The organism is Lysinibacillus sp. DFXJR4 (genome assembly GCF_057196045.1).
In genome coordinates this window covers 338,569-396,239 of sequence record NZ_JBXUNW010000002.1, presented here as the reverse complement: position 1 = coordinate 396,239, position 57,671 = coordinate 338,569, and the positions used below count along the sequence as shown (strand labels likewise).

Sequence of the window (57,671 nt, the reverse complement as noted above, 5' to 3'; positions counted from 1 at the left end):
TTTTATGGTTGAGTCCTATTTCTGTAATAATATAGAGCTTTATGGAAAAAAACCAAAGCAACAATTTGAATTAGCAATACAACAACTATCTGCGTAGAATTTCATATGCATTATTATATAGAAGAAAACACGGTATGGAGATTTAATTTCATACCGTGTTTTCTATATCACAACTGACAAAAACCGCTAGGCATTTAAATGCTCTAGCGGTTTCTCTTATTGTTGTTCATCTTCGCCAATTTTATCTTTTGTCACAGCTGGTAAAATAGGCTGTGTTACATCACTATCTATTACTTTTTCAGTTTTATATTTTTCTTTTAATTCATAATATTTATCCAGAGCCTTTCTAGCAATCTCACTATTAGCCGAAAATGGTTGTTGAGGGTTTGTTGATGCCCAAGGAATAACTACAGCGTAGGCAATTTCAGGATTTTCATAAGGGGCAAAACCAACATGTGTATACGTAAGTGTATATGTACCCCAATTTTCTCTCAAATCCCCGTAATATATTACCTCTGCTGTTCCTGTTTTCCCTGCCGCTGTATATGGTGCATTTGCAAAGTGTCTTTTAGCTGTACCATGTGCACCTGTATAGACACGACGAAGCCCTTGTTTTACATAGTTAATTTCATCTGATGAATTATCAATACGATTTAAAATCGTTGGTCCAACCTCTGTTACTAATTGACCAAGCTCCTGTCCATCTTTTGATGGCTGACGCACTTCTTTCACTATATGCGGCTGAATTCGATAGCCACCATTTGCAACGGTTGAAATATATTGTGCTAATTGTAAAGGTGTATACGTATCGTACTGTCCGATTGCTAAGTCAAGTAACTTCCCTCCATAGGTTGGACCAGAAGGACCTTGAACACCGCTAAATTCATTTGGTAAATCGACTCCTGTTTTTACCCCTAACCCGAACTGTGCATAGGAATTACGCATTTTTTGGAAAGTATCGTCCTTTAAACGAAGAGGCATTTTATAGCTATAAGGTGTTTTATTAATGAGAAGAGCAGTTTTAAACATATATACGTTAGAAGATTGCTCTAAGGCTCTTAAACCATCCATCGAGATATAGCCACCATGGTTAAAAATGGATTTTTTCGCCTTAGTACCCAATAAGGTGATTGGTTCGTCGCCTAATACAGTCCGTGGTGTAATTGCTCCTAGATTGTACCCCGTTAGTAATGTTGCTGCCTTAACTGCAGAACCTGCCTCATAAGCTGTTGTAAAGTTACCATATGAATAATCAACGACTACATTTTTTCCTGTCTCTGAATCTTTTTCAATCTTCTTACCAACCATTGATAATATGTCTCCAGTATTTGGATCCATCATAACTAAAAATGCACGATCTAATAATTTTGAACCGGAACGTGCTTTTAAATTAAGTAATTCTTCTTCGACAATTTTCTCTGTTGCAGCAGTTAATTCACTATCTAATGATAAGACCAAATCTTTACCAGGCTCACCTTCATAGGTTGTCACGGTATCGACTACCTGCCCTTTTCTATTCGTAATATTTTTAACAACTGCTTTTTGCCCTTGTAGTAAATCTTCATATTGTGCTTCAATATAACTTTCACCAACGCGGTCATTACGTGAATAATCACGAGCTAAATAGTAATTCAGCTTTTCCTTTGGAATCCCTTTCGCCGGGACAGTTGTTCGCCCTAAAATAGAAAGAGATGATAATTTCACACGCTTCCAATCTGTTGTTGTGTTGACGCCTGGCATCTCTGTTAAGCGTTCTGATACACGTGCAAATTCATCTGCCGATACATTTTCACTTTTAATAATTTGAGGTGATAAATTATAGCCAGAAGCCATCTCTCGATAGATTGCTAGTATTTCTAAATCTGCCTCTGTCAATTGTAAAAGCTCTTCATTTGTAATACGTTCACGCACTAGTTTATCAATCTCTGCGTTGATTTGGCTTGTTGTAATATCTTTTTTTTGTCGAATTTTGTCTTCTTCAGCCTTTGTCACTTTTTTATAGGCAGCATCATGGTTTTTAAGTATCCAAAAATCCTGCTTATCGCGCAATGTCACACGATTTGTAGGCTGTTCAATTAATTGTGCTAGCTTTTCAGCGATTTTTAGCATTTCCTCTGTTTTCGTTGTTTGCATTTTCGTATAGGTAATAGCATTTTCAGGGTGATTATCGACTAAAATACGCCCGTAACGATCATACATGCGGCCCCTTGGTACACTTGTATTAACAGGGACTTCCTCTGTACTCTCTAAAAATTTTACATACTCTTCCCCTTTCACGATTTGCATATAACCGAGTCTAAAAATTAACATTGAAAATACGATAAATATAGCAAAGAAAAGGACATTCATACGAAATGTTAAATTAGAATGATGTTTTGCTTTAACACTCGCCGCGCGATTTTTCCTTGGTGCTTTGCGCAATATGTATTCCCCTCCTTATCTTATTACATTTTAAATACACGATATCTAGTATACCATTCGAAGGTACGACAGGAAAGCATGCACTTGATATTTCATGTTTGAAAACATCATTTATTTGACGGCATATTGAAGTGAAAGGTTGCTATTCCCAATCAATCATTTAAAGTTTTTCGATTCTATCCATTACTTGGGCTTTTCTATCCATATCATTGTCAGTTCAATCCGTCACTTTTGCATCTCTATCCACCAAAACCATCAAAAAAGGCTATGTCATGGTGAGAATCACCGTTGACATAGCCTTTTATTACTCAATCATTATTTTGCAGCTTGGAATTTTGCTTCCACTACATCCCAGTTCACTACGTTCCAGAATGCACTGATGTAATCTGGACGACGGTTTTGGTAGTTAAGGTAGTAAGCATGCTCCCAAACGTCTAAGCCTAGGATTGGTGTTTTACCTTCCATAACTGGAGAGTCTTGGTTTGGAGTTGATGTAACAGCAACTGAGTCACCATCAACGATTAACCATGCCCAACCTGAACCAAAGCGAGTTGTAGCAGCTTTTGCAAATTCTTCTTTGAATGCATCGAAAGAACCGAATTTAGCGTCAATCGCTTTTGCAACTTCACCAACTGGAGTGTTTGAACCGCCTGGAGCGATTACTTCCCAGAATAATGTATGGTTAGCATGTCCACCACCATTGTTACGTACAGCAGTTTGTTTGTCAGCTGGAAGCGCATCAAGGTTTGCGATTAGATCGTTAATATCTTTCTCTGCAAATTCAGTGCCTTCAACAGCAGCATTTAAATTTGTTACGTACGTATTGTGATGTTTAGAATGGTGAATCTCCATTGTTTTTGCATCGATATGTGGTTCTAATGCGTCATAAGCGTAAGTTAATTGTGGTAATTCATAAGCCATTGTTAAGTTCCTCCCTAAAATAAAGAAATAATTAGTACATTCATAGATTATCAAAATTGGTCAAACCATTCAATGAAAAATACTTCAAATTGAAGATTTCAGCCTTTTGACTGAAAACCAATACGTTTACTATCCTACCCTTTTTTCATATAACTAAACACATAACATGAAAAAATCAGATAGCGATAAAGAACACAATAATCATAACAATTTGGATAACCGCTTTTGCTACCGTCGAAGTTAAAAAACCTACAAGCGAACCAACACCACTTTTAACGGCCTCACCGAATGGGCGACGCTCCACAAGTAACTCAGCAATTACTGCTCCTAAAAATGGTCCTATTAGTATTCCTGCAACAGGGATAACGAACGGTCCAATTAATAAACCAATGGTACTACCCCACATCCCTGCATTTGTACCACCGAACTTTTTAATACCAAAGGCGTTTGCTACTGTATCTGCACCAAATAACAGCACAACAAATAAAATCTCAATTGCCCAGAACAACCAATTTAAATCGGTAAATGAGAAAAATAATCCATAGACTATAAAGCCGCCAAGTAAAAAAATAACCCCTGGAATGATGGGGTACACCAAACCAATAAATGAAATGATAAAGCAGGCAATCACTAATATCCAGCCAACAATTTCCACCTAAATTCGCTCCTTTTGCTGTGTGCATTGCCTATCATACGTACAAGCAAAACCAAAAGTTTCAATTTCTTAATGTCGAATCCCTAAAATAGAATCGGCTATATTTACAGCATGATCACCGATACGCTCTAAGTTGCTCACAATATCAGTATAAACAATCCCTGCGGCACCACTACACTCATTTGCATTTAAGCGTGCAATATGCTTTTGTCGTAGCTTATCCTCCATATCATCAATCAGACTTTCCAGCTCCGTTACTTCCTGTGCTAAGCTTAAACTTGCAGTATCCAGTGCCTCTATGCTCTTGCGTACCGCTTCAATTGCCAGGCTAAACATGCCAATCAAATCTTGGCGTGCTGACTTACTTAAGCTTACCTCATGGTGATCCTTATATTGTAAAAGCTCTAAAATATTTTCAAAATGATCCCCAATGCGTTCAATGTCGCGTACATTTGTTAGCAATGTGTGGTGTCTTACAGAGTCTGCACGAGAAAGTGGTTGCTTAGACACCATCACTAAATAATTTGTGATTTCCTTGTCTAAATGATTTAGTCCTGCCTCTAGCTGCAAAACAGTTGGAATATGGACAGCTTCACCTGTTTTCATATATAAGAATGTTTCTTCCAAACCACGTAGTGCATGCTCACCCATTCGCAGCACTTCTTCCTTTGCTTGCCCAAGTGCAATTGCTGGAGACGAATCAATAAAGGACGGATCTAAATGCTTCGTTGTTACATCGAAATTTTCGTCGCGTCCAGGCAATAGCTTTGTCACAAGCACCGCCAAGCCACCAATAAATGGTACCTGAATAATCATGTTAATTACATTAAAGGAGCCATGTGCAATGGCAATTTGCATCCTTGGCTCTAGATGGAAGAGCTCACTAATCCATTGAACAAACTGCATAAAGGGTGTAAAAAAGATCATGAAAATAACAGTGCCGATAACGTTAAACAGCACATGCGCCGCAGCTGCACGCTTCGCATAAATAGAAGCTCCTAGCGACGCTAAAACAGCTGTAATTGTTGTCCCAATATTTTCGCCAAATAAAATAGGTAATGCACTTTCCAAGCCAATAAGATGCTCAGCATATAAGCCCTGTAGCACACCCACAGTTGCTGTTGAGCTTTGCACAAGTAATGTAAACACTGTCCCTAAAAAGATGCCAATAACGGGCTGATCTCTTAGATGCAGCGTTAATGATGCAAAATCAGCCAATTGATGAATGGCCTGCATACTTGCGCTCATTAATTCCAAGCCTAAAAATAATCCCCCAAAACCAAATACGATTTGCCCTATATGCTGGTATGTTGCTTTCTTAAAGAAAAATAATAATCCAGCACCTAATGCCAACAGTGGATAAAAATAAAAACCAATATTAATGCCAATAATAAATGCCGTGATCGTCGTGCCGATATTAGCACCCATAATAACACCAATTGCTTGACGTAATGTTAAAAACCCTGCACTGACAAGCCCGACCGTAATGACTGTTGTTGCAGAGCTTGATTGAATACAAATCGTCACAATTATGCCTACGAGCACACCCATTAATGGATTGGTTGTAAATCGATTCAACCATTCCCGCAGTCGATCATCTGCTGATTTTTGGAGTCCGTCCCCCATAAATTTAATAGAAAATAGGAATACCCCTAACCCGCCTAAAAATTGAAACAGTATGTTTTGCCAATCTATCGTCAATTGTATTCGCTCCAATTCTTACATCTCTACTACTCTATTCCTAATCTTTAAATGATAGTGTAGAAAAAGTAAAGAAAACCTTTAACTTCTTTACACAATGTTAACATTTTACCATTCTATTCTCAGCTATTACTGCTTATCTCGTATCTTGTCAAAGTTGAACATGATAGAATAGCGATTGGAGGAGATATGCTATGAACCACTCACAACTATTTATTGACAGCTTAATTCATCCTAAAAAACTAGCTGCCTACCGTTTATTACCTATCGGAAAAGTCATTCAATATACCTTTCTACTTATAACAATCGTGACGGTTTTCTCGTTTGGTCGCTTTACAGCTGGTATGTCTGTAAATACATTTGATATGACAAGTATAAACGGGTTAACTGAATATATAGAAGGCATTAAATGGCTATTGTACCCTGTAACATTCATCATGCTTTTCGTTTTTACAACCATGCTTATTTTTGGGCAAATTGCACTCTATGCCTTAGCAGGTCTATTTATCTTAAAAGTGATGAAGCGCCGAGGGGAATACCGTCATATTTGGCGAACAACAACATTTGCCATGACCTGGGCTATTCTTATCAGCATGCTATCAGATTATCTACCGATTAACAGCACAATTATCTCTGTTTTTTCCTTACTTTTAACTGTTACTCTATTAACTATTGCCTTTACAAAATATCCAAAACAACCAATTGCAAAATAATGTGCATGATTTCCCCCTCTTCTAAATATAGTGTAGAAAAGGAGGGGGTTTTTTTGCGTGCATTTGTGTTAACAGCCATTATTATTATTATTGCTTTTGTTGTAAAAGTAGATTTAACGGAGGGATCTTTACAATTCTCTGCATTTTCCTTAAAAAACTCTGATAATGCCCTTTGCGAGAAACAGCGAGAACCAAATTATATTACTGTACAAACTATTCAAGGCGATACGATTCACAGCCTCTTTGCACTTCATCCTGCAAAAGTACCCATGACCTTTCCTGAACGCTTGGAGTTATTTTATCAATTGAATCCTCATTTACAATTACAGGCACTTATTCCTGGTGAAAATATAAAGCTTCCATTGTCATTTGAATTTGAAAACAAATGTGGAAAATGAAATGTTAACGTTTCTTCCTTGTCCTTATTTTCTTACACTGCTAAAATAAATGTCAGTGACGGCTGAAAGTATGGCCCGAAAAGGAGAGAAAGTTAATGAGTGAAATTTGTCACCGTTCAAATACACGTCCCGTACGTGTCGGTAACTTAACAATTGGTGGTAGTAATGAATTATTCATTCAAAGTATGTGTACAACAAAAACACATGATGTTGAAGCAACAGTAGCAGAAATACTTCGTCTAGAGGAAGCAGGCTGTCAAATTGTTCGTGTGGCAGTACCAGACGAGCGAGCAGCGGATGCTATTGCAGAAATAAAAAAACGTATCCATATTCCTCTTGTAGCTGATATTCACTTTGATTATAAATTAGCTTTAAAAGCAATTGAAAATGGCATTGATAAAGTACGTATTAATCCAGGTAATATTGGTCGTAAGGAAAAGGTAGAGGCGGTTGTCAATGCAGCTAAAGCAAAAGGAATTCCGATTCGTATCGGTGTTAACGCTGGTTCCTTAGAGCGTCATATTTTAGAAAAATACGGTTATCCGACTGCAGACGGTATGGTTGAGTCTGCCCTACATCATATTAAAATATTGGAAGACTTGGATTTCCACGATATTATCGTGTCCATGAAGGCATCAGATGTAAATCTTGCAATTGAAGCTTATGAAAAAGCAGCGAAAGCCTTTAATTACCCCCTTCACTTAGGGATTACGGAATCAGGTACACTGTTTGCTGGAACTGTAAAATCAGCAGCAGGTCTAGGAGCGATTCTCTCAAAAGGCATCGGCAACACGCTTCGTATTTCATTATCTGCTGATCCAGTTGAAGAGGTAAAAGTCGCACGTGAGCTTTTAAAATCATTCGGCTTGGCGTCAAATATGGCAACGCTTATTTCCTGCCCAACATGCGGTCGAATCGAAATAGATTTAATTTCCATTGCTAATGAAGTAGAAGAGTATATTTCTAAATTAAATGTACCCCTAAAAGTAGCTGTGCTTGGCTGCGCAGTAAACGGTCCTGGTGAAGCACGTGAAGCAGACATTGGTATTGCAGGGGCACGTGGTGAAGGTTTACTATTTATGAAGGGCAAAACTGTTCGAAAAGTCCCTGAAGAATCGATGGTAGAAGAGCTGAAAAAAGAAATTGATAAATTAGCTGCAGAAATGGAAGAAAAGCGAGCAGCTGAAGAAGCAGCAAACGCAAACGCCTAGGGAGGTGCTAGCATGAAAAAACCTCGCTTTGGTATTGATATTGACGGAACAGTGACATGTCCCAGTACTCTCATTCCACATATAAATAAACAATACAATGTAAACATTACACTTGATGATGTCTGTGAATATGATTTTTTATCCGCATTTCCACATCCTATTGATCGAGGTGTGTTTAATACATGGTTTAAGGAAAATGAGCCTTATATGTATGAGGTATCTGAAGCGGCGAAAGATGCAAAGAGTATTTTAAGTGCTTGGCAAAACGATTTTGAGCTCTACTATATCTCGGCTCGCGGTGAAAATCTTGTAGATATTACTGTTAATTGGTTTAAAACACAGGCTATTCCGTATGATCATATCGAGCTTCTGGGCAGCCATGATAAACTAGCAGCAGCAAAAAAACATGCTGTAGATGCGTTCTTTGAGGATAAGCATGACAATGCTGTTATGCTAGCGGAGGAGCTAAAAATACCCGTAGTGTTATTTGACACACCTTATAACCGTCTTGCTGTTCCTGACAATGTTGTGCGGGTCAATAACTGGCAAGAAGCTAATCAATTTATTACGCAATCTTTTAAATAAACAAGAGAGCTGTTCGTAAGGTCGAATGAAAACTTGACCTTGCCAACAGCTCTCCCTTTTTTTAATATTGAAATTTAGCCAATGCTATACGCAGAGTGTCAGCTATAGCTGCCAATTGCTGTGCCCTGCTATTTGGTGTCATGTATTGTTCCATTGTTGCCATAGCTCCTCTGATCCTGCGGAGGATTGCTGGCTCACGGCTATCACATTATCGATTTGTGTGAATCCACAATATGCTGTAAAAATTGCATCCAGTGCCTGTTTATTGGCATCGATACTATGTTGGTTCACAGCTAGTACAACGCCTTGTATTGCATCACTTGCCTTAGCCGCTTCCCAAACAACCATTTCGATAATCGTGGCAATTTGGCTAATTGATTTGGCGGATACTGCGAGCTTGCGTACTTCCTCTGCCACAATAGAAAACCCTTGCCATGCTCACCTGCACGTGCCGCTTCGATTGCTTCAATGAACGCCAGTAAATCTGTTTGGCCAAAAATCATATGAATGACCTGCAAAATACGATTAATTTCTGTCGATTGATCACTAAGCAATTGCACAATCATAGCTGTTAGTGTGCAAGCTCACCAATTTCAATTAAAAGGGGTAGCTTACTATACTTCAAGTATTCCACGTAACCAACGCTCAACAAAATTTTCAAAGGTAATCCCATAATTTTCATAGACAGCGTGATAGACAAAATATGTTCCTAATCGATCCAGTAATTCATCATTAATCTTCATCCCAAATCGCTCCCTTTCATTTCTGAGTTTACTAAATTTTCAGATACTAAAAATTCCAATTGCTTGAACATTCAAGTGGAGGTCGTATCGTTGCAAAACCGTCACAATCTGCCGCCTTCATGCCCTTTCTTCGTATTTTTCTTTTCGATAATATAGTAGTAACAACTTACAAAACTGGGGGGACTACTTGTGAGATGGCTAACAAAGTTAGCATGTGTAGCATGCTTAGGTGCATTACTAGTCGGCTGTGGGGAACGACTGTCTGAAATTAAAGGTGCAGTTTCAGGTATTAATTCTGCAGCTGATTCCGCAGCGAGTGCCGTTGGTCGTGATGTACATGCTATACGTGCCATTACCATTAACTATAAAAACACAACTTTTACGGTTAATGACCTATTTAAATCTATTTTACGTGACATACGCTGGGATTATGACCCTGACAAAAAAGAGCTTCATGTGAGAGGGACATGGCAAGCACCACTATTTTCTGAACAAACATGGGATGAAGCTATGAAAAAACAGCTCGCAGAAATAGGCGTGGTAAACGTTACATGTGTGATAAAGGATGATCAAATCATTGGCTCACACACAGTGGTAACATTAGTTTTTAATGATGAAACAATTTTAGAAATGACTGGTGAAGAGGCTTTAGATTATCTTTACGATACATATTTAAAAAAATAACGTATAACTTTGATCAGTGGGCACACCTCCCACTGATTTTTTGTCTATATCTTGAAGTAGTTACATGCATTAAATATCTTCCAAAAAAATCTTACAATTTTGAAATATTGAATTCTTTCATTTGATTGTATAAAACCATCACGTTATAATCAAAGTATCACGTGATGGTTTGGAGGTGTTTGCATTGGGACAGAGAAATTAAGAATTGGTGAGCTGGCAGAAAAAACAGGCATTACAAAAAGAACAATTGATTATTACACGAATATCGGCTTATTAGAAGCTGAACGCTCTGCCTCAAATTACCGCTATTATGCCCCTGCTATGATTGAAAGACTTCATTTTATTGAGCAGCGCAAACAGGAGGGTTTATCCCTTGTAGAAATTCAGCATGAATTAAACATCACACCCTATGAAGAAATCGATGTACAAATACTTCGTTTAAAAATGCAAGACTTAGAGCACGATGTAACTTCTCTTCTTGCGCAAATGAACAAACAAGACACTAAACATATTGAAAAAGTTAAAAAAAATGTTTCACCCGAAAGTATTGCACTCATGCAATCTTTGCTTTTACTTATTCATAATTAGGAGGTGACGTTCTGTTTATACAGAACGACTATTTGGAGACCATACTTAACTTATCGATTTTTACCATTTTACTAGCTTTAACCGGCTTTTTCGTGGCAACTGAATTTGCCATCGTAAAAGTCCGTTCCTCTAGACTGGACCAATTAATTGGGGAGGGCAATAAAAAAGCTATCTCTGCTAAGCATGTTGTTAATCATTTGGATGAATACTTATCTGCCTGTCAGCTTGGTATAACTGTAACTGCACTTGGTATCGGGATGGTCGGTGAGAAAACTTTTGAATTTATGCTGCATCCACTTTTCGAGATGGTCGGTATTTCAGATAAATATATGACGGTTTTCACAATTGGCAGTGCTTTCGCGATTGCTACATTTTTACATGTAGTTGTTGGCGAACTAGCACCTAAAACTGCTGCTATTCAAAAGGCTGAAACGATTACATTGTTGTTTGCCAAGCCTATTATGTTATTCTATAAGATAATGTATCCATTTATTTGGTTCTTGAATGGTTCTGCACGTATCCTAGTTGGCCTTTTTGGCATGAAGCCTGCTTCTGAGCATGAATTATCACATACTGAGGAAGAATTACGATTGTTGCTATCAGAGAGCTTTAAAAGTGGTGAAATCAATAAAACTGAGCTTAAATTTGTGAATAATGTGTTTGAGTTTGACGAGCGTATTGCTCGTGAAATTATGGTACCTCGCACAGAAATTGCTGGTATTGAGAAGAATGAATCTTTTACAAATATTATCCATTTCATAGCTACTGAAAAATATACGAGATATCCTGTTTATGATGGAGATCGTGATAATATTTTAGGCTTTATTAATGCCAAGGAATTATTTACCTATGGATTGCTTGAACAGCTAACGGATGAATCCCTCGTACTAGAGCAATTTATCAATCCAGTAATTCGGGTGATTGAAACGATTCCAATTCAACAATTATTGGTACGCATGCAGAAGGAGCGTATTCATATGGCCATTTTAATGGATGAATATGGTGGTACATCAGGTCTTGTTACTGTAGAGGATATTTTAGAAGAAATTGTTGGTGAAATTCGTGATGAATTTGACGATGATGAAATTGCAGAGATTCGAAAATTAAATGACAATCATTACATTTTAAATGCAAAAATGCTTGTTGAAGATGTAGAAAATTTATTGAATATAACCCTCGAGGCAGAAGAAGTAGAAACGCTCGGTGGATGGTTCCTAACAGTTAATAATGGTATTAAAGCAACAAAAAACATTGAGCTAGCTCCATATGTATTTAGTATCTACGAGCAGCAAGGACATCAAATACATTACATTGAGGTGCGCCCTCTTCGAAAGGCATTGCCCTCTATTGTTCAAGCTTAATCACTGAGGTATGGTTTTTTGATTATATCATTTTTAGCTTTACTAATATTTCACAAAAAGGGCTATTTTGATTTATCATATACTTTTGCCTTATTCCATTATTAGCCATTTCAATATATAATGAAATATGAATATGATTCTATTTTCAGGGGGCATCACATATGAAATTGTTTAAGCTATATCATTCGGACGGTATACACATTATTACGGACGTCAAAAAACACAAAACGAATATCGAACTAAAAACGATTACAGGTGAAACTTTATATATTATCGTTGTCACAGATGAAAACTATACAGTTTACGACGACCGCTTTGCTGGAGCTTCAAAGCAATTAAATTCTGTTGAAGCTTTTGATATTGATGGGAACTTCCGTAGTCTAGATTTCGATAATATGCGCTCACTCTTCCAAGAAGCCTTTACGAAGCTATTACAGGAAATTGCAGAATGTGTGAATGATAATGATGAGCTTGTCGATATTGATACACTTCGTCATAAAGTAAGCGCTCAAATTAAAGGAATCCATTTCCGCGTTATTTCAGACACAAAAAAATACGAATTTTAACAATACGGTGAAACTTTATATCCTGGGTAACAAAGTTGCCTGAACCAATTGGGCTTTGGTGAGCAGTTTAAGATACCAGCGGGATAAAACAGACTGTTCAAAATCATTTGGACAGTCTGTTTTACATTAATAAGCCATTTTAATATCAAAGCTGAAATCACGCTCTCCAATGCATTGATGTATAATGGTACTTAACGATCTGAAAGAAAGGGTGTTTGGATGAATCGTGAACAATTAATCACACTTATTTCAGAAAAACTGAAATTAATCCGTACCGAAAAAGATTTAACACAGGATCAGATGAGCGATTTACTAGGGCTTTCAAAAAAAACACTTGTTCAAATTGAAAAAGGTCGTATACAGGCTGGTTGGACAACAACAGTGGCAGTTTGTACCTTATGCCGAGAAAGCTCAATTTTACAGCATGAGCTTGGTGGTGACCCACTTGAGGTTGTGGATTTGATTGCGAATAACGGAACATTACAGCCAAAAGAAAAAACAATGGGTGGTTACATATGGTGGAAAAGCCTAAGTGAATACAATAGTTATCGCCTGCAGCAAAATGTTATTAGTCAACATTTTCGAATTCTAGATTCCAATAACTATCGGCTTCTCTCAACATTTGATGAAAATATTGCAAAGCAAGCATGGCAAAAACTCAAAGAATAACCAAATGCTACTGACTATAAGATAATCGGTGGGGTTTTCCTTATCCCCACCGACACTTAGTTGATTGCTACTTATTTATGATGCAAACATGATTATTAAATACATAATAATGGATAAAAGATAAGCAACCCGTAATAATCGAAGCTCCATATAACCACGATGTGGCGTTAATTTTTGATTTATCCAAAATTGCCAGCAGCATAATATGATTGCGACAGGTATTAACCAACCTGCATACAACGGACTCTTTACTTTAACTGCTGCAAACAGTATGATCATTGACACACCAATATCCACTAGCAACCACTTTTTTTCTGGATAGAGGTCTGGCTTTTTTGGAAGTCTGTATTTTTTTCGTATTAAAAAACTCAAAAGAGCTTCCACTATCATAACTCCTAGTATAACAAGTGGCCATAATGACCAATTCTTAAAATTGCTTTTTAACGCTATTATTTCCTCATCCATTTTTACAGCCATTTCTTTAGAGATTGTATAATATATTTCTTTATCCCAATCAAGCATTAATAATTCCCCATTTTCGTTAGCAAAACGATTCCATTTTAGGCGTTGCTGATGTCCATCCTTAAAGGTAATGACTAGATCATATGTATCATTATCAAATACCTGCATTTCACTTTCACTCGGGGAAATTTCTTGCTGTACGGCTAATAATGTTTCTAGTTCCCTATAGACCTTTGGAGAAAGCTTTTTCACGCCCAAATAAAGTCTTGAATCTTTACCAATAAATTGGTTTTTTGAATGGGCTGCTATATAATGAACTGATGCTATTTCCTCCTTTAAAGGAAGCATCGCATTTTTGGAACTCTCATTGCCATTTACTAACAAGATGATGAATAAAAATAACATAACAAGTACACCTGTAAATGCTGTACGATACTGCCATTGATGACGTTTTGTTTCCACCTGCATTTTTTTCTCTAGATTTTCCAACGTCAGCTCTTTATCTTTTGTTGATCTTTTTAAATCCTGCATTTGTCGTAAAGCATTTTTTATTGAATCATTCATAGCATATTCCCTCCTCCCCCAGTATTTTTCGTACTGCCCTAAGACCACGTGTCGTATTATTTTTCACCTTTGCTTCGCTCCAGCCAAGTAAATCACTGACTTCTTTAACAGATAGCTCCTCGATATAACGCAAAATAATAGCTTCCCGGTATTCAAGCTTTATCTTAAAAAGTGCTTGAAAAACAGCTAAAAAAATTTCCCCTTTCAGTAAAAACTCCTCTGGTAACAAGGCTTCATCTTGTAAACAATCCTTTTGAAAAAACGGGATAAATTGATAAATTCGCTTTCGTCTATAGTGATCGTATACTAAATTTCGGGCTATTTTTCTTAACCATGTAAGAATATTTGCTTCCTTCCTATATGTATGCAAGTATTGATAGGCTTTAAAGAATGTTTCCTGTGTTAAATCTTCTGCTAGCTCCTTGTTTCCTACCAAATAATAAATATATTTAAAAATAGAATCACTGTGCTTTTCATAATCTTGTTGAAATTGCTGTAGCAACTAAACTCCCTCCTTTCCACTATTCCAACACTATAGACGAACGATGAAGGAATTGGAATCACTCTGACATATGATAAAGTAAACTTTTCATTAGTGAAAAATTTAAGATGTGATAATAGGACTTGAACCATCTACTAAATAAGGAGTCCATTGCTTAAAGCATTGATAAGATAGAATCTCCATTCATCAATACTATTTCGGAAAAGAGAAAACTTTCGTAAATAGTAATTCGTCTAGATGAGTAGAAAAGTCGAATTTTGCGGAACTATTCTCTATACTAAATAGTAACTGTACTTAACTGGAAAGGATGCACTTATATGAATAGAATACTAGCTATTAGTGATATACACGGAGAATTAGAACTTTTTGAGGAACTATTATTGGCAGCAAATTATGATGCTGCACAGGATCAGCTTTTTTTACTAGGTGATTATATCGATCGAGGACCTGCCTCAAGCGGTGTTTTAAACCTAGTAAGCGAATTGCGAGCTATGGGTGCACGGGTTCTATTAGGAAACCATGAGGCAATTATGCTAAAAGCCTGTCGCTCTGGTCATCTAAAACCTTGGAATCATTGGGTAGGGCTCTGTGGCGGAGATGCTACGCTGGCAAGCTATGGTTATCAGGTAGCGGATTTTGAAGAAGCCATTCGTAATAACACCTTACCAACTTTTATTCAGACATTACCGAAGCTTGAAGAACATTTACAGCTTATCGAAACGCTTGAAATTTATATTGAGTTAGAAGATGCTATCTTTGTACATGGTGGCGTCGTTCCTGGAGTAGCTTTGGCTGAAACTGACCCTATGCAATTGTTATGGATACGAGAGGAATTTCATACAGGCTATCAGGGAGATAAAACTGTCATCTTTGGCCATACACCTACGTATAGACTTCATCAAAACCCTACTAATTACAATGTCTATTTTGGTGAAAATCATATAATTGGCATTGACGGTGGAGCTGTCTTTGGCGGACAATTACATGCGTTGGAATGGCCAAGTCGCCAAATTACATCAGTAGATAAGAAAAAGCCAACAAGTGATGAATAACTTGTTGGCTTTTGTTGTAATCGGATGATATTAATACAATTTAAAAATAACACCTACTAAAGAGTACACAATCACTGTTGAAAACAAAATAGTCATATGGAATAGTGAGAAGACAAACATTTTTGTCGCCCATTTAATTTGATCCTTGTTACTATGATAGCCGTAAATACTCATTACAAGCCATGCGATACTAAGCAATAGCGCCACAAGCATAATGCCGATACTTAAAGAGCCGAATAGAAAACTTGATAAAATCAGTAATAGTAAATAAAAGTTCGTTTGATAATACGTTCGGCGCATTCCTTTTACAACCGGAAGCATTGGAACTTTAGCCGCCTCATAGTCAGCATGCTTACGAATAGCAATCGCATAAAAATGAGGCATCTGCCATATAACCATAACAAAAAATAGACCGAGTATCGCTGGATGTGTAATGTCGGAAGAGACTGCAGCCCAACCTATGACAGGTGGAATTGCCCCTCCTACACTTCCAATTTCTGTATTATAGATAGTGCGGCGCTTTGTCCACATTGTATACGGCACTACATACAAAAATACTCCAAGGAAACCAAATGCTGCAGCTAGTGGTGATGCAAGATATAGTACAACCACACCCAAAATAAGCATAATAAATGCCAAAGTCAGAGTAGATTTCGTGGACATTTCGCCTGTAACTGTAGGACGACTTTGCGTACGAGGCATAATAGCATCAATGTCCCGGTCATAGACATTATTAAATGCCCCTGCGGCTCCTATAACAAGTGCGGAACCTATAGTGGCAAAAATAATTTCAGGAATATTCTCGATAAAAGTCATTTTATTTTTGTACATCCCAAGTGTTAAACCAGCCCACATAGGAATTAAATTGGATTTAATAATCCCTGTTTTAACTGTTTGCGCTAAAATAGTAGAGCGAGATTGTTGTTGATGCTCCGTTTTTAGATTTTGTTCCATTCATCTTAATTCCTTTTCTCTCATAATTTCTACAAGCTATCCTCAATAGAAAACGACAAATTTTGCATACATATCAAATTATTATTTTACCTCTTTAAGCTAGAGTCTGTCTCTATGTTCACATAAAGTACATGATTTCTTTATCGTAAGTATAAAGAAGCAGTTCCATTCACAACATCTTCTATGATACCACCGACTGTCGTGAATTTGAACCTTATTGCCTTGATTCTTTGCATATTGCTATTCAAGAAAAACAATCTATTTTATACTAATGTGTATGTTTGGACTATATAAAGGAGTGTCTACCACGTGAAATATGGATTTATCGGCCTTGGTAATATGGCGACAGCTATTATTAAAGGTATGTGCAAAAGCGCGGATTTCGATTCTACCCTGATCTACGGATATAATCGGACGAAAGCCAAAACAACAAAATTAGCAACCTCTTACGGTATTCAAGCTACCAACTCTATCGCAGCAATTATGTCAAATTGTGACATTATTATTCTTGGTGTAAAGCCTCAAATGCTGCCAGATGTTTTACCAGAGTTAAAAAAATATTTACATGACAATCACGTCATTGTTTCCATTGCTGCAGGCAAAAATATTACATATCTACAAGATTATTTATCTGAAGATACCCCAATTATTCGTGTAATGCCAAATATCAATGCCCTTATCGGCGCATCCACAAGCTGCTATACAGCAAGTGAGCAAGTATCAACTGCACAGCTTCAACTCGTTATTTCCTTGTTTGAAACAGTTGGCACAATTATGGAGGTGCCAGAACGTTTATTTTCTATTTTTACAACAATAGGTGGGGCTTCACCAGCATTTACTTATATGTATATCGACGCTTTAGCACGTGCTGCTGTACGCGAAGGTATGCCAAAAGATATGGCACTGGATATAGCTGCAAATGCAGTGCTCGGTAGTGCTAAAATGATTTTACAATCACAGGAGCATCCATGGGCACTTGTCGATCAGGTCTGCTCACCAGGTGGAACTACTATTCAAGGTGTATCCTCCTTACAAAGCAATCATTTTGAAACAACAATTCATGAAGCGGTAGCTGCTGTTACAGATAAAGATCGGAGCTTATCCAAATAAATTTTTAAACAATATGAAAGCCGAGACAACACATGTCTCGACTTTCATTATTGATAATTTTCTTGTAACTCCTGCGCTAAAAAGGCAGTAAGGTCTCTTAAGTTTTCTGGTGTAACACCATGTCCATCTGCATACTGTTTAAATGTTACAGTTGCTCCAAACTGCTCAAAAGTTTCTTTACTTTCTGTACCCCATTGTGGTGGAATAACATAATCATAATCACCATGAGAAATGAAAGCCTGTAGATGATTAATTGGGCGAATTGCATATTCTTCAGTGACAAACTTTGGCGTATAGCCACTTAATGCTACTACCCCAGTAATTAAATTACCCATTACAAAGGCAAGTGATTGTGCCAAAACTGCTCCTTGACTAAAGCCCAGCACGAATACTTTATGCGGATCAATTTGATATTCGTCAATAGCCTCTAACACAAATCGTTGTAACGCTACTAAAACTTTATCAAAGATTTCACGGTCTGGTTTACCAACCTCTTGGATAGTGAAAAAAGCATAGCCAGGCTTTTGGGTAATAGGTCCACGTAGACTAAAAATATGGCATTGTTCTTTAAAATCCTGCACTAATTGTGGTAAATCATCTTCATGACTGCCCATTCCATGCAGTAAAAAAATCGCTGGATATTTTTTATGAGGGTCCATAGTAGTAGGTTGTGTATGTTTAAAGGTAAATGGTGTATTCATGAACAAAATCCTTTCAAATGGAATCATTATTATCTTACCATATTCATTTCCTGCATAACTTATTTATTGCTCAGATTTCAGTAACCGTTTAAAATTTTGATATTTGAGTACGCTTCAATTGTGCCTCTGGTTCTTTTATTAATTCCCCTGCTGTATTCTTTCTTCTGACCATCATACAGCTCAAACATTATAAAAACTACCTAACATATTAGGTAGCTTCTAAGAAAAACTTATTTCAATTTTGTTCGATTTATTAATTGATCTGTATGGTATGCTATATAACCATTCATAATGCGGATGGTTTCTTGTGGATCAGCATTAAATAGGAGTTTTGATTGCTCTGCGGTCGTCACCAATACCGTTATTAAATCCATACGCATAGAATGACCAGCAGAACTATAAGCATAATCGTAAATGATATCCTCCTCTACTAACCCTTCTTTCTCATATTGCTTATGAAACAATTTTTTCGCTTCATCAATTTGCTCAGCGACCTGTTGACGGATACGTAGCTGATGCATCAATAATTCTTCCTCAAGCTCCGCTGGCTTTAACCATTGTTTATTTACAAGCATTTTTAAGAGTTCTTTTTCCCAAACCTGCTCATTTTCAGTAAAATATAGCATATTCACCATCAATCTATCCCAAAAATCAAATTGAGACTGTGCCGATTCACGCTGCATTGCAATTGTTTCTTTAAAGTGTTGCTCTACCTTTGAAATATCCATATTGCGCACTAAATGATTACACACATTTTCAATAAACTTATTTGCCTCTTCTTGTACCATAAAAACCGTCCTTTATATCTACAAATCAAATCACCTCTATCATACCATGATTGTAGAATATAAAGAAACGGGTAATCCCTATGCCTGAAATGACGGTTGTTGGAATAACACTGAAACGCTAAATTCAATGTCAGGACGGCTAACAAACTCCACAATTACACGATATGTGTGACTGTGGAGTCCATAACTTTAACAGCTATGATATGGCATTCGTTATTTGGCGGAAGACTTATTAAAAAGCTCCATTACTATTATTTTTCCAGAACTGAAATTGAATCTAATATACGCTTCACATGATTGTGAAGTGATTTGTAGGATTCCTGCAATATTTCAGGCTGTATAGGCTTACTGAATAAAAAGCCCTGTACAGCATCACACTTACTATTCACTAAATAGCTTAGCTGATCTATCTCCTCTATTCCCTCTGCAACTACCTTTAACTGTAGATGCTTGGCCATTGAAAGAATCATGTCTACTAATGCCTTATCTGTAGAATCTGCATGGATCTTTTGCACAAAAGAACGATCTATCTTTAAACAATCTATCGGAAAATCCTTTAGATAAGATAGGGATGAATAGCCTGTCCCAAAATCATCTACGGCAATGGTCACACCAAGTCCCTTTAGTTGAAGTAATATTGTCGTCATATGATTGCTGTTGATCGTCATGCTTTCTGTAATTTCTAGCTGTAAAAATTGTGCATCCAACTGTGTCTTGTCAAGCACTTGTTGTATCATTTCCACTAGATTTTGCTGAAAAAGTTGACCTAATGATAAATTGACAGCCACCTTCATTGGAGGTAGGCCGGCTGCTTCCCATTGTTTCACTTGTCTACAGGCTGTTTCTAACACCCATTGTCCGATAGGGATAATCAAACCAGATTCCTCTGCAATTGGAATGAAAACCCCTGGCGAAATCCATCCCTTTTTTGGATGCTGCCATCTGATTAAAGCTTCTACTGATTTTATTTCACCTGATTGTAAATTGATTTGAGGCTGATATTCCAAATAAAGCTCCTGGTTGTCTAATGCATCATGTAAATCATTTTCTAATACAAGACGCTCTGTCATTTCACTAGACATAGTGGATTCATAAAATCGTATACGTGATGGAATCTTATGTGCTTTATGCATCGCATAGAGTGCAAATCTAAGAAGTTCTTCCTCCCTATTTGAATCGGTAGGAAATAAAGAAATTCCAATATTGAGCTGACTATTGAGGGAAAAATGTTGTACTTGAAATGACTCTTCCATGACCAATTGAAGCTGCTGACTTAGCTGGGTTAACTGATGGGTATGAACCACTTCATCAATAAAAATCACAAAATAATCCTCTCGCAGCATACAAAGATCATATTTCTCTGTTATCACGTTTTTTAGCCGTTGTGCAATCAGATCGATCATCTGGTCTGCATATGTATTACCTAAAGATGCTTTAATGGCTGAAATCCTTTCGATACCAATGGCAATAATTGCTTTTTGCGATGCAGTTATGTATAAATTTCTTTTTAATGTCTCCATTAAAAAACGATCATTTGGTAGGTTCGTTACTTCATTGTGATAGGCCATATAATGCATTTGTTCACGAGATTTTTCTAGATGAGCTTGTGTATCCATTAGTTGTTGAAAAGGCTTTTCAATAGATGAAAAATAAATTGCTCTAAATAAAAGGTAGAAGGAGCTTAACTGGAAAATATGACCAATAAAATTTTTGATGTCATAAACATCACGATATATTGTAAAAAGATAATCACTCATGATTAAATAAATCGCACTGCCCACCGAAAGAAAAATAATTTTTGGTGCTCTTTTAAATTTTTTTAGTAAAACAATAATAATGACGATGTGTAACAGGACCGCTAAATATTGCAAAGTATTTTTTAACGCTGTAGGCCCTTCTCCTTCAATGATTAGTGATGGCAAGATAGGTGTAGGGGCATAAATAATAGCAAAACAAGCTATAATTATTAAAAACGGCAGCGTATAAATTTGCCATCGAAAGGTAATTTTAACTTCCTTGTCTTTCATAAAAAGAAGCACAAGACCACCAACCGATAAAAGCAATCGCCCTAGCATATAAAACCATGTGGCAGCATATGGTGTACTCTCTGTAATGAAGAAAGGCATTCCTTTATAGGATAGGGTATGGGCTATTTCTATTAAGCTAATGGTTAAAAATAAAGCGCCAGCATAGAGAACTCGTTTCGATAAAACATAGGGTGAAACTAACCAGGCCTGAATCGAAATCGCCATGGTAACCACAATAATAAGGATTTCCATCATTAAATGAATTGTGACATAGTTGTTCTTACCGAAGATGCCATATAATTGGTCCCCACCTAAAGCAATGACACTTAAGAAAATCACAGTTAATACAAGAAATTGACTCCCCCTTTTTACAAATGAAAAATCATCATTGAATTTCCCCATTGCTTCTTCCCCCCTTTGCTTAGGATTCTTTTCAACATTTCATATAGAAATATTGGAATAATTATACTATAAAATACTCCTAATAACAGAGGTTTCGATTTTCCATTTGATTAATCAATTATGCCTCAGCATAATTGCGTCAGGAATCGGCTTTGTGCTTAGGCCTGTGTGATCAGGTCAGTTAGCCGTTATCGCATGAATGCGATGATTTTAGGCTAACATCCCGGCTACGCTTTCGATACAAAAAACATTGCTGAATGAAGTTAAAAAACACAGATTACCTGATTAAGCTTGAATGATGGTCACAAAAAAGATGCCTCGATTTTCGAGACATCTTACCCTTGCTATGAAAATACATAGCTATCCATATTATCCATCGTATTTTGAATAGCTTCCCGCAATGATCGCTGACGCTCTCCACAAGCGGCAAGGGCCTCCTCTAAGGTAATTGCGGCATTTGCCATAAACGGTGCCAGCTGTAAATCCTTCGCTAATTGAATCAAGACAAGCGCTTTATTCCACTTCCAGCGTGCATTATGGGGATCTAAATAAATTGCTTGCTCTAAATAACCAAGTGCATCAAAGGGCATCCACCCAAAGCGGTGCATCGTTTGTCCTGCAATTCCCCAATATAAAGCCTTATTTGGATTTTCCTTAACAGCTTGTTTAAAACAATGCACACTCTCATTGTAATGGTGCGCAAACAAAAATAATTCTCCTTGCGTAAAAAATGATTGTGCTTTTTCATAGGTCGTACCGATTCTCGCTATATTCTCTAGCTCTTGGATACGCCTAGAAAATTCAGCCTCATCCTTTATTGCACGAATTTCTACGACAACATCTGATTCAGGATAGCTTTCATCTGCGCGCTCCACATGCTGAATTTCAACTGCTAGCGTAGGCTTAGGGTAGCTAGCAAAATCATACTCTTCTAATAATTTTATATATTTTTCAGCTAACGCCTTTTCCGCTTCATCTGCCACTTGCTTAGCTGCTTCATAGCATTTCATCAGCTCTCCATTATAAAAATAATCATCCATCGTCATTCTAACTTCCTCCAATGTACAACTTTTCAGTATATTTAGTATACACTAACTACATTAAAAAAAAGACTGCTCAAAATTTAACTTTCGAAACAGTCTCATCATTCATGCTATTTTTTTAAAACCTCTGTCTTTAAGAATGCTCGTAAATCTTCCTCAGATAAAGCACCTACAAAGCGGTTAACCTCTTTCCCACCCTCGAAGCGGATAAACGTTGGAGTCGCTTCAATATTGTACTTACTCCCTAAATCGTCATACTCATAAAGATTCAGTTGAGCAATATCAACACCTAACTCATCAGCAATTGGCATTAATACAGGTGTAAATGCTTTACAATGCATACATATTGGACTGAAGAAATAGGCATTTACATCTTCTCCAGCTTTGATTTTTTTCTCTAATTCATCAGGCAGCATAATATTTTGGTAGTTTTTATCATCTAATTGATCGATTGTCTCTTGTTTCAGTTCTTTGTCGCCATACAAATCCTTAGCATTTGCTAGCTTACTTTTGTTTGACATATTTGTTAGCACAATAATTGCTGCAAATAGTACAACAATAATGGAGCCAATAATCAGTAATTTTTTCATGTGTTCCTCCTTTTAGACACTAAAAATACCCTAAATTTAGTGTATTCGCGACTTGATTATAAAGTATTTTGAAATCCTAGTAAACTAATTTGCCTTTAATAATAAGTTTTTCCACAATTCAAACATAATTTGGCCCAAATTTGGGAACATACATATTAAAGAGCTAGCTCAATATGAATGTGGAGTGGTTACTATGAAGCATACTATTCAACATAGCCTGCAAATTTATAAAAGAGATATCCATAATATTTTAACAAACTGGGTAGTAGCTGTCATTATTGGTGGGCTCATCTTTTTACCCTCTCTATATGCATGGCTTAATATCTATGCCTCTATGGACCCGTACGCCCACACAGCTAATATGAAAATCGCTGTAGTTAATGAAGACACTGGAACTACCGTTAGAGGAGAAAATGTCAATGTTGGGAACGAGGTAGTCAACAATTTAAAAACAAATAAAAATTTTTCTTGGATATTTTCATCCCATGAACAGGCCATTGATCAATTACAAAATGGCGATTATTTTGCGGTGATTATAGTTCCAAATGATTTTTCTCAAAAACTCACCTCTATCCTATCCAACCAACCGACAAAAGCACGTATCGATTATTATGTGAATGAAAAAATCAATCCTATTGCACCAAAAATCACTAGTAAGGGAGCTGGTGTGCTGACTCAACAAGTATCTAACGAATTTGTTTCAACCGTCAATGGAACACTTTTCTCTATTTTTAATACGATTGGCGTTGAGATGGAACGAGAAATTCCTGACTTTAGAAAATTTGAACATTATCTATTTACCATTGAGCAGCATCTACCTGATATTGAAACATTTTTAGCACAAACGGCTACAGGCGGGAAGGAAGCTGAGTCACTATTAGATGGTACCATTAATGAGGTGCCAAAGGTTGCGGCATTAACTAATGATGGTCTTGCAACTATACAGCATGGTTTAACATTAATGAACGAAGCAGAGACGCTGTTTAATCAGCTATCTCCAGCCATTAAAAAGGATTTGGAAACTGTTCAACAAATTGCCCAACATTTTTCAGGGCTATTAGAGAAGCTACAAAATGCTGCTGTGGATACATCGAAGATTGCAGAAACAAAGGCAACGATACAAAAGCAACTAGAGGATTCACGAAAAAAGGTCAATAATAGCATCCAGACACTCGAAGCACTCCAAAATTTAACACAAGCTGATGCATCTTCACACAAGCAACTTGAAAGCTCACTTGAAACTATAATTACGGATCTACAGCAAAATAAAGATGTCAATAAGGAGCTCATCACAAAACTTGAGGCTATACAAGGAAATTTACAAACAAATCCGAGTTTAACTGACTATTCATTAAACACATTAACATCCTTACAACAGCTCAATACCTTGCTCTTAGATGTCCATACAAATGTACAAAAGCTTAATGTCTTAAATGAAGAAACCATAAAAAAGGATCTCGCTAATCTTCAATCCATGGCGCAAACTGCTGCTAACCACCTACAGCAATTCGTTACACATTATAACGAGAATCTTGAACCACAAATTCATACAACCTTATCATCTGCTAAAAATACGCTAACAAATGCATCTACCATGCTAACAAATGTAAAAAATTCCATACCAGAAGCAACAAATCGTTTAAAAAATGCTAGAAAAACATTAGAAACTGCCAATAATACTATTTCTAAAGTACAATCCAATTTTCCTACTCTTAGTACCAAAATTAGAGATCTTGCTAAGAAGCTACGTTCATTAGAAAATGAAGCAGACATATCCGAAATTGTTCAATTGCTAAAAAATGATGTCAATGCTGAACGGGAATTCTTTGAAGAACCTATTAGGCTTGAGGAACATAGAATGTTTCCAATCGAAAATTATGGAACTGCTATGACTCCTTTTTATACCGTATTGTCTATATGGGTCGGCTGTTTATTGTTAATTTCACTATTAGCTGTGGATATTCATCATCATACACAGTACAGTATACGTGCCATCTATTTTGGTCGACTATTAACATTTGCTACGTTTTCTTTTATCCAAACATTGATTATAACAATTGGTGATATTGTTCTTTTGGATGGATCCATTAGTTCTCCATATTACTTTATACCTTTTGGTCTTTTTATTAGCTTCGTGTTTGTGACAGTTGTCTATACACTCGTATCGGTGTTCGGAAATGTAGGAAAAGCATTAGCCATTGTCATGCTGGTATTGCAAATTGCTGGCTCTGGAGGCACATATCCAGTTGAATTATTACCAAAATTTTTCCAATTAATGAACCCATTTCTTCCCTTTACCTACGCAATAGAAATGATGCGAGAAGCAGTTGGAGGTATAATTTGGACAAAGGTCTGGGTAGATTTAGCCTTTTTATCTTGCTTCTGGTTAGTCTTTATTTTATTTGGCTTTTTCTTAAAAAAATTATTGAGTGAGAAAATGGAACATTTCATGAACAAAACACGTGGCTTAGATATATTTCATTAAATCTCCCTACTCTTCCTATAAATGTTTCGACCAGCGATGCTATAATGACAGTAGTGTAAACATCTAGGAGGCGTTCTATTGAAAAAACTCATTTTTCTTTTTGTTATGTCGTTATTAGTGTTAAGTGCTTGCGGTGATGAAAAAAAGACTGTTGAATCAAATCAGGACTCTGGGCACAATGAAGCTTCACATGAAGGACAAGCCCATGACACTGGAGATATTCAGGAAGAAACAGCGTCTGCTGACGTTCTCCCTTCCTTTTTAGACAATCAATCTGAAAATATTCGCTTAGTATATCAAGTTGCTGGACAAGCCACAGAGGTTTTAGAGTGGATACCATGCTATTGTGGATGTGGTGAATCTGCAGGGCATAAAAGTAATTTTAACTGCTTTATCCAGGAGAAGCGTAAGGATGGAGCTATCGTTTGGGATGATCACGGTACTCGCTGCTTGGTATGTCTCGAAATTGCTGTACAATCTGCTAAAATGCATAAGGATGGCATGAGTCTAAAGGAAATTCGTCAAGCAATAGATGACACATATAAAGAAGGCTATGCTAAACCAACACCTACTAAAATGCCTGCATAAAAAAGCAAAGTCGCATGTAGTTGCGGCTTCGCTTTTTTTGTTGTTTGAAAGACAAAAAAGATGTTTGATTAAGTACATTAGACCCTTCAAACATCCATTGAAAATCCGTATTTTATCGTTTACTTGACAAGCTGTAATATTGTTTTAAAATGCTCATGATCTGCTCTTTGCAGAAGCTCGTATAAAATCATCTCCGTACTCGTTGGTAAAATGCCTAGTGCCTTCATTTTCTCTAGCCCTAGCTCTTTATTTTCCTTTGTTCGAGAGGATACCGCATCTGCGACAACTTCCACCTCAAAGCCTTGCTCTTTCAACTGTCGGGCTGTTTGATAGACACAAATATGCGTTTCGATTCCTGTCATAATAAATTGTGAACGACCAGTAGCTTTTAAGGCCGTCATAAATTCTTCCTCTTGACATGCACTAAATGCCATTTTGGCTATCGGCTGCCCTTGAATATGTTGGGCAATTTCTAAAGCGGTACCACCTAAACGGCTTGGATTCTGCTCTAGCCATAATACAGGTACTCCCAGTACTTGCATAGCCTGAGCCAGTTTAGAGGCATTTTGAATTGTGACTTCGCTTTCATCCACGATAGTTGCTAACTTCCCTTGTACATCGACAACCACTAAACATGCTTCTTCTACTGTAAACATTTGAACACCCCTTTGAATCATAGTCAACATTCATTATACCGAAAGTTGTGTTGTTTATCTGCATTCAGCCTTGTTTTTTGGAGCTGAATAAGGCAACATGTTTTTGATGTCTAAAATAATATGTTCGCCACTACAAAATTTTATGTTCCATATAGTAACTTAGAGTCCCTCTTTTTATGTTTTCGTTTAATAAGCCACTCCGCTATGATTAAATTAGGCACCCAACAGAGCCAAGCGATAACTGTATAACTTATTTCAAAATGGTGAACCCCGAATAATCCCGTAAATATAGCTAGCCAGATTCTTAATGTGACGGCTGCAAAGGTTAAGGAATAATTTCTAATCATCCACTTTTCATGAGTATCAATTTTTTTATGTTTAATGTTAGCCAGTGCCTGCGAGGCTGTGAATAGCCAACAAATCGATAAAAGGCCAAAACCCAACTGAGACATTACTCCTCCAGTCGCATGAAATGCCAAATAAAGGCCCGAAGTACCCCCAAATAAAATACCCATCATATAAATTCTTCCCATTGTGCGATGAAGCTTAATATTCTTTTCTCTAAATTTTGAGAATAGCGTAAAGGGACCGATAACTAATGCTAAAACACTAAATATAATATGTATATAAAGCATTGTGTACCATAGTGAACTTATTGTGGAATTTAACATTAGCTTTAGTTTTACAAACCCTGCTTGATGAGCATCCATGAAAAAATACTGAACAATGGAATAACTAGATATTAAAATTGCTAAGCAACAACTAAGAATTAGCCATGCTTTTTTATTCATACTACTACCTCCTAAAATTTTGTTTTTTCATAGCATACATGAAAGCTTTTTCTACAAAAGGTTAAGTATGCTTTTCTTCATACACCCCTCAAAATATATGAATAGTAGACTATTTTTATCCCCATTCAATTTTTGCCACATTCCCTTCTCTGTTTATACTGTAGCATTGCAATTAATTGCATTTTCTCTTTGCTATACAAGTGGTACTAAAATGAATATAAGTGGTCTTATTTAGCCCCTGAAAATAAAAGGGAAGACAGGAGTTAGGTCTTACACCCTCCCACCACATAAACACGAACGTTCAACATTAAAATGATTGTAATGATTAATAAATTACGAATATAATTTCAATTAGTGCCTATTCATCCATGCGTTTGTTCGTATTTATCACTTAATGGTCATTTTAATTTACTTAATTGTGTACATTTTGTAGCGAGAGTGACACTATTTTGCTTAAATATTGAGAATTTTATTTTTTCTATTGAAAATTGAGTTATAATCCAGTAAAGTTCTTTTATCCTGCTTTTACGGTTAGTTCATCATTTTAGAATACATGCATAAACAAACTGTAAAAGCCTGATGGAAATTATCTACTATTCACGAGGAGAGAATCGACTCCTGTTGAATGAACAAAACTCACTTTATAAACAATAAGGAGTGTACCACTTTGACACAACGCGCATACAATTTTAACGCAGGTCCATCTGCACTACCGCTAGAAGTACTAGAAAGAGCTCAACAGCAATTAGTAAACTTCCGTGATTCAGGTATGTCCATTATGGAGATGAGTCACCGCAGTGCTATTTTTGATGAAGTACATAATGAAGCAATTGCTTTATTAAAAAAGCTTTATGCTATTCCAGAAAACTATGAAGTTCTGTTTCTTCAAGGAGGTGCCAGCCTGCAGTTCACAATGATACCAATGAACTTCCTTCAAGCAGATCAAAAGGCAAGCTATGTTTTGTCAGGCTCATGGGCTGAAAAAGCCTTCAAGGAAGCCAAATTATTTGGTACACCTGTAGAAGCAGCAAGTACTAAAGAAAATCAATATCGTAGTATCCCAGCGTTAGCAGATATTCACTTCAACGAAGAGGATGCCTATGTGCATATTACTTCAAACAATACAATTTATGGTACACAGTGGAAGGAATACCCAGAGACAGGCAATGTTCCATTAGTGGCAGATATGTCTAGTGATATTCTTTCAAAACCAATCGATATCAGCAAATTTGGCCTTATTTATGCAGGAGCTCAAAAAAATCTTGGCCCATCTGGAGTAACGGTTGTCATCATTCGTAAGGATTTACTAGAAAAAGAAAATAAAAATATTCCAACGATGTTGAAATATACAACTCATGCTGATAGCAATTCTTTATATAATACACCACCAACCTTTGGTATTTATATGTTAGGTGAGGTATTAAAATGGGTAGAATCCAAGGGTGGCGTTGCAGAAATCGCGAAGCACAATGAGGTAAAGGCAAAAGTTATTTATGATGCGATTGATAATAGCAATGGCTTCTATAAAGGGCATGCTACACCAGAAAGCCGTTCTTTAATGAACATTACTTTCCGTGTCGCTGATGAGGAGCTTGAAAAACAATTCCTAGCAGAAGCAAAGGCAGCAGGATTTATCGGACTAAACGGACACCGCTCTGTAGGTGGTTGTCGTGCTTCAACTTATAACGCTGTACCATTAGAGGCTTGTGAAGCATTACGTGACTTCATGGTGGCTTTCCAACAAAAGCATCAATAATCTACTTTCTGAGAAGTATTTTCTCTCATCTCCAACTTAATGTAAAAAGACGAAGGAATAGATCGCTTATTCTTTCGTCTTTTTGTCTCCCTAGAAATCAAGTTTTACTCCCTACCACTTCAATCTTCAACTAATTTGCGACGCTTTCTAAAAATGTTTAGTAATAATAGGATGCTTTTAAATTTCTTATGATCTAGTGATTTACATTGGGGATATCTCATAATGCTAACTAACGTTAAGAAATTTATAGTCTTTTATATAGCCTATCGGACATATTGCCAATCTTCTTTCATTTTGATTTCATAGATTATTAATGTAAAGCACTACCTTTACAATAATAGATGAAGGGAGGTTTTTATAATGGAAGATAGAAGATATGGAACTTATATGAACTTTGACCACAATAAATGTTTTAAAAAATGTTGTAACGAGGCAGCAGCAAAACGTTGTCGTTGTGAAGAAGAAAAAGTTTGTCCCTGTAAAGAAGAAAAATGCACACCTAGAATGAGTGCTAACTGTAGAGGATGTATCTGCCAACAATTAAGAAGATTAGAAGCTCCAGTTACACTAGACATCTTTTTAAATGGAGGTCAAAGCTTCTTAGGCGTGACTTTCATTTCCTTCGATCCTCAAAATTGCTGTGCTGTTTTCCTAGAGCCAGGTACAACAGGAACTTTAACTATAGATTGTAATCAAATTGATGCTATTCGTAGAGTAGCTTAATTATCAAATAAAAAGGATAGTGCGAAGTATTGATGTACTTTCGCACTATCCTTTTTTCTATATCTTAAACTGTTTCATGTTTACAATCCGGACATTTACCATAAATCTCGAATTTATGATTTTCTATTTCATAGTTTGGCAGCTTTTCTCCAAGCATTTCCATAGGACATAAATTTAACTCTTTGACATTTCCACAATCCATACAGATAAAATGATGGTGATGATGCTCTGACTCACAATGCATACGGAAATTACGCTCTCCAGATAATTCTGTTTCCTCCAGTATGCCAAGTTTCACAAATGTAGCTAGGTTGCGATAAATGGTATCGAAACTCATACCTGGAAAATCTTTTTTTAAAACATCCAGTAAATCACGAGCCGTTAGATACTTATCAGTTGCTGCAAACATATCTAATATCAGCTCTCGTTTGTCCGTTTTTTTATAGCCGTTCTCTTTTAAAATTTCCCACGCTCTTGTAATATTCAAGACGCTACCTCCCCTTGTTTTGCAGCCACTTTAAATGCTATTTTCTTCCCTAGTATAACAAGTAACAAAATAAGAATGGAAGTGACCACAATCGTACCTCCTGGCGCTAAATCCAAATAAAAAGCACTTACTAGCCCTATTAGCACAGCTGCTTCCCCAAATACTATGGCATAAATAATTGTTTGTTTAAAGCCCTTAGCCAGTCGCATGGCAGCAGCCACAGGAAGTGTCATAAGCGATGACACAAGTAATATTCCAACGATGCGCATACTTGCGGCAATCACAAGTGCTGTCACAATCATAAACAACAGGTGAATCCAACGTGCAGGTAAACCGCTCGCTTTCGCATATTCCTCATCAAAAGATAGGACAAAAAGCTCTTTAAAAAATAAAAATAAAAAAATGATAACAACTGCAGCAATGCCCACAACTACCCAGAGATCCTGACGTGACACAGCCGATACAGAGCCAAATAAATAGCTCATTAAATCTGTACTAAAGCCGCTTGCAAGTGAAATAAAGATAGCACTAATACCAATACCACCAGACATGATAATAGGAATCGCAAGCTCTTCGTAGTGCTTATATAGCCGTCTTAGTCGTTCGATTAATATAGAGCCACTCACAGAGGCCAGTATCCCTAAATAAATTGGATTAAGCATGGCTAGCGCTGTCACTGATTGACTAATGTATAGGCTTCCTGCTATACCAGCGAGTGTCACATGTGATAAGGCATCTGCAATTAGAGACAATCGACGTACAACAATAAAGACACCAAGTAGCGGCGCCAATATGCCTATTAGTAGCCCAGAGAAAAAGGCATTTTGTAAAAATTCATAATGTAAAATCGCTTCAATCATAGTGCCTTCCCCTTCTTAATGAATCTTTCTGACAGAATGACCATACCAAGCATCGAGTGCATCCTGAGAAATGCTGTCAAACTCATTTTTATAACCATGGAAGTGAATCGTTTGATTTAAACATGCCACATGACTGATGCGGTTTGATACTGTATCGACATCGTGTGTGACAAGAATCATTGTAATTCCCTGTTCCCGATTTAATTTCGCCAGCATATCATAAAATGATTGCACATTCTCATGATCAATGCCGACAGTTGGTTCATCTAATATTAGTAGCCTCGGTTCACTCACTAAGGCTCGTGCAATAAAGACCCGCTGCTGCTGCCCACCTGATAAATCGCCAATATTACGATGCATAAAAGCTTCCATTCCAACAGCTTTTAAGGCATTCAAAACTTTTTCTTTTGCATCGCGTCCTGGTCTTTTAAATAGCCCTAATTGTTTCGTTAATCCACTTTTTACTACCTCTTGGACGGTTGCTGGAAAACCTGAGTTGAAGGCATTAGATTTTTGTGAAACATACCCTATCCATTCACGGTGCTTAAAAGTAGTGCTGCGTTCACCAAATAACTTTATTTCTCCAGACATAGGTCTTAATAGTCCTAAAATAATTTTTAATAATGTAGATTTCCCAGAGCCATTTGGACCGAGTAGTGCTAAAAAATCACCCTCTTCTACACGAAAAGAGATATTTTTTAGGACTTGTGTATAGTCATATTGAAATGACACGTTTTCAATACTAATTAATGATTTTTTCATTCATGATCGCTTCTTTCTAATTCAAAATCATTACGATTTACAAATTGTAAGTATAAATGAAAGCCCGGTTTTTGTAAAGAAAAAAAGAATCCTATGTTTTATGATCTGGTGGAAATGTTGTTATAGTTCAAACAAGTGGCTTCCTGTACTCTGTGAACAATTGTCCTATTTGTCTTGTGCTCATATCATGTTCTTCTGCTGAATGAAGATAAAGATTTTCATAAAACTATATTTTGAAGGAGGATTCGCTTTGAGTATTCAATTTTTACAGCAATTAGCACAAAGTAGTGATAAGGAAATTGTTGCCATCGCTCGTGCTGAAGGATTTGACATTACAACGTCTGAAGTAAAAAAACTTCGGCCCCATTTGGAGCAATTCTCATTTTCTTGGCTTTTTTTAGGCATACCTAAAGATATACTTGTTGAGGTTGAGGCTGTTTTAGGTAGAAAGCGCTCTCGTCAGCTTATCGCACTTTTCACGAAATAATTGAAAATGCCCGAAAAACAGTGTTCATTTCACTGATTTCGGGCATTTTGTGTTGTTATCCTTCTTTTAGCGCAGTGATTAACTCAGGTTTAAATTCACCACTTCGTAACATCTCTAGTTCATACTTATAAGGTGCCGATTTGGATTTAGCATCACTATTTAACGCAACATATGGAGTTTCTAGGATTTTAGGAATCTCCTTTAATTGCGGGTGGTGCACTACATAGTTTAATGCCTCAAAGCCAATATGTCCAAAGCCAATATTTTCGTGGCGGTCTTTTCCTGCACCTCGAACATTTTTAGAGTCATTGATATGAAGAACTTTAATTCGGTCAACACCGATAATTTTATCAAATTCATTTAATACACCATCAAAGTCTTCTACAATATTGTAGCCAGCATCATGTGTATGACATGTATCAAAACAGATAGAAAGGCGTTCATTATTTGTCACACCATCGATAATCTTGGCAAGCTCTTCAAAAGAACGACCACATTCCGTTCCTTTACCCGCCATCGTTTCTAATGCAATTTGGACAGGATACTCCTGTGATAGCACTTCATTTAAGCCTTCAATAATTTTGGCTATACCTGCGTCAGCACCAGCACCAACATGGGCACCTGGATGTAAAACAATTTGGTTGGCTTCCAACGCAGCTGTCCGTTCAATTTCAGATTGTAAGAAATCTACACCTAGTTGAAATGTTTCAGGTTTTTCTGTATTTGCAATATTAATGATATAAGGTGCATGGACAACGATGTTTGTCATGCCATGCACCTTCATGTGTAATAGACCATTCATGATATTAAGATCTGCAATAGCTTTACGACGCGTGTTCTGAGGTGCTCCCGTATAGATCATAAAGGTATTTGCCCCATATGAAAGGGCCTCTTTACTTGACCCTAGTAGCATTTCCTTCCCACTCATCGAAACATGTGATCCAAGTAGCATGAGAATACCTCCTTATTTTTTTCCACGGGCTTTTAAGCGACGTTCACGTTTTTTTATTTTTTCCATTTCCCATTTCATATTACGCTTGTAGCCTGGTTTTACTTTTTTCGGCTTACGAACTAAAGATTTTGCCTTTGCATCGATTTCATTTTCATGCTTTACACGATTTTTTCGAGCATGACGATCCTTTAATTCAGACCATTCTCCATCTTTTACGTCTTTTTGTACAAATGGGATGCCCATTTTCTCTACACGAATTAATGCATCCTCATCTGAAGGCTCAAACAAGGTGATGGCTGTTCCTTTATTTCCTGCACGCGCAGTACGTCCTACACGATGAATAAAGAATTCTAGGTCTTCTGGAATTTCATAGTTAATGACATGTGAAATCCCTTGAATATCAATACCACGAGCTGCCAAATCAGTAGCAACAATATATTGATAATCCAAATCACGAATTTGTTTCATCATCTTCTTACGATCACGGGGACTTAAATCACCATGTATTTGACCACAGCGAATACCGTTTTCATTTAAGTAACCTGCAACTTGCTCTGCCGTTTTACGCGTATTTGTAAAAATCACAGCTAAAAATGGATTAATTCCTTCTATCACATCTAATAAACGCTTATTCCGTGATTTCGAGCGAACTGGTACAAGCACAAAATCAATGCCCTCTGCCACTGGTCGCTTATCGTTCATATGGATGTGGACAGGTGTCTCCATATATTTCTTTAAGAAAGGCTGAAGTTTTTCTGGAATAGTTGCTGAGAATACAAACATTTCAAGATTTTCTGGCATTTGAGAAGCAAAGCCATCAATCTCCTCGATAAAGCCCATATCGAAGGCTAGATCAGCCTCATCGACAACTAAAATTGGTGCCGTATGCACAAATAACGCTTGCGCAGAAACGAGGTCACGAATACGTCCAGGCGTCCCAACAACAATTTGTGGCTGCGTTTTTAACTTATCAATAGAGCGTTGTTTGTCCGTACCCCCAATAAATAGTTTTGCTTGAATTGCTGTTCCTTCTATTAATTGGTTTAACGCATCAAAGATTTGCTGCGCAAGCTCACGCGTAGGTGAAGTAATCACAGCTTGTACTTCTTGTTTATCTGGATTAATACGCTGCACAATTGGAATTAAAAAGCTATGTGTTTTTCCTGTTCCTGTATGTGCCTGTCCAATAGCACTTTTCCCTTTTAATAGTAGCGGAATGATTTCCTTTTGAATTGGCGTCGGTTCTGTAAAGCCCAGTTTTGCTATTGCGTCCTGCAAAAATGGCTGAAAATTATAATCAGTATATTTTGACATCCTTCGTTCCTCCTAACATCTTTCCCATTGTATCATGATTCAACTTCTAGGTATATTAACGGCCTATTAAACTTCAGCATGAACATTATTTATTAGTTTTATTATCCTTACAACAAAACCCTTATCAAAGGTACTGTAAATACGGTTAAGATGCAATCAAAAAAGTGCTACGTTATAATTGAAAAAAGCAAAGTATTCGTATTTTTTATGTCAATTTATTGCAAACTAATCATTTGAATAATTACCACATGTTATGATGAGGAAGTAAGACACTAGAGGAAGATGATTTTATCATGAAGCAGCAAGATAGTAAAAAGCAAAAGACATCGTGTAGCTACATGATTTACACAATTGGTGGCGTTGATGTTTCATTTGAAGTTATTGGTGTTCCTGCAGTGTTACAGCAAGCCATTCATTCAGCATCATTTGAAGGTGAATCAATTGTTTCGATTTGGGAGACAGCAGCTTCTATTCTACCAAACAATGTTGTTCTTTCAGAGTGTACTGTATAAGGAATTATTGCATACCGTGATATTTTCCCGGCAGGTAGGGAATTATTGACACAAGGTTACTTCCCTGATAACTCGTAACAAAATGTATTTTATTATCGAAGCTTTAATGACAGATAAAAAACCATATTAAAATTCTAGTAAATTCACAAACTTTACCATATATCAGGTAGAGAGGACCTAAACGCTTCTCTACCTGTTTTAATCATTCCCCTTTTCTTTCCTCTATTTTCTTCATGATTGCTAGATTAGCCATAAGAACATTGACCCTATTTTCCCCAAAAATCCCCAGTGCTCGTGTTTCTGTATAAGTATCTAAAATATTTCTAATCTCTTGTTCTGAAAGTCCACTTGCTTGAATAATACGTTGGATTTGTATTTCTGCAGCCTTTACACTGATATGGGGATCTAGCCCTGAACCAGAGGCCGTCATTAAATCTGCTGGAATATCCTGTCGTTCAACAGCAGGATTGGCAAGCAAAAATTTCTCGATATCTGCTTCAATTCGTGTCTTTAATTCAGGATTCGTTGGTGCATAATTAAAGGAGCCTGAGCTAACACCACTATAGTTCAACTGACCATTTTCATCCGGAATTATGTCCACTTTTGTGTACACATTATAATTTACGGATGACACTCGTCCCCAGAAATAGGTAGGCTTCAAAAATGCCTGACCGATTAATTCTGAACCTCTAGCTTGGCCATCAACTTCTATTAAACTACCGTTTGCCTTGTGTGGAAACACTCCTTGTGCTAATGCAGTTACTGCCAATGGATAAATAAAGCCACAAAGAAGAAACATTGTGAACGTAATCAATATTGCTTGCTTTGTATGCTCAAAAAATTTACGCATCTCTCTTCCTCCTATAATCCAAACATCTGAAACAGGGGTGCTATCATAACATCGATCAACTTTATACCGATAAAAGGAGCGATGATGCCTCCTACTCCATAAATGAATAAGTTTTTATTTAGTAACTTCGAAGCACTCATAGGCTTGTATTTGACCCCTTTCATGGCGACGGGAATAAGCAGAGGTATAATAATCGCATTGAATAGTAATGCAGAAATAATAGCACTTGAGGGCGAATTCAATTGCATCACGTTTAATACATTCATCTCTGGAACAGCAACCATTAGCATTGCTGGAATGATGGCGAAATATTTTGCCATATCATTCGCAATACTAAATGTTGTGAGGGCACCACGAGTCATAAGTAACTGCTTCCCAATTTCAACTACTTCGATAATTTTAGTAGGATTTGAATCTAAATCCACCATGTTAGCAGCTTCTTTTGCTGCGTTTGTTCCTGAATTCATAGCGAGTCCTACATTTGCTTGTGCTAATGCCGGTGCATCATTCGTCCCATCACCAGTCATCGCTACTACTTTTCCTTGTGCCTGTTCATCTTTTATGACTTGAATCTTGTCCTCAGGTTTACTTTCTGCAATAAAGCTATCCACACCCGCTTCCTTTGCAATAGCTGCTGCGGTTAGGGGGTTATCTCCTGTACACATGATTGTTTTAATTCCCATTGCTCGTAGCTGTTCAAAGCGTTCCTTTAATCCAGCCTTCACCACATCCTTTAAATAAATAACACCTATAATTTTCTGGTTTACTGCTACTACTAGCGGTGTCCCACCAACAGAGGATACTCGTTGAATAAGCTGATCTAAATTCACTGGAACGTTATGCCCTGCATTGATACACTCTTGTTTAATCGTATCATAAGCACCTTTTCGAATTTTTGTCCCATCCTGCATATCTAATCCACTCATTCTTGTCTGTGCAGTAAATGGGATATGTTTACTATTTTTTATGATTTGTTCTTCATTATCAGTATTCATACCTAATTCGCATGCTAGTGATAGAATAGATTTCCCTTCAGGTGTGTCATCTGTTAATGAACTAAAATAAGATGCTTGCACTAAATCTTTATTTTTCACACCTTTTACAGGTAGAAATTCAGAAGCCATGCGATTCCCGTAAGTGATTGTGCCTGTTTTATCTAAAATTAATGTATCCACATCTCCACATGCCTCTACAGCTCTTCCTGACATGGCAATAACATTGAACTGTGTTACCCTATCCATTCCCGCAATACCGATAGCAGATAATAATCCACCAATTGTTGTGGGAATTAAGCAGACTGTCAGAGCAATTAATGTTGCGATCGAAATAGGCACGTTTAGATAAGTTGTCATAGGATAAAGTGAGACAACCACTAGTAAAAAAATAATCGTTAAGCTTACTAAAAGCGTATTGAGAGCCACCTCATTTGGCGTTTTTTTACGACTAGCCCCTTCAATGAGCGTAATCATTTTATCTAAAAATGATTCCCCAGGCATTGAAGTAATTTCAATCATTAGCCAGTCGCTTGTAACAGTCGTTCCACCTGTCACTGAAGAAAAATCACCCCCACGCTCTTTGACTACTGGTGCAGATTCACCTGTTATCGCCGATTCATCTACAGTAGCTATTCCATCGATGACCTCTCCATCGTTTGGTATAACTTCTCCTGCTTGAACTAACACGATATCGCCCTTTTTCAATTCATGTGCCTGTTTCATTATTTCAGAACCATCATTTAGCAAAACACGGGCCTGTGTAACGGTTTTTGTCTTTTTTAAGGTTTCAACCTGTGCTTTTCCTCTTCCCTCTGCAATCGACTCTGCAAAATTCGCAAATAAAATAGTAATAAAAAGAATGGTTGCCACAATTGCATTAAACAATCTCTCATGTTCTACTATTTCACCGCCAAAAATAGATGGAAATAGAGCTAAAAGGAGAACAAACAAAAATCCCACCTCTACTACAAACATTACAGGATTTTTCAGCATATATATCGGATGAAATTTTTTTAACGCATCTATCAAAGCGCTTTTTAGCATAGTGCCAGTGATAAAGGTTTTTCTTTCAGTTTCCATACGTTTCTCTCCTCATTACGCATAAAGTTGTAGATGCTCAGTGATTGGTCCCAGTGCAATCGCAGGCAAAAATGTCAGAGCACCAATCATTAAAACGATTGCCACAAGTAAAAATGTAAACATGGTATTGTCCGTTTTCAACGTTCCTATAGAATCATGATGCCACATTTTTTTAGCCAGTAAGGATGCAATTGCTAGTTGAATAATGATCGTTACATAACGACCAAAGAACATAGCTAGACCTGTTGTAACATTCCAAAATACAGAGTTGTCGGAAAGTCCTTCAAAGCCCGAGCCATTGTTTGCTGAAGCGGAAGCAAATTCATAGAGTACCTGTGATAATCCATGTGCACCTGGATTCGTTATCCCTGCTACGCCCTGTGGTAAAGCAACAGCAAGAGCTGAAAATAGCAGGATAATGGCAGGATGTATTAGAATACAAAGAGCAATAAGCTTCATCTCCTTCTCTTCAATTTTCTTGCCTAAAAATTGAGGCGTTCGACCAATCATCAAACAAGCAATAAAGATTGTTAGCAACACATACATCATCATGTTCATAAGACCAACACCCTTACCACCAAAGACAACATTTAGCATCATATTAAACATCGGTACAAGCCCACCTAGTGGAGTTAACGTATCATGCATATTATTGACAGATCCAGTTGTAAAAGCTGTGGTCACTGTCGTAAATAACGCAGACTGCGCCACACCAAAGCGCATCTCCTTCCCCTCCATACTACCAAGTTGCTGGGTAATTCCCAGTTCATTTATAATAGGATTACCTGCTCGCTCCGATATATAGACAGTCACTAATCCAGCAAGGAACAACATAGTCATTGCTACAAAAATAGCTAATCCCTGCTTGCCAACTATGGGCTTCTCTTTTCTAGAAGCTATCATTAAGCTAAATGCTACTACACAGGCTCCAGGCAGTAGCATCATTGACAGCATTTCAATCATATTTGAAATGACCGTTGGATTTTCAAATGGAGTAGTAGAATTTGCTCCATAAAAACCACCACCGTTTGTTCCTATATGCTTAATAGACTCAAGTGAAGCTACAGGTCCTAGTGCAATATCTTGTAATTTCCCTTCTATTGTTTGTACAGTTTGATTGGCTTTGAAGGTTTGTGGTGTACCCTGTGATACCAAAATAACGGAAACTACTATAGAAAGTGGTATTAATATCCTTGTAATGATACGAACAAAATCTACAAAGAAGTTACCAATTGTATCCGTTTTCGCCACAATACGACGACAGAATGCCATACACGCTGCATAACCAGTAGCTGCAGAGGTAAACATCATAAAAATAATGACAAGCATTTGTGATAAATAACTAAGCCCTGATTCACCACTATAATGCTGAAGATTTGTATTCGTCATAAATGAAATAATAGTATTAAAAGATAGTGATGCTTCCATATTGTCAATCTTATTTGGATTTAAAAACAAGATTGCTTGAATTCGTAATAGAATATAGCCAATAAACACCATACAGGCATTTGATAGGATTAAAGAGAGCACATATTGTTTTCCTGTCATATCTACTCTTTTAATACCACAAAGTTTATAAATAAACCCATCCAATCTATCCATGATTGGATCAATCCATGTTACTTGTTGCATTGCCACCCGAAATAAATAATGACCTGTAACGATAACGAGTGGTACATACATAATTAAAACAATGGCTATTTGCCACATAGTGCAACCTCCTAAAGCCTATTAATAATTTTCAGGATATAGTAATGCATGCCCTAGATAACCAAAAAGGAATACAAGTACAATTCCTATAAAAATCCACATTCAATTCCCCCCTTACTTTTCTTCCACTAGCTTAAAGCACCAAGCAGCTAACCCATAAAGACCTACAAAGCCGATAATTAGTAAACCAATCATAAATAAGTCCAATCATCAAAACCCCCTTCGTTATTAGGATGCTCTCATCATACTTACTTTCAGATTAATGTAGTGTTAGGAAATCGTTTTTTCTATTAAGAAACTATAAAGGGCGTAAATCTTAATACTTTCTTAATGGAAGATAACGCTATAATACAAATATGAGGTGAAGGATGATGGAACAAGAACGACCTGCTCCAGAGACATTTTTAGCGAGGCTTCAACAGGAGGAACACGTTAGTGGAAAGCTCAAAATTTTTCTTGGCTATGCTGCTGGCGTAGGGAAAACCTATGCAATGCTAGATGCAGCACAACAGGCTCAAACGCTTGGTAAAGATGTGGTGGTTGGCTATGTAGAGCCTCATCCTCGTCCAGAAACATTAGCCTTACTCGAAGGGCTTGAGCAAATTCCTACAAAAAAAATAAGATATAAAGAGAAAGACTTTCAGGAATTAGATATTGATGCTGTATTAAGTCGTAAACCAGAAATTGTTCTTATTGATGAATTAGCGCATAGTAATGTACCAACAATGCGACACAAGAAGCGCTTTGGAGATATAGAGGAATTACTTGCAAAGGGAATTCATGTCTATACAACAGTAAATATTCAACATATTGAAAGTCTTCATGATTTGGTAGAAGAAATAACTGGTATCAAGGTTCGGGAACGTATACCAGATTACTTAATAGATCAGGCCGCACAAATAAAAATTGTAGATATTGAACCCGATGAGTTAATTCAACGTTTACAGGATGGCAAGATTTATAGCAAGCAACAAGCTGAGAAAGCCCTACAATCTTTCTTTTCTAAGCAAAATTTAATAGCTCTTCGAGAAATTGCACTACGTAGAGCTGCTGATACGATTACCTATAAACAAATTAACAGCAACGAATCGATGAAACATTCTGTACAGATTGAAGAGCATATTCTTGTCGGTATTAGTAGCTCTCCTACAAATGCTAAGGTTATTCGAAATGCCGCACGACTTTCGCAAGCTTTGCATGGCAAATTCACTGCCCTTTATGTACAAAAGGTACAGGAAAGCGATAGGACAACCGCAAACTCAGAGCGATTGCAGCAACATATAAAGCTAGTTGAACAGCTTGGTGGTCACGTGGTCATTGTTCAAGAGGATGATATTGCAGCAGCTCTTGCTAATTATGCTCAAATTAGCGGTGTGACAAAATTGGTCATCGGTAGAACAAGCATGAGAAAAAGATGGTGGCAACCAAGTACAAAAATTAGCGATCAACTGACTGAATTTGTACCAAATTTAGCTATTCATATAGTACCAGATCAGGAAAATGAACAATTCTATCTGCCTAAAATAAATATACAATGGTCATTTGACTGGTTTGACTTGTTAAAAATGATTTTCATATTTGGCTTTGTATCCATTATCAGCTTGTATTTATATTCACTTGGCATTAGTGAATCAAATGTTATTACGATTTATATTCTAGGTGTTTTAATGCTTGCTATCTGGTCTTCCGGTTGGATAATGAGCATTATTAGCTCCATCACTGCTGTACTACTCTTTAATTACTTATTTACTGAACCACGATTCTCATTTGATGCCTATCATCGAGATTATCCAATGACCTTTGTAATCATGTTCCTTTCAGGGCTCATCACAAGTAGTTTAACAAAAAAAATAAAAAAGCAGACGCTGATAGCTGTGCGTAAATCCTATAGAATGGAGGTGCTTCTTGATGTAAATCGGAGGCTCCAACATGCTAAAACGATTGATGATATTATTACGGAGGGTATGGTACAAATTGTTAAGCTAGTAGAAAAGCCCGTACAATTCTTTGAAATAGAAAATAACGCCATTGTTAAATCAATGTTTTTTCATACGGAGAGCATGTCAAATAGTGAAAATAAAAAAGCAGCCTCCCTTTTTGGAAATCCTAATGAGCATGCAGTGGTGAGTTGGGTTATTAATAATAAGCATGTAGCAGGTATTTCCACTGATATATTTCCAGAAGTAAGTGCCTATTATTTACCCGTTATGTCAAATGGGTATGTAAAGGGTGTTATTGGAATTGCATTGTCAAAGCAATTACCATTACCTGCATTTGAGCGTAATATTTTGCATGCTATTATCAATGATTTTTCGTTTGCGCTTGATAAATGGTATTTACAGAAGCTCAATGAAGAAGTAGTCAGAGAGGCTGAAATGGAACAAATGCGTGCTAACCTTTTGCGTGCTATCTCACATGATTTAAGAACACCGCTAACAGCTATCTCTGGAAATGCAGATATTTTATTGACGAATGCAAGTAATATTCCAGATAATGAAAAAAACAAATTATATGAAGATATGTATAAAAATTCAAAATGGCTTGTACAAATGGTTGAAAACTTACTCGCTGTTTCAAGATTAGAAAATGGACAATTAGCTTTGGAGATGCATTTGGAACTTGTAGAAGAAATAATACAAGAGGCACTTTGTCATGTCGTTCGTCTAAATAATACTCATAAAATATCCTACCAAATTGAACCAGAATTCTTATTTGCTTTTATGGATGCACGATTAATCATTCAGGTTCTGATTAATATCATTGATAATGCATTGACCTACACACCTCCCGGTAGTGTGATTACGTTACAAGTAAAAGAATCTTCTGGTTTAGTAGATTTCATTATTTCTGATGATGGGCCAGGTATTGATGATGCTATAAAAGACACGCTTTTTGAGCCATTTACAACCGGAAAAAAACAGCGCAGCGATAGTCGAAGAGGTCTAGGATTAGGCTTAGCACTTTGTCAAACCATTTTAAAATTACATGGCAGCGTAATTCATGTATCAAATAATCAACCTCAGGGTACAGTCTTTCATTTTTCACTAAAAAAGGAGTCATGATGTTCCATGAATAAACGAATTCTTGTAGTCGAAGATGACCTAGCCATTGGCAATTTACTCAAGATGACATTAGCTACACAGCACTATGAATTCGACATCGCATACAACGGGAACGGTGCATTACAAAAGGCTCTTACTATGAAGCCAGATGTAATCATTCTGGATTTAGGACTACCGGATATGGATGGTGTAGAGCTTATTACAAAGATTAGAAGCTGGACCCAAACCCCTATTATTGTTGTCAGTGCGCGTGGAGAAGAACAAGATAAAATAAATGCATTGGATGCTGGTGCAGATGATTATGTCACTAAGCCTTTTAGTGTAGAGGAGTTACTAGCACGCATACGAGTAGCACTGCGAAGAATGATGTATGAGCATCAGCTCGAAAATGAACCCTCTATCTTTGAGAACGGCCATTTACAAATAAACTATTTAGCAAATACAGTGTTTGTCAATGGGAAAGAGGTGCATTTAACACCTATAGAATATAAGCTGTTGGTCATTTTATCTAAGCATGTTGGCAAAGTATTAACACATAATTTTATTTTAAAGGAGATTTGGCATAATGTTCTCCAATCGGATGTCCCTAGCCTTAGGGTTTTCATGGCAACACTTCGAAAAAAAATAGAGAACGATCCAACTAACCCAACATTAATACAGACCCATGTTCGTGTCGGGTACAGAATGCTACGTTGTTATGATGAAGAATAATGTGTACTGAAGATATTTTTAAAAAAATATAATAAAGAGGTTCCAAAATTTTTGGAACCTTCTCGCTTGTATAAAAAATAATTACAGACTATCGTAGTCTACAGTCCTCATTTAAATTTTAAATTTATTGATTTCTTCCCTCACTGTCAGAGCTTCTTCGCTTAATGATTTTGCAACGGCATTTATTTCTTCAATCGTTGCTGCTTGCTCTTCAATTGTTGAGGCAATTATTTCTGATTGCTGTGCAGCTTGAACGGCAGAGTTAGACATTTCATTGACCGATGCAGCCATTTCTTCAGTGCTTGCAGATATTTGCTGAGTGGAGGCTGAAACATCTTCAATTTGCCCTGTCATCTCACGAATGGCATGTAGAATTTCATCAAAGGACTTTTGCGCATTTTGAATAAATGTGACACCCTCATCCACATTTAATACCGTTACACCTACAGCTTTATCTACTTCCTTCATTTCCTGCTGAATATTTGCAATCAAATCAACAATTTGATTGGCAGATGCTTTCGATTCCTCCGCTAACTTTCGTACCTCATCCGCTACAATTGCAAAGCCTTTACCATGTTCACCAGCACGGGCTGCCTCAATAGCAGCATTTAATGCTAGAAGATTCGTTTGTTCAGTAATATCTGTTATTACTTTTGTAATATGAACGATTTCTGCTGATTGTCTATTTAACTGCTTAATACGCTCATTTGTCTTATTAGAAGATTCCTGAATGATTGCTATTTGATTTTCGGCGATATGTAATGTTTTTTCACCATCATTCGCAATAGTTTGGGTTTCTATAGCCTTTGAATGAAGCACTTGCGTAGCCTCCGCTATACGTTGCACCCCTTGGGCTGTTTCATCCATTGCAATTGAACTCTCACGACCAGTGGCTGCTGCTTGATGATCATTTGTTGCCATTCCCTCTACTAAATTTGCAACATCATTGGAGGAATGAGAAATAACATCTGTACTTGCAGCTAATTGTTCGGCTGCGGAAGTAGTATGCTCAACATTGGCAGTCATACTATGTATCAAAGAATGTAAATTAGTTTTCATTAAATTAAAGGAATCTGCTAAAATCCTAATTTCATCATTTGTTCTGACCTCTATATCCTTTTGACATAAATCACCTTTAGCAATTATTTCTGCAGCAGATGTTAATTTATGAACAGGAACAACAATGGAACGTACAAGAATAATGCCGACTACGATACAAATCAGGACAATAATGCCGAATATCCATAAAAACCACTGCTTATTATCATCTATAAGCTTTTCAATATCGGCTAAAGATTTTTGCATTTGTGTAATGCTTTCTTGTTGGAACATCTCTACTTTTTCATTGATTTCAATAGATGTCGTATCAAATTCTAGCATTATCTTATTGCCCTGTTCAGGTCCCCCTTGAATATAGCTTTTAGCCATTTCTTGACCAGTGCTATAATAATGATCAAATGCTATTTTAATCGCATCTAGTTTTTCCTGTTTTTGAGGATGCAAGCTTTTCAGCTGATCTAAATTTTGATTAAAAATTTTACTATATTTTTCTGCTTGCTCAAATCCATCATCTAAATTATCTAGTGCTCTTGTAGCACTAATATCTGTCAAGTATTGCTGAACCTGAACCACTGCTAGCTTCATCTCATCTGCTAGTAGTGCTGATTGCAATGTCTTTTCCTTCATTAAGTATATTTGCTCTAATTGGGATTTGGCATTTTGTTGCTGAAAAAACCCCATCATTAGCACTAATAATACAATAATACCAAAGGACACCATACTCCTCACTTTAATTGACACAAAATACCCCCTATACAAGATTCCTCTATAATATTCTAACAAAAAATACCTTATCGTAATATTTACATAATAAATTCAAAACACAGGTATTAATAATCCATTATACCCCTGCATGCAGCAGAAAAAGTGTAAAAACTGTGACGTTTTAAGAAATTTCCCTATTTATTGGTACGTACTAGGTAAAACGAACAAAGCCAATTCCTGATCATGTGTTTTCTTTGTCTTTATCGAACGCTAGCATAACCATCTGCATATCATATCTATAATCAGGTATGTCATCAATGATAAACAAGTATTGAAAGGAGATCATTATGGTATTTCGACCACCCTATCAGTTTCCAATGTATCCCGGCGGCATGAGAATGCCCATGCAAATGCAAATGCCAATGCCACCACAACAGATGTCACCGCAGTCCTTTTTTCCTCCTGGAGGCTTCCCAATTCAACCACGAATTCCGGGTGGCCTTCCAATGTCTAGTGGAATAGGGACTTTTGGAGGGCAAATGCCGATGCCGCCAGTTCAGGGAGCCTCTAAAATCGGCTCATTTTTAGAACAAGCAAATAGCTTGTTTAACTCGGCCAAAACCTATACACCCTATATACAGCAAGCGATGCCTATGGTAAAAAATATTCCTTCCCTATTAAAATTGTATAAAGGGTTTCAAGGACTTCCGTCTGCAAAGGATGGGACCTCTAAAGCGACAGCAAGTGAAGGAACAGGTTCTGCAAAAAGTGCAAGGTCTTCTCGGCAAAATGCATCGTTTACTGCGCCAGATCCAATTCCATCCAAACCACGTATTTTCCAGCCACCTATGTAGATGAACGTTTCTTTGTATTCATCGTCCCCGTCCGTTATAATGTAGGTAGGTAAGCTTGAAAGGAGTCACAACCATGCAAGTATTAAAAATTAATCCACGTGGCTATTGCTACGGTGTTGTTGATGCGATGGTTATCGCGCGTAACGCCGCACTCGATAAAACATTACCAAGACCTATCTACATTTTAGGGATGATTGTGCATAATAAACATGTCACAGATGCCTTTGCAGAGGATGGCATCATCACATTAGATGGTGATAATCGTTTAGAAATCATAAAACAGGTTGAAACTGGCACTGTTATTTTCACAGCGCATGGCGTTTCACCTGAAATTCGTGAAATTGCGAAGCAAAAAGGTTTAGTATCCATTGATGCTACATGTCCTGACGTAACCGTTACCCACGATTTAATTCGTGAAAAATCAGCAGAAGGCTATGATATTATTTATATTGGTAAAAAAGGACATCCCGAACCTGAAGGAGCAATCGGCGTTGCACCAGAGCATGTACATTTAGTGCAATCTTCCAACGATATTGATGCATTACATTTATCAAATGATAAATTACTGGTAACCAATCAAACTACTATGAGTCAATGGGATGTTGCTCATTTAATGGATAGTTTAAAAGAAAAATTCCCACATATTGAAGTGCATAAAGAAATTTGTTTAGCAACACAGGTGCGTCAAGAAGCAGTCGCTAAACAAGCAGGGGAAGCCGATTTACTTATTGTTGTTGGTGACCCAAAATCCAATAACTCAAATCGTTTAACGCAGGTGTCTGTTGAAATCGCAGGGACACCATCCTATCGAATTGCAGATGTTTCTGAGCTAAAAGTTGAATGGTTATCAGGCATTAATACCGTTGCTGTCACAGCAGGTGCTTCAACGCCTACACCGATTGTCAAAGAGGTCATTTCATTCCTTGAGCAGTTCGATGAACATGATGAAACTACACACATCATTAAACGTACAGTTACATTAGATAAAATTTTACCAAAAATCAAGACACCAAAGCCTGTAGAAAAAATTATGCCCTACTAAAATACTTAAAACCTGATTGCTTAAACACAATCAGGTTTTTTCAATTACTTACTAAAATAATAATTGATCGGTCGACCAATGCCTCCATAATGCACATCCATTGTAATCTCTTCTTGCTTCTCTAAATAATCTAAATATCTCCGAGCTGTAACCCGTGCAATGCCCACACCACTTGCAACTTCTTCAGCCGAGGCTCCCTCTACAGTATGCAAATAGTGCACAACTTTTTCGAGTGTTGCTCGATTAAAACCCTTTGGTAAGTTTTTTTCAGTATGTATCATAGATGGTTGCTCAGCCTCTTTTTGTCCACCCTGATAATGGAATAATTGATCAAGTTCTCCCTGTGTTAGCTCACGCTCTTTTTGCATTTGTTTTTTAAAACGCAAATAATTTTCAAGTGTTCCTTGCACGCGTTCAAACGAAAAGGGCTTCATTATATAATCGAAAACTCCTAGATGCAAGATCTGTTTCACCGTTTTCATATCATTTGCAGCAGTTACAGTAATAACATCCACTGGCAATTTAAGTTCACGTATTTTTCGCAAACTTGTAATCCCATCCTGCTCTGGCATAAAAATATCCATGAATACTAAATCAGGTACAAGCTTACGTATTTGAGCTATTCCCTCGACACCGTTTGAGGCTTGACCTATCACCTCAAACCCCGCTACCTTTTCAATAAATTGACGATTCACCTCCCGCACCATCGGATCATCCTCTATTAAAAGCACTCTTATCTGTGTCACTGTCAACCCTCCATATACTGAAATTATATTTTCATTCACTACTTTTTCACAGGCGACTTTAAGAATAATAAAATGTTATCAAAAAGCTGGTTCCTTTATGAGGCTCACTAGTAACCTCAATATCCCCCTGCCCCTTGTGTACAATTTCTTGAATTAAATACAGGCCAATTCCTCGCCCCTTTTTCTCTTTTGTCGAAAAGCCATTATCAAAAATATGTGCCCTTACCTCTTCTGTCATGCCAATACCATTATCTGTGACTAAAATTGCCAATACATCTTCATCCTCATCAACAGATACATGCACAATTTTTTCATCAAGTTGTGTATCTTTTAATGCATCAAAGGCATTTTCGATTAAATTGCCAAATAAAATGACAAAATCATGATGATCTAAATTTTTTGGAAATACTGTCAGATGACTTTCTCGATCTATCTCCAACCGAATTCCCTGCTCTTTTGCATAAGAAATTTTACTAAGTAGTAAGCCTGAGATATTTTCATTTTTAATTCGTTCATTTAAGAAATTTGTAATTTCATCATGTTCTTCCTTCACTTGTGTTAAATAAGAAAGTGCCTGTTCATGATGTCCTAGCTGTAAAAGTCCTGCAATGGTGTGTAATTTATTTTTATGCTCATGGGTTTGTACACGCAATGCTTGTACAAATGCCTTTACACCGGTTAATTCCTCCGCAAGCTTTTTCACTTCTGTACGATCCTTAAACATGGCCACAGCTCCAACAGTTTTTTCATTGACTTGTATTGGGATACGATTACTCATAATACTGTGTCCATTAATATAAAGCTCACGATTGAAAAGTGGCTGATCAAGCTCCAGAATTTCTGGTAAGCGTGTGTCAGGTAATACCTCATAAATTTTCTTTCCAATTAATGTTGATGGTTGTTCATAAACCCCTAATATATCACATGCTTTTTCATTAAATATGGTAATCGTTAAATCGTTATCTATCGCAATAATTCCTTCATGCATGGCATTAAAGGTTTCTGTTCGCTCCACATACATTTTAGCTATTTCATGCGGCTCTAACCCAAACATTTGCTTTTTCATATGAAGCCCTAAATTATGGGCACCCCATGCACTAAATAGAAGGGACAAGAAAATTGTAATAATTAACTCCTTTTGGATAGATTGTAGTAATTCTGCAATCGTTAAAACACTATATCCTACAATTACAACACCTACTTGCTTACCCTCACTACTCATAATAGGTACAAATGCTCGTACCATATCACCATGCTCTCCATGTGCAATTGATGTATAATAATGTTCAGAAAAGGCGGCATTTAAATCTCCAGATTGCGAAATTTGACCAATTTCTGCTGAAATCGGATGTGAATATTTGCGTCTTTGCATATCTAGTACAACTATATATTGTGCACCATTTATATCACGGATTTCCTCTACAATAGGATTAATATGTGTTGTTGCTTCATTAAAATCACGGCTAGTAATATACGTTTTTAATTCAGGAAGCTGTGATACGGTTTTTGCCACAAGCAATGCCTGATTTCCAAGCTTATCCTTCTGCTCATTCATCACGAATCCTAGCAAAAATGTACCACCAATACTAAAGGAAAGCATGAGAATAAAAAAAGTCAGAGACATGATTTTTCTTCTCATTGACAGCTTTTGAAATTTCAAGATGTAAACGCCTCCCTCTACCTATATTTTAGCTTACTTCATATGTTAGAATAACAAAAACATCAGAAAATACGAATTAATTGGGTGTAATAGATGAAAAAATTTATTATTGGAACAATAACAACCGTTTTACTATTAACAATCGCGATTGGTGTACAACAAGGTCTACTATTCGCTACCCCTCTTCCCTACGACGATGAACAAAAAGGCTTGGATACACAAATTACTATCCATTTAAGTCATGTAGTAGCAGAAAATACGCCGAAGGGACAAGCTGCAAGTAAATTTGCAGAACTTGTGGAGGAAAAAACAAATGGTGAGGTTAAGGTACACGTCTACCCAAACTCCTCCTTGTTTAATGATGAAAATGAATTTCAAGCCTTACAAAATGGAGAAGTAGAAATGATTATCCCCACTTTCTCTAAAATGACAACCTATGTACCTAACTGGCAGGTTCTAGATTTACCCTATCTTTTTAGTACGGATGAAGAAGTCCATGAAGTTCTTACTGGCTCAATTGGTGAGCAGCTTCTAAATGAGCTTGAACCCTTTCAAATAAAGGGGCTTGGCTTTTGGCATAATGGCTTTAAGCATTTAACCTCTGTTGATTATCCTATTCATACATTCGAGGATTTAAAAGGCTTACGTGTCCGAACAATGCCAAGTAAAACACTTGAGAAACAATTTGAGGCAGTTGGAGCAACACCTATTCCAATTTCCTTTAGCGAGGTTTTTACGGATCTAGAATCACATGCCATTGATGCACAGGAAAATACAGCGTCTAATATTTATTCTAAAGGCTTTTATAAGGTACAAAAACATATGACTTTAACAAAGCATGGGATTTTAGGATATGCTGTTCTCATGAATGAAAACTTTTGGAAGTCACTGCCTGTAAAGTTTCAAAAGCAGATTATGGAGGCTATGAAGGAAACAACAGACTGGCAATTTGAACAAGCTGTTATGATGAATGAAAAGGATTTAAGAAAGCTAGAGCAGCAAGAAGGCTTTGAAATTTTCACGATGAGTAGTGAGGAACGTCAACGATTTAAAGAAAAGCTTGCACCTGTCTATGATTTTTATAAAACCAATATACAAAATGACGATGTCTTATCGAGAATCGAGAAAATCGTTTCTCCTTAAATACTTTTGTTCATTTATGATAAATCCTCACAAATCGTGAGGATTTTTTCTTTTGTATTATAATAGATTCCCCAATTTCAAATCTACTATAAAACAGCTATTAATCCTTGCAAACACTGGTTTCATACCCTCTTCAACTAAGAATGAACAAAATGAACAATAGAAACATTACGGACATAAAAGCTATTGTCGGAAAATTTCAGCTATGATAACCACATGAAAGCGTTCACACAATATTCACTAATGTTGTAGGGGGAGAACTTAATGCGTATAAATTTTAAAAACTTAACCGTACAAGTATTGATAGCTATTGTACTTGGTATTATTGTCGGTGCAACGTTCCCAGAGTTTGGAGCGAAGTTGAAAATACTAGCCGATATTTTTATTAAATTAATTAAAATGCTAATAGCTCCTATTATTTTCTTAACAGTTGTTATTGGAATTGGTAGTATGGGTGATGTAAAAAAGGTTGGGAAAATCGGCGGGAAAGCCTTAATTTATTTTGAAATCGTCTCTACTTTTGCACTTGCGATTGGCTTACTCGTTGTCAATATTGTACAACCTGGTAAGGGCTTTAATACTGCTGCTGCAAACGCCGCAGATGTGGCTCAATATACACAACAGGCAGCTGCCGCGGAGCATGGCTTCGGTGCATTTATTATGCAAATTATTCCTGATAATGTTGTTGGTGCCCTTGCAAACGGTGAATTACTACCAGTGCTGTTCTCAGCAGTTTTATTTGGGCTAGCTGCTGCTGCGATTGGTGAGCCAGCAAAACCTGTTATTAAATTTTTTGAACAAGTCGCAGATATTTTCTTTAAAATTGTCAATATGGTCATGAAAATTTCCCCTATTGGTGCATTTGGTGCCATGAGCTATACTATCGGAAATTTCGGTATTAAATCACTTGGAAACTTAGGTTTTTTAATGCTGTCTGTTTATATCACGATGTTTATTTTTATCGTTGTCATTATTGGTCTAATTACACATTATTTTGGCTTTAATATTTTTAAATTTATCAAATATCTTAAAGATGAAATTTTTATTGTTATTGGAACATCCTCATCAGAGTCAGCCTTACCTTCAATGATGCGTAAGCTAGAAAACTATGGCTGCTCCAAACAAGTAGTTGGTCTTGTTGTACCAACAGGGTATTCCTTTAATTTAGATGGTACGTCTATTTACTTATCCATGGCAGCAATATTTATCGCTCAAGCTTATGGCGTGGAATTAGATATTTGGCATCAAATTACACTATTAGCCATTTTAATGCTGACATCTAAAGGTGCAGCTGGTGTAACGGGCTCTGGCTTCATTACGCTCGCAGCAACTCTAGCAGCATTCCCTATGATCCCAGTAGAAGGGATTGCATTGTTAATCGGGGTTGATCGATTTATGTCAGAGGCTCGTGCCGTAACAAACTTAATTGGTAATGGTGTTGCAACAGTTGTTGTTTCAAAAATGGAAAAAGAATTCGATCCAGAGCAAGAAAAACGCGCTCTTGCAGGTGAAGTAACTATTCAATAAGATCAATGATGCCTCGGCATAATTGCGTCTGGAATCGGCTTTGTACTTAGGCCTGCGTGAGGGCCGACACGATGTCGGTCATTTCGGTAAAGCCACAGGACGTGGCGTTTTTTACCAATGCAGGCCAGTTAGCCATTATCGCATGGATGCGATGATTTTAGGCTAACATCCTTTATTAACTCCTTTCCAATTCCATGACATCCGCCGGAGGCTTTGGGCCAACAAGATGTTGGTCACTCAGTCATTGCCACAGGACGTGGCGTTATTTGACTGAGTTCCTCTATTTCAGTAGTTGTTGGATACCCACTAAAAAGGAACCAAAGCTACATTCATCTCACCATCTGTAGAGGTGGGAGTCTTCTGCTGAATGAAGATAAAAAGCTGACCATCGATGTAATTTTCACTTCAATGGTCAGCTATTTTTTTCATTGTTCTTACCTGTTATGTCAAAATAATTTTTATAAAATAATGAAACCTTGGATTAGGCTTCCCCGTATAATCTAGTAGATTGGAGGCTTTTTATGGCTACATTTACACTTACCTTTCCGAAAGCATTTGAAAGCTTTACATATATCCCTATTATTAATGAACAAAATGAAACAGTATGTGTATTGCAAAAGGTTGACCGTTCATCCGTTGGAAAAGTTATCAATGCTGTTATGCTAGTAGCTGCACAGCAATCTTTACCACATCATTATGAAACACGCACTACCTTAGGAGCACCTCTTTTTCAAGTGCAATCAACTCTCTTAACGAAGGGGGTTAGCCATCAACTGGTGATGCCAGATGGAACAACCCTACCAATTCAACGTAAGACCGTGCAGTTACTTGAATCCTCCTACTCATTTACAATGGACGGACTCGTTTTCCGCTTTGAAAAGGATTTTACATCAACTGCCTACCTATATTGCAATGATGAAAAAATAGCAAGCGCCAGTAATATAGAAACGGAACTCGTGCGTACTGGGATAGCTTTTAAACTTTTTGACTCAGATGATACGCTATTTGTCGCTTTACTAGCAACTCTTTATCAAACATTGTTCTTATTAAATAATTAAAGTAGATAAGGGAGCATACAGTCCCTCGAAAATAGGAGTACACTTGAAAAGTCGTTTTACTTTAACTTTTGGAGAAATTTCATATGGATTAAAAGGCAGTTAAATCTTCTTGTTCAAATCTTAGAGGAACGTGGCATTATGACAGATCGCGAGTTAAAAGAACGTCTTACAAATAACGTTAAGCTTTCTTCTATGGATGCCGATTTAAAAGAAAAAGTCATTGAAGAAATCAAACATTAGTGGGTAATAAGTCAAAGGGAGTAGCTCTAAGTACTAAGAATACTTAAGCTACTCTCTAATTTAATCAATTTTAACCAATATTTTACGTTATTCTATTTTGAATATAGAATGATTAAAACGAATTAAATTCATTTTAGGGCAAATGCGGTTTCATTAAAGCCTACTTGCTTCGCAATCGCCTGCATCTCATCATCGCTATATGAATCTCCCTCTACCACAACACCTGCTGGATTTCCCTTATTAGGGATTGTACTAAATGCATCATAATGATAGACCGTCACTATTTTTATCATTTCCTCTTTTCTACTAGCTAGTGTGTACTACCAATTCGATCAAATGGCCATAATACAAAACCTGCTGTCCCCAAAATTTCATTTTGTGAAACAAATCCGACAGTTTGATCTCGACTATCAATACTTCTTCGACGATTATCACCAAGAACGAAAAAATGCCCTTCTGGCACAATCATTTCACCTAATTGCTCCTCTAAAGTGAAATCATATGTAAAATCGCCTTTATCCAGCAATGCTTCTTTATACTTTGTTAAATAAGGTTCTTCATAGGCCTTGCCATTTATGTACAGAACATCATCTTTATAGGCAATATGATCTCCCGGTAACCCGATAATTCTCTTAATATAATTTTCTTCTTCATTCGCTTTAAAGACAATCACATCAAAGCGTTGATAACTTGAAATTTTCGGTCCTACTTTATTTATGATAACTTTATCACCATTTTCAAAGGTTGGCATCATGGAGGCTCCTTCTACAACTACAGGAGAAAAAATGAAATAACGGATCCCCATTGTAAAAATAATGGCAAATCCAATTGCTTTAATCCATGCCCAAAGTTCATTTTGATTTTGTTTTTGCGCCACATCTAACACTCCATTTTCATCTGATTATCTTACACTAATGAATACGAATCCACTACGGGGAAAGTTCCATGAATTTCTAAAAAAACTAAAATTCAGCGTTATTTGCGCTAAATTCTAGTTTCTCAATCCTTCTATACAGCCATATTTTTCAAATAACTGTTTATAAAAAATCATTTCTAAAGTTCATTGTATTTAAAAGCATTAAGTATGCGTCCAGTACAATCTACTTATGTGCTTAACGAATTGTTTTTAATGCCGTTGCCCAAGGAATTAACTGATCTAGCATTTGATTTACAGAGTCTACCTGTACCTCTTTTGGTTTATATGTTGTGCCATTTTCAAAATCTGTAAATAATGAAAGTGCAGGATGAACCTGAACATCTGCTACTAATAATTCACCTAGAATGCCTCGTAAATGCTCTGTGGCCCAGCAGCTTTGTTATTCCATTCCTTACGTAAAAAATCTAACGCATTTTTTAATGCCCCCGTAATGGAGTGATTATATTCTGCAACAACAAATACAAAGCCATCCTGCAACTCTTTGAGACCATGCAGCTACTCAGATGCATCTCCTCCTGGCTCACCTAGAAATGGTAGCTTAAAATCTGCAATATCCATATTTTCATATTCTACGTCACTGCGTTTTTCAGCCACATTCTTAACCCATTCTCCTACCTATGGATTTAAACGCCCCCCACGCGTACTACCTAAAAGACGAACTCAACAAAAGATCTCCATTTATTTTATCTTGATGGGTCTTTCTAATACTGCAAGCTCATCCTCCATCGATGCATATTGTCTTTCTATCACATATTTTGCATCAGAAATAGCGGCATTATAAATATGCGGAGCGATGTATTCCTTTATAAAATCCAAAACTCTTTCCGCCTCAAATTCTGAAATATCCTCATCTCGATTGTTATAGAAGAATCGTTGTATATCTGTTATAACTAATTCTTGCTGCTCTTTAGTCAATCGAATAAACATACCAAACACTCCTCTATTGTTTTCTCACATATCATATCACTAAGGACTTTATCTGTAATATACACAAAAAGACTGAATTAAATAGTTTCTAATTCAGCCTTTTTAAATTTTGAAAAAAGATTATATATATAGCATTAGCTAGTCATTCGTCTTGCTTAATACATCTTAACGATATTACTATTCACATTTAAAAGAATAGCTTGTTGATAGAAAATTCTTTTCCTTGGAGACAATAGCTTCTCCACCCTCTTTTTCACACTGCTCTGTCATGGCATCCATTTTTTTGGCATTTATCGTATTTGTCATAAATGTCATCCCAACACCAAATACAGCAATCAGTAAACCAATCATTATCCACAGCTTTCCAGCCTTATTGCCTGCAGGTCTTTCACTTGCCACATTTATTCCCCTCTCTTATACGAATAGAAATGGTTCTGTATGAATAGTAGATTGTACAAATTCGACCGTATATTTTTTATCTTCACACATTTTCGCCATCTTTTTCGCCACGCCCGCAATCATCACTTTTTCAACATGATGACCAGGATCTACAATCTGCAAGCCCAATGCCTGTGCATCTTGTGCTGTATGGAAATACATATCTCCCGTTAAAAAAACATCTGCGCCCGCACGCTTAGCAGCATAAATATATTTATTGCCATCCCCGCCAACAAGCGCTACTTTTTTTACTTTCGATTGTAAATCACCGACAACACGAACAGCGGGTACATCTAGCTGCTGCTTCACAAATTGTGCAAAATCGTGAAGGGATAGTTCCTGTCGCAAGTTGCCTACTCGTCCTAATCCCATGACATTTGTCTGCTGGTCTAAGCGAATAATATCATAGGCTGGTTCCTCATATGGATGTACATGTAACATAGCTTTCAATACACGGTTTTTAATAGATTCCGGCAATACTACTTCTACCTTTACTTCTTCTTCCACATGGGTTTCTCCAATTGAGCCTACATACGGATTGGCATGTGTTAGTGCACGAAAACGCCCTTCTCCCATAGTTGTGTAGCTACACGCTTCATAATCACCTATACGACCTGCTCCCGCCTTCGCTAATGCTTCACGCAAATCTTCGGCATTGGCTGTTGGAATAAAAACTGCTAGCTTTAACAAATCTTCCGCATACGTTTCCTCTAAAATGGAACGGTTTTCAAGCTGCAGCGCATCTGCTAATAAATCGTTGACACCGCCCTCAGCTACATCTAGATTGGTATGGGCTGCGTATACGGCAACATCGTTTTTTAGGAGCTTCTCATATAAACGTCCAGCTGGGTGATCTGTACGAATATTCGCCAAACGTCTAAATATAGGAGGATGATGGGCTATTATAAGCTCGCAGCCTTGTGCAATGGCTTCGTCTGCTACATCTTCATTCACATCTAGGGTAATTAATACTTTATTTACAGGTTTGTTTAAGGTGCCGATCGCAAGCCCAATAGGATCATTGTCCATACAAGCAAGTTTTTTAGGTGACCATGATTCAAATAATTGAATAACCTCTTGTCCATTTACCATTTTCATCTACAGAACTCCCTCCACTAAATGAATTAAAGTTTCTAGCTCTGC

General features: G+C 37.0%; 55 protein-coding genes and 4 pseudogenes (2 of these 59 only partly in view). 25 read left to right on the top strand and 34 right to left on the bottom strand.

The window, feature by feature from the left end; translation table 11 throughout:
• Window positions 1-97, top strand: partial view of a hypothetical protein gene (locus tag AC2CGN_RS10005; RefSeq protein ID WP_286927283.1) — the 3' portion only. It extends 98 nt beyond the left edge of the window; only the last 97 of its 195 coding nucleotides appear in the window; its start codon lies off the left edge, out of view; the stop codon is at window positions 95-97.
• A gap of 119 nt (window positions 98-216) precedes the next feature.
• On the opposite strand, the gene AC2CGN_RS10000 is transcribed toward AC2CGN_RS10005, so the two are convergent.
• The 4 genes from AC2CGN_RS10000 to AC2CGN_RS09985 form a co-directional block, all read right to left on the bottom strand.
• On the bottom strand, window positions 217-2,421 hold the full coding sequence (locus tag AC2CGN_RS10000) for a peptidoglycan D,D-transpeptidase FtsI family protein (RefSeq protein WP_484513627.1): 2,205 nt from the start codon (window positions 2,419-2,421) through the stop codon (window positions 217-219).
• A gap of 315 nt (window positions 2,422-2,736) precedes the next feature.
• Window positions 2,737-3,342: a superoxide dismutase gene (locus AC2CGN_RS09995; RefSeq protein WP_283868687.1), complete on the bottom strand. Its 606-nt coding sequence runs from the start codon at window positions 3,340-3,342 to the stop codon at window positions 2,737-2,739.
• Between the two features lie 175 nt (window positions 3,343-3,517).
• Window positions 3,518-3,997, bottom strand: coding sequence for a DUF456 domain-containing protein (locus AC2CGN_RS09990; RefSeq protein ID WP_286927285.1), 480 nt, complete (start codon window positions 3,995-3,997; stop codon window positions 3,518-3,520).
• A gap of 69 nt (window positions 3,998-4,066) precedes the next feature.
• Window positions 4,067-5,698, bottom strand: a complete 1,632-nt coding sequence (locus AC2CGN_RS09985; RefSeq protein ID WP_286927286.1) for a Na/Pi cotransporter family protein — start codon at window positions 5,696-5,698, stop codon at window positions 4,067-4,069.
• Window positions 5,699-5,892: 194 nt separating this feature from the next.
• On the opposite strand from AC2CGN_RS09985, the gene AC2CGN_RS09980 reads away from it, so the two are divergent.
• The 4 genes from AC2CGN_RS09980 (at window position 5,893) to AC2CGN_RS09965 (ending at window position 8,605) form a co-directional block, all read left to right on the top strand.
• The gene (locus AC2CGN_RS09980; RefSeq protein WP_429982420.1) at window positions 5,893-6,411 is read left to right on the top strand and encodes a DUF1189 family protein; all 519 of its coding nucleotides are present in this window, start codon (window positions 5,893-5,895) and stop codon (window positions 6,409-6,411) included.
• 53 nt (window positions 6,412-6,464) lie between these two features.
• The gene (locus AC2CGN_RS09975) at window positions 6,465-6,809 is read left to right on the top strand and encodes a hypothetical protein (protein WP_429982421.1); all 345 of its coding nucleotides are present in this window, start codon (window positions 6,465-6,467) and stop codon (window positions 6,807-6,809) included.
• A gap of 95 nt (window positions 6,810-6,904) precedes the next feature.
• Window positions 6,905-8,020, top strand: coding sequence for a flavodoxin-dependent (E)-4-hydroxy-3-methylbut-2-enyl-diphosphate synthase (gene ispG / locus AC2CGN_RS09970; protein WP_484513624.1), 1,116 nt, complete (start codon window positions 6,905-6,907; stop codon window positions 8,018-8,020).
• A 12-nt stretch (window positions 8,021-8,032) separates the two neighbouring features.
• Window positions 8,033-8,605: a 5' nucleotidase, NT5C type gene (locus AC2CGN_RS09965; protein WP_484513622.1), complete on the top strand. Its 573-nt coding sequence runs from the start codon at window positions 8,033-8,035 to the stop codon at window positions 8,603-8,605.
• A gap of 138 nt (window positions 8,606-8,743) precedes the next feature.
• Here AC2CGN_RS09965 and AC2CGN_RS09960 read toward each other — a convergent pair.
• Window positions 8,744-9,108: pseudogene (locus AC2CGN_RS09960) on the bottom strand (methyl-accepting chemotaxis protein).
• A gap of 111 nt (window positions 9,109-9,219) precedes the next feature.
• Window positions 9,220-9,348, bottom strand: coding sequence for a hypothetical protein (locus tag AC2CGN_RS09955; protein ID WP_283868695.1), 129 nt, complete (start codon window positions 9,346-9,348; stop codon window positions 9,220-9,222).
• Between the two features lie 189 nt (window positions 9,349-9,537).
• Between AC2CGN_RS09955 and AC2CGN_RS09950 the strand changes: the two genes are divergently transcribed.
• From AC2CGN_RS09950 to AC2CGN_RS09930, 5 genes are all read left to right on the top strand, one after another.
• A complete protein-coding gene (locus AC2CGN_RS09950) occupies window positions 9,538-10,032 on the top strand; it encodes a hypothetical protein (RefSeq protein ID WP_484513620.1) in 495 nt (164 codons plus the stop codon).
• A 183-nt stretch (window positions 10,033-10,215) separates the two neighbouring features.
• Entirely contained in the window at window positions 10,216-10,620 is a 405-nt protein-coding gene (locus AC2CGN_RS09945; protein WP_313372987.1) for a MerR family transcriptional regulator, read from the top strand.
• 32 nt (window positions 10,621-10,652) lie between these two features.
• Window positions 10,653-11,981, top strand: a complete 1,329-nt coding sequence (locus tag AC2CGN_RS09940; protein ID WP_429982425.1) for a hemolysin family protein — start codon at window positions 10,653-10,655, stop codon at window positions 11,979-11,981.
• Between the two features lie 161 nt (window positions 11,982-12,142).
• Entirely contained in the window at window positions 12,143-12,547 is a 405-nt protein-coding gene (locus AC2CGN_RS09935) for a hypothetical protein (protein WP_054770962.1), read from the top strand.
• A 219-nt stretch (window positions 12,548-12,766) separates the two neighbouring features.
• A complete protein-coding gene (locus AC2CGN_RS09930; RefSeq protein ID WP_283868698.1) occupies window positions 12,767-13,216 on the top strand; it encodes a helix-turn-helix transcriptional regulator in 450 nt (149 codons plus the stop codon).
• A 75-nt stretch (window positions 13,217-13,291) separates the two neighbouring features.
• On the opposite strand, the gene AC2CGN_RS09925 is transcribed toward AC2CGN_RS09930, so the two are convergent.
• Both AC2CGN_RS09925 and AC2CGN_RS09920 read right to left on the bottom strand, forming a co-directional pair.
• Window positions 13,292-14,242, bottom strand: a complete 951-nt coding sequence (locus AC2CGN_RS09925) for a hypothetical protein (protein ID WP_484513618.1) — start codon at window positions 14,240-14,242, stop codon at window positions 13,292-13,294.
• Window positions 14,235-14,744: an RNA polymerase sigma factor gene (locus AC2CGN_RS09920; protein WP_429982427.1), complete on the bottom strand. Its 510-nt coding sequence runs from the start codon at window positions 14,742-14,744 to the stop codon at window positions 14,235-14,237. Before AC2CGN_RS09920 ends, AC2CGN_RS09925 begins: the two co-directional genes overlap by 8 nt.
• Window positions 14,745-15,061: 317 nt before the next feature.
• On the opposite strand from AC2CGN_RS09920, the gene AC2CGN_RS09915 reads away from it, so the two are divergent.
• Window positions 15,062-15,796, top strand: coding sequence for a metallophosphoesterase (locus tag AC2CGN_RS09915; protein WP_484513616.1), 735 nt, complete (start codon window positions 15,062-15,064; stop codon window positions 15,794-15,796).
• Between the two features lie 30 nt (window positions 15,797-15,826).
• Here AC2CGN_RS09915 and cyoE read toward each other — a convergent pair whose 3' ends face one another.
• The gene (cyoE, locus tag AC2CGN_RS09910; RefSeq protein ID WP_484513614.1) at window positions 15,827-16,750 is read right to left on the bottom strand and encodes a heme o synthase; all 924 of its coding nucleotides are present in this window, start codon (window positions 16,748-16,750) and stop codon (window positions 15,827-15,829) included.
• A gap of 309 nt (window positions 16,751-17,059) precedes the next feature.
• Here cyoE and proC point away from each other — a divergent pair, with 309 nt between their 5' ends.
• A complete protein-coding gene (proC, locus tag AC2CGN_RS09905) occupies window positions 17,060-17,860 on the top strand; it encodes a pyrroline-5-carboxylate reductase (protein ID WP_484513613.1) in 801 nt (266 codons plus the stop codon).
• Window positions 17,861-17,907: 47 nt separating this feature from the next.
• Here the strand turns inward: proC and AC2CGN_RS09900 are convergent, their stop codons facing one another.
• The 5 genes from AC2CGN_RS09900 to AC2CGN_RS09880 all read right to left on the bottom strand — a co-directional run bounded on the left by AC2CGN_RS09900 (window position 17,908) and on the right by AC2CGN_RS09880 (window position 23,411).
• Window positions 17,908-18,561 carry an alpha/beta hydrolase gene (locus tag AC2CGN_RS09900; RefSeq protein WP_484513683.1) on the bottom strand — a complete coding sequence of 218 codons (654 nt, stop codon included), beginning with the start codon at window positions 18,559-18,561 and terminating at the stop codon, window positions 17,908-17,910.
• A gap of 230 nt (window positions 18,562-18,791) precedes the next feature.
• Window positions 18,792-19,349: a hypothetical protein gene (locus tag AC2CGN_RS09895; protein ID WP_484513611.1), complete on the bottom strand. Its 558-nt coding sequence runs from the start codon at window positions 19,347-19,349 to the stop codon at window positions 18,792-18,794.
• Between the two features lie 251 nt (window positions 19,350-19,600).
• Window positions 19,601-21,778 (bottom strand): bifunctional diguanylate cyclase/phosphodiesterase, encoded by a 2,178-nt coding sequence (locus tag AC2CGN_RS09890; RefSeq protein WP_484513609.1) that lies wholly within the window; start codon window positions 21,776-21,778, stop codon window positions 19,601-19,603.
• Window positions 21,779-22,122: 344 nt separating this feature from the next.
• Window positions 22,123-22,824, bottom strand: a complete 702-nt coding sequence (locus tag AC2CGN_RS09885; RefSeq protein WP_484513607.1) for an O-linked GlcNAc transferase — start codon at window positions 22,822-22,824, stop codon at window positions 22,123-22,125.
• A 107-nt stretch (window positions 22,825-22,931) separates the two neighbouring features.
• The gene (locus AC2CGN_RS09880; protein ID WP_484513605.1) at window positions 22,932-23,411 is read right to left on the bottom strand and encodes a thioredoxin family protein; all 480 of its coding nucleotides are present in this window, start codon (window positions 23,409-23,411) and stop codon (window positions 22,932-22,934) included.
• A 193-nt stretch (window positions 23,412-23,604) separates the two neighbouring features.
• Between AC2CGN_RS09880 and AC2CGN_RS09875 the strand changes: the two genes are divergently transcribed.
• Window positions 23,605-25,896, top strand: a complete 2,292-nt coding sequence (locus AC2CGN_RS09875; RefSeq protein WP_484513603.1) for a YhgE/Pip domain-containing protein — start codon at window positions 23,605-23,607, stop codon at window positions 25,894-25,896.
• A 78-nt stretch (window positions 25,897-25,974) separates the two neighbouring features.
• Window positions 25,975-26,484, top strand: coding sequence for a PCYCGC motif-containing (lipo)protein (locus AC2CGN_RS09870; RefSeq protein WP_484513601.1), 510 nt, complete (start codon window positions 25,975-25,977; stop codon window positions 26,482-26,484).
• 119 nt (window positions 26,485-26,603) lie between these two features.
• On the opposite strand, the gene AC2CGN_RS09865 is transcribed toward AC2CGN_RS09870, so the two are convergent.
• Window positions 26,604-27,140 carry a hydrolase gene (locus tag AC2CGN_RS09865; protein WP_429982435.1) on the bottom strand — a complete coding sequence of 179 codons (537 nt, stop codon included), beginning with the start codon at window positions 27,138-27,140 and terminating at the stop codon, window positions 26,604-26,606.
• A gap of 140 nt (window positions 27,141-27,280) precedes the next feature.
• Window positions 27,281-27,931: a DUF2306 domain-containing protein gene (locus AC2CGN_RS09860; RefSeq protein ID WP_429982436.1), complete on the bottom strand. Its 651-nt coding sequence runs from the start codon at window positions 27,929-27,931 to the stop codon at window positions 27,281-27,283.
• 667 nt (window positions 27,932-28,598) lie between these two features.
• Here AC2CGN_RS09860 and serC point away from each other — a divergent pair.
• Entirely contained in the window at window positions 28,599-29,687 is a 1,089-nt protein-coding gene (gene serC, locus AC2CGN_RS09855; protein WP_484513599.1) for a 3-phosphoserine/phosphohydroxythreonine transaminase, read from the top strand.
• A 360-nt stretch (window positions 29,688-30,047) separates the two neighbouring features.
• The gene (locus AC2CGN_RS09850) at window positions 30,048-30,410 is read left to right on the top strand and encodes a hypothetical protein (protein WP_286927307.1); all 363 of its coding nucleotides are present in this window, start codon (window positions 30,048-30,050) and stop codon (window positions 30,408-30,410) included.
• 64 nt (window positions 30,411-30,474) lie between these two features.
• Here the strand turns inward: AC2CGN_RS09850 and AC2CGN_RS09845 are convergent, their stop codons facing one another.
• The 3 genes from AC2CGN_RS09845 to AC2CGN_RS09835 are packed head-to-tail and all read right to left on the bottom strand — an operon-like array spanning window position 30,475 to window position 32,519.
• Window positions 30,475-30,897, bottom strand: coding sequence for a Fur family transcriptional regulator (locus AC2CGN_RS09845; RefSeq protein WP_484513597.1), 423 nt, complete (start codon window positions 30,895-30,897; stop codon window positions 30,475-30,477).
• Complete coding sequence (locus AC2CGN_RS09840) at window positions 30,894-31,757, bottom strand: metal ABC transporter permease (RefSeq protein ID WP_286927309.1); 864 nt, start codon at window positions 31,755-31,757, stop codon at window positions 30,894-30,896. The genes AC2CGN_RS09845 and AC2CGN_RS09840 overlap by 4 nt, the downstream gene beginning before the upstream one ends.
• Window positions 31,758-31,772: 15 nt before the next feature.
• Window positions 31,773-32,519 carry a metal ABC transporter ATP-binding protein gene (locus AC2CGN_RS09835; protein ID WP_286927310.1) on the bottom strand — a complete coding sequence of 249 codons (747 nt, stop codon included), beginning with the start codon at window positions 32,517-32,519 and terminating at the stop codon, window positions 31,773-31,775.
• Between the two features lie 250 nt (window positions 32,520-32,769).
• Here AC2CGN_RS09835 and AC2CGN_RS09830 point away from each other — a divergent pair, with 250 nt between their 5' ends.
• The gene (locus AC2CGN_RS09830) at window positions 32,770-33,006 is read left to right on the top strand and encodes a Nif11 family protein (RefSeq protein WP_283868716.1); all 237 of its coding nucleotides are present in this window, start codon (window positions 32,770-32,772) and stop codon (window positions 33,004-33,006) included.
• A gap of 55 nt (window positions 33,007-33,061) precedes the next feature.
• Here the strand turns inward: AC2CGN_RS09830 and AC2CGN_RS09825 are convergent, their stop codons facing one another.
• Together AC2CGN_RS09825 and AC2CGN_RS09820 are read right to left on the bottom strand one after the other, a co-directional pair.
• On the bottom strand, window positions 33,062-33,958 hold the full coding sequence (locus AC2CGN_RS09825; protein ID WP_484513594.1) for a deoxyribonuclease IV: 897 nt from the start codon (window positions 33,956-33,958) through the stop codon (window positions 33,062-33,064).
• A 12-nt stretch (window positions 33,959-33,970) separates the two neighbouring features.
• Window positions 33,971-35,272 carry a DEAD/DEAH box helicase gene (locus AC2CGN_RS09820; RefSeq protein ID WP_283868718.1) on the bottom strand — a complete coding sequence of 434 codons (1,302 nt, stop codon included), beginning with the start codon at window positions 35,270-35,272 and terminating at the stop codon, window positions 33,971-33,973.
• A 347-nt stretch (window positions 35,273-35,619) separates the two neighbouring features.
• Here AC2CGN_RS09820 and AC2CGN_RS09815 point away from each other — a divergent pair.
• Window positions 35,620-35,954: pseudogene (locus AC2CGN_RS09815) on the top strand (butanediol dehydrogenase); the annotation flags it as partial.
• Between the two features lie 32 nt (window positions 35,955-35,986).
• On the opposite strand, the gene kdpC reads toward AC2CGN_RS09815, so the two are convergent.
• From kdpC to kdpA, 3 genes are read right to left on the bottom strand one after another with little or no spacing between them, the layout of a single operon-like run.
• Window positions 35,987-36,634 (bottom strand): K(+)-transporting ATPase subunit C, encoded by a 648-nt coding sequence (gene kdpC / locus AC2CGN_RS09810; RefSeq protein WP_484513592.1) that lies wholly within the window; start codon window positions 36,632-36,634, stop codon window positions 35,987-35,989.
• 11 nt (window positions 36,635-36,645) lie between these two features.
• Window positions 36,646-38,709 carry a potassium-transporting ATPase subunit KdpB gene (gene kdpB, locus AC2CGN_RS09805; protein ID WP_484513590.1) on the bottom strand — a complete coding sequence of 688 codons (2,064 nt, stop codon included), beginning with the start codon at window positions 38,707-38,709 and terminating at the stop codon, window positions 36,646-36,648.
• Window positions 38,710-38,724: 15 nt separating this feature from the next.
• On the bottom strand, window positions 38,725-40,419 hold the full coding sequence (gene kdpA / locus AC2CGN_RS09800) for a potassium-transporting ATPase subunit KdpA (RefSeq protein WP_484513588.1): 1,695 nt from the start codon (window positions 40,417-40,419) through the stop codon (window positions 38,725-38,727).
• Between the two features lie 371 nt (window positions 40,420-40,790).
• Here kdpA and AC2CGN_RS09795 point away from each other — a divergent pair, with 371 nt between their 5' ends.
• Both AC2CGN_RS09795 and AC2CGN_RS09790 read left to right on the top strand, forming a co-directional pair.
• Window positions 40,791-43,481 (top strand): ATP-binding protein, encoded by a 2,691-nt coding sequence (locus AC2CGN_RS09795; protein WP_484513586.1) that lies wholly within the window; start codon window positions 40,791-40,793, stop codon window positions 43,479-43,481.
• 6 nt (window positions 43,482-43,487) lie between these two features.
• Window positions 43,488-44,192: a response regulator transcription factor gene (locus AC2CGN_RS09790; protein ID WP_283868723.1), complete on the top strand. Its 705-nt coding sequence runs from the start codon at window positions 43,488-43,490 to the stop codon at window positions 44,190-44,192.
• Window positions 44,193-44,303: 111 nt separating this feature from the next.
• Here AC2CGN_RS09790 and AC2CGN_RS09785 read toward each other — a convergent pair whose 3' ends face one another.
• Window positions 44,304-45,992 carry a methyl-accepting chemotaxis protein gene (locus AC2CGN_RS09785; protein WP_484513584.1) on the bottom strand — a complete coding sequence of 563 codons (1,689 nt, stop codon included), beginning with the start codon at window positions 45,990-45,992 and terminating at the stop codon, window positions 44,304-44,306.
• A 311-nt stretch (window positions 45,993-46,303) separates the two neighbouring features.
• On the opposite strand from AC2CGN_RS09785, the gene vrrA reads away from it, so the two are divergent.
• Both vrrA and AC2CGN_RS09775 read left to right on the top strand, forming a co-directional pair.
• The gene (gene vrrA / locus AC2CGN_RS09780; protein WP_484513582.1) at window positions 46,304-46,810 is read left to right on the top strand and encodes a VrrA/YqfQ family protein; all 507 of its coding nucleotides are present in this window, start codon (window positions 46,304-46,306) and stop codon (window positions 46,808-46,810) included.
• A 73-nt stretch (window positions 46,811-46,883) separates the two neighbouring features.
• Complete coding sequence (locus AC2CGN_RS09775; RefSeq protein ID WP_286927318.1) at window positions 46,884-47,852, top strand: 4-hydroxy-3-methylbut-2-enyl diphosphate reductase; 969 nt, start codon at window positions 46,884-46,886, stop codon at window positions 47,850-47,852.
• A 44-nt stretch (window positions 47,853-47,896) separates the two neighbouring features.
• Here AC2CGN_RS09775 and AC2CGN_RS09770 read toward each other — a convergent pair whose 3' ends face one another.
• Both AC2CGN_RS09770 and AC2CGN_RS09765 read right to left on the bottom strand, forming a co-directional pair.
• A complete protein-coding gene (locus tag AC2CGN_RS09770; RefSeq protein WP_484513580.1) occupies window positions 47,897-48,598 on the bottom strand; it encodes a response regulator in 702 nt (233 codons plus the stop codon).
• A gap of 58 nt (window positions 48,599-48,656) precedes the next feature.
• Window positions 48,657-50,237: an ATP-binding protein gene (locus AC2CGN_RS09765; RefSeq protein WP_422655563.1), complete on the bottom strand. Its 1,581-nt coding sequence runs from the start codon at window positions 50,235-50,237 to the stop codon at window positions 48,657-48,659.
• Between the two features lie 114 nt (window positions 50,238-50,351).
• Here AC2CGN_RS09765 and AC2CGN_RS09760 point away from each other — a divergent pair, with 114 nt between their 5' ends.
• The 3 genes from AC2CGN_RS09760 to AC2CGN_RS09750 all read left to right on the top strand — a co-directional run bounded on the left by AC2CGN_RS09760 (window position 50,352) and on the right by AC2CGN_RS09750 (window position 53,986).
• A complete protein-coding gene (locus AC2CGN_RS09760; protein WP_429982445.1) occupies window positions 50,352-51,401 on the top strand; it encodes a TRAP transporter substrate-binding protein in 1,050 nt (349 codons plus the stop codon).
• 264 nt (window positions 51,402-51,665) lie between these two features.
• Window positions 51,666-52,928: a dicarboxylate/amino acid:cation symporter gene (locus AC2CGN_RS09755; RefSeq protein WP_484513578.1), complete on the top strand. Its 1,263-nt coding sequence runs from the start codon at window positions 51,666-51,668 to the stop codon at window positions 52,926-52,928.
• Window positions 52,929-53,449: 521 nt separating this feature from the next.
• Window positions 53,450-53,986 carry a tubby C-terminal domain-like protein gene (locus AC2CGN_RS09750; RefSeq protein WP_286927322.1) on the top strand — a complete coding sequence of 179 codons (537 nt, stop codon included), beginning with the start codon at window positions 53,450-53,452 and terminating at the stop codon, window positions 53,984-53,986.
• A gap of 371 nt (window positions 53,987-54,357) precedes the next feature.
• Here AC2CGN_RS09750 and AC2CGN_RS09745 read toward each other — a convergent pair.
• From AC2CGN_RS09745 to AC2CGN_RS09715, 7 genes and pseudogenes are all read right to left on the bottom strand, one after another.
• A pseudogene (locus tag AC2CGN_RS09745) lies at window positions 54,358-54,516 on the bottom strand (PhzF family phenazine biosynthesis protein); the annotation flags it as partial.
• A gap of 20 nt (window positions 54,517-54,536) precedes the next feature.
• Window positions 54,537-55,103 carry a signal peptidase I gene (lepB, locus tag AC2CGN_RS09740; RefSeq protein ID WP_286927324.1) on the bottom strand — a complete coding sequence of 189 codons (567 nt, stop codon included), beginning with the start codon at window positions 55,101-55,103 and terminating at the stop codon, window positions 54,537-54,539.
• 235 nt (window positions 55,104-55,338) lie between these two features.
• Window positions 55,339-55,817: pseudogene (locus tag AC2CGN_RS09735) on the bottom strand (NADPH-dependent FMN reductase); the annotation flags it as partial.
• A gap of 24 nt (window positions 55,818-55,841) precedes the next feature.
• Window positions 55,842-56,090, bottom strand: coding sequence for a DUF2164 domain-containing protein (locus AC2CGN_RS09730; RefSeq protein WP_286927326.1), 249 nt, complete (start codon window positions 56,088-56,090; stop codon window positions 55,842-55,844).
• A gap of 177 nt (window positions 56,091-56,267) precedes the next feature.
• Window positions 56,268-56,489, bottom strand: coding sequence for a hypothetical protein (locus tag AC2CGN_RS09725; protein WP_286927328.1), 222 nt, complete (start codon window positions 56,487-56,489; stop codon window positions 56,268-56,270).
• Between the two features lie 15 nt (window positions 56,490-56,504).
• Entirely contained in the window at window positions 56,505-57,626 is a 1,122-nt protein-coding gene (locus tag AC2CGN_RS09720) for a Nif3-like dinuclear metal center hexameric protein (protein ID WP_429982452.1), read from the bottom strand.
• Window positions 57,627-57,671 carry the final stretch of a tRNA (adenine(22)-N(1))-methyltransferase gene (locus AC2CGN_RS09715; RefSeq protein WP_286927332.1) on the bottom strand. 648 nt of this gene lie beyond the right edge of the window, so 45 of the gene's 693 nt are visible here — the last part of the coding sequence; its start codon lies off the right edge, out of view — the gene reads right to left on this strand; its stop codon occupies window positions 57,627-57,629.

Bases quoted from the DNA above. Each gene is read 5' to 3' on its own strand.
- AC2CGN_RS09995 (WP_283868687.1), bottom strand. From the start codon at position 3,342: ATGGCTTATGAATTACCACAATTAACTTACGCTTATGACGCATTAGAA.
- AC2CGN_RS09980 (WP_429982420.1), top strand. From the start codon at position 5,893: ATGAACCACTCACAACTATTTATTGACAGCTTAATTCATCCTAAAAAA.
- ispG (WP_484513624.1), top strand. From the start codon at position 6,905: ATGAGTGAAATTTGTCACCGTTCAAATACACGTCCCGTACGTGTCGGT.
- AC2CGN_RS09965 (WP_484513622.1), top strand. From the start codon at position 8,033: ATGAAAAAACCTCGCTTTGGTATTGATATTGACGGAACAGTGACATGT.
- AC2CGN_RS09955 (WP_283868695.1), bottom strand. From the start codon at position 9,348: ATGAAGATTAATGATGAATTACTGGATCGATTAGGAACATATTTTGTC.
- AC2CGN_RS09935 (WP_054770962.1), top strand. From the start codon at position 12,143: ATGAAATTGTTTAAGCTATATCATTCGGACGGTATACACATTATTACG.
- AC2CGN_RS09930 (WP_283868698.1), top strand. From the start codon at position 12,767: ATGAATCGTGAACAATTAATCACACTTATTTCAGAAAAACTGAAATTA.
- AC2CGN_RS09925 (WP_484513618.1), bottom strand. From the start codon at position 14,242: ATGAATGATTCAATAAAAAATGCTTTACGACAAATGCAGGATTTAAAA.
- AC2CGN_RS09915 (WP_484513616.1), top strand. From the start codon at position 15,062: ATGAATAGAATACTAGCTATTAGTGATATACACGGAGAATTAGAACTT.
- cyoE (WP_484513614.1), bottom strand. From the start codon at position 16,750: ATGGAACAAAATCTAAAAACGGAGCATCAACAACAATCTCGCTCTACT.
- AC2CGN_RS09900 (WP_484513683.1), bottom strand. From the start codon at position 18,561: ATGAATACACCATTTACCTTTAAACATACACAACCTACTACTATGGAC.
- AC2CGN_RS09895 (WP_484513611.1), bottom strand. From the start codon at position 19,349: ATGGTACAAGAAGAGGCAAATAAGTTTATTGAAAATGTGTGTAATCAT.
- AC2CGN_RS09890 (WP_484513609.1), bottom strand. From the start codon at position 21,778: ATGGGGAAATTCAATGATGATTTTTCATTTGTAAAAAGGGGGAGTCAA.
- AC2CGN_RS09885 (WP_484513607.1), bottom strand. From the start codon at position 22,824: ATGACGATGGATGATTATTTTTATAATGGAGAGCTGATGAAATGCTAT.
- AC2CGN_RS09880 (WP_484513605.1), bottom strand. From the start codon at position 23,411: ATGAAAAAATTACTGATTATTGGCTCCATTATTGTTGTACTATTTGCA.
- AC2CGN_RS09875 (WP_484513603.1), top strand. From the start codon at position 23,605: ATGAAGCATACTATTCAACATAGCCTGCAAATTTATAAAAGAGATATC.
- AC2CGN_RS09865 (WP_429982435.1), bottom strand. From the start codon at position 27,140: ATGTTTACAGTAGAAGAAGCATGTTTAGTGGTTGTCGATGTACAAGGG.
- AC2CGN_RS09860 (WP_429982436.1), bottom strand. From the start codon at position 27,931: ATGAATAAAAAAGCATGGCTAATTCTTAGTTGTTGCTTAGCAATTTTA.
- AC2CGN_RS09850 (WP_286927307.1), top strand. From the start codon at position 30,048: ATGGAAGATAGAAGATATGGAACTTATATGAACTTTGACCACAATAAA.
- AC2CGN_RS09840 (WP_286927309.1), bottom strand. From the start codon at position 31,757: ATGATTGAAGCGATTTTACATTATGAATTTTTACAAAATGCCTTTTTC.
- AC2CGN_RS09835 (WP_286927310.1), bottom strand. From the start codon at position 32,519: ATGAAAAAATCATTAATTAGTATTGAAAACGTGTCATTTCAATATGAC.
- AC2CGN_RS09825 (WP_484513594.1), bottom strand. From the start codon at position 33,958: ATGCTACTTGGATCACATGTTTCGATGAGTGGGAAGGAAATGCTACTA.
- AC2CGN_RS09820 (WP_283868718.1), bottom strand. From the start codon at position 35,272: ATGTCAAAATATACTGATTATAATTTTCAGCCATTTTTGCAGGACGCA.
- kdpC (WP_484513592.1), bottom strand. From the start codon at position 36,634: ATGCGTAAATTTTTTGAGCATACAAAGCAAGCAATATTGATTACGTTC.
- kdpB (WP_484513590.1), bottom strand. From the start codon at position 38,709: ATGGAAACTGAAAGAAAAACCTTTATCACTGGCACTATGCTAAAAAGC.
- kdpA (WP_484513588.1), bottom strand. From the start codon at position 40,419: ATGTGGCAAATAGCCATTGTTTTAATTATGTATGTACCACTCGTTATC.
- AC2CGN_RS09795 (WP_484513586.1), top strand. From the start codon at position 40,791: ATGGAACAAGAACGACCTGCTCCAGAGACATTTTTAGCGAGGCTTCAA.
- AC2CGN_RS09790 (WP_283868723.1), top strand. From the start codon at position 43,488: ATGAATAAACGAATTCTTGTAGTCGAAGATGACCTAGCCATTGGCAAT.
- vrrA (WP_484513582.1), top strand. From the start codon at position 46,304: ATGGTATTTCGACCACCCTATCAGTTTCCAATGTATCCCGGCGGCATG.
- AC2CGN_RS09775 (WP_286927318.1), top strand. From the start codon at position 46,884: ATGCAAGTATTAAAAATTAATCCACGTGGCTATTGCTACGGTGTTGTT.
- AC2CGN_RS09765 (WP_422655563.1), bottom strand. From the start codon at position 50,237: ATGAGAAGAAAAATCATGTCTCTGACTTTTTTTATTCTCATGCTTTCC.
- AC2CGN_RS09760 (WP_429982445.1), top strand. From the start codon at position 50,352: ATGAAAAAATTTATTATTGGAACAATAACAACCGTTTTACTATTAACA.
- AC2CGN_RS09755 (WP_484513578.1), top strand. From the start codon at position 51,666: ATGCGTATAAATTTTAAAAACTTAACCGTACAAGTATTGATAGCTATT.
- AC2CGN_RS09750 (WP_286927322.1), top strand. From the start codon at position 53,450: ATGGCTACATTTACACTTACCTTTCCGAAAGCATTTGAAAGCTTTACA.
- AC2CGN_RS09730 (WP_286927326.1), bottom strand. From the start codon at position 56,090: ATGTTTATTCGATTGACTAAAGAGCAGCAAGAATTAGTTATAACAGAT.
- AC2CGN_RS09720 (WP_429982452.1), bottom strand. From the start codon at position 57,626: ATGAAAATGGTAAATGGACAAGAGGTTATTCAATTATTTGAATCATGG.